Genomic DNA, 41,253 nt, shown 5'->3' on the forward strand with positions numbered 1-41,253 from the left:
ATAAGACCGGAGGCCAAACAAAGGATACAGATAAGATGGAAACGATGGCGACAACGGATATCAACACAAAGAGTTCACGAACTTTCATAGCGTAGCGAATTAATGACAAGGCACCTACTTCGGTGCCTAAATATGCTGGCAAAGTTAATCATTATAGCCTTAAAAAAATGGTTCAACAACTCGCTAACACTATTTTATTCCCGTCCGTATTAGTTTAATTCAACGGATATGAATATTTTAGAATCTTACGTTATGATATAAACGATTAATCTTTATATTTGCTTATGTTATACATAATACATATATGAAAAATCTAATAGCTGCCACGTACGCCCCAATGCATCCCGATGGCTCTTTAAACTTGGGAATGATTCCTTCCTATACCACTTTTTTACAATCAAATTCAATAGAAGGGGCCTTTGTGAATGGTTCTACTGGTGATTTTGTCTCCCTTTCTACCTTGGAGAGAAAAAACCTTATTGCCGCATGGGCAAAGGACAAACCAAAAGACTTTTTCCTCACCAACCATGTTGGCCATACAAATCTTAACGAAGCAAAAGAACTTGCTGCACATTCACAAGGTCTTGTAGATGCAATATGTGTACTGCCACCGTTTTACTTTAAACCAAAAACCCTGGAAAGCCTGTTGTTCTACTGTGCAGAAGTAGCCAAATCAGCACCCGATACACCTTTCTATTACTACCACATTCCCGTGCTTACGGGGGCCGACTTTAATATGCTCGATTTTATGAAGCTGGCCGTAGAACAGGTTCCGAATTTCACCGGTATCAAATATTCGCAGTACAACCCTACCGATTTTGGTAAATGCCTACATTTTGATCAAGGTTCAAAGAATATCCTTTTTGGTGTAGACGAACAATTGGTAGACAGTCTTCCTTTAGGCGCAACCGGGTGGGTAGGGAGCACTTACAATCACTTGGCCCCATTGTATTACAAGATAATTTCGAGCTATAGAAACGGTGACATAGAACAAGCGAAACTCCTACAACAAAAGGGGGTGTTTTTCGTACAGACTTTGGACAAAATTAACGGCTTCAATGGTGCGGGAAAAAGCTTTATGCGTCTTTTTGGCCTGGACATGGGGCCAAGTAGATACCCGCACAAAACTATGACGGATAAGCAGTTGGCACTGGCACTAAAGTTGATGGAGCCACAAGAGATCGCTCCATTGTTCAATACATCGTTTTCCGTAAAACATCTTCAGGCAATCGGTTAAAAGTTTTCACTCGTTGATATAAACCTTTCCTATCACGACTACCCAGTCCATGGATAGAAGATCGGATTTGCTTGTATACCGTGCAGCTTTGCCCGCCTGCCATAATACTCGGACCGCACTGGTCTAGAGTACCATTTTGGTGGGTTTCAAAGGGTTTGGCACCAGGAAAGCAAACACCCGCGGAACAGTAGATACGATAAAACCTGCGAATAACCCATAACCCCGGCATAGCGCAACATAATTAACGAACCTTTATTAGACCAGTACTATCCTAAAAATAATAGTCATAGCTCTGTCGCATATCAAAACAGCAAGCCGTTAGGACATGTACCATAAACATCCAATACTCAGGAAATCAAAATAGTAAAAAACCAAAGAATATCCAGTTAAACAGACTTGGGGCGATCACTTTCCATACTACTGCTATATGTTGAAGGCGGACACACCCAAAACATAACACCAACGCCGGTCAAAGTCAAGAAAAACGACGCTTTCAGTTATTGTTTTGCACCTATTTATGCATACTGCAAATAGTAATTTGTTAAAATTTTAAGTTTTTTTATTGCTTTATGTATAACATAATACTAATATTTTTATATTCGCATATCTTTTTTTTACAAATTCTAACTTAAACTAAACTCTATGGAATGTTTTGTAAAGCAAAAGGAGGCTGAATCACGAGGCTTTAAAAAGCTATTCGCTCCTATTCGCACAAAGTCCCACTTTTTTTTCACCTTCCTCGCTGCACTATGCTTTAGCGCTACCACTTTAGCGCAAGAAACCACGGTTACGGGAACGGTAACAGACAACCTGGGCACTCCGCTGCCAGGAGCCAGTGTCGTGGTAAAAGGTACCACCAACGGAACACAAACAGACTTTGATGGCAATTTCAGTATCAACGCAAACGATGGTGCCGTCTTAATATTCAGTTATTTGGGCTTCAACTCCAAAGAGGTAACCGTTTCAAACGATGCCAACTATACTATTTCCCTGGAGGAGAACGCAGGCGTGTTGGACGAAGTAGTTGTAACCGGATATGGTAGCCAAGCAAGAGGTAAATTAACTACCTCTGTATCCAAACTAGATACAGAAGTGTTGCAATCGGCCACACGGTCAAACGTAGCAACGGCACTACAAGGTACTATTGCGGGTTTACGGGTTACGAACACAACCGGTCAACCGGGTTCTACCCCGCAAATCGTTTTACGTGGAGGAACCAACTTTGACGGTACGGGCTCACCTTTAATATTGATCGATGGGGTTCCGGGCTCATTTTTTGGACTCAACTCCGAGGATGTAGAATCGATCGAGGTATTAAAAGATGCTGCGGCTACGGCCATTTACGGAGCTAGATCTGCGAATGGTGTGGTTTTGGTTACCACAAAATCAGGTAAAGCGGGTCGTTCCTCCATAAATTACAGGTACAACTACAGTATAAACCAGGAGCGCGACGATCAAAAGTACCTTACCGCTGCAGATTTTCTAAATTACAACAGACAAGGCCATGCGTATTCCGAGCAAGCACGTGGCAATCCAAATTTCATACGTCAATTCATAAACGGCGACAATTCTTTTGGTATTGGTGGCAATACTACTAACTCGCCCTTTACCACACAGTTGTTAACAGCGGACAACAGGTATTTACTTAACCAACCGGGATGGAATTCCATACCGGATATTTTAGACCCGAGCCGAGACATTCTATTTTTCGACAACAAAAATGTAGGGGATCGTATTTATCAAGATAGCGAAACAAAAGACCACTACATTTCTTTTGATGGTGGTAACGAAAAAGGAACCTACTACCTTGGTCTAGGTCTTTTAAACAATGACGGTCTTGTGTTAGGGTCTGGCTTTAAAAGATATTCCGGTAAGTTTTCCGGATCTTATAAAGTTACGGACAGGGTAAAAGTAAATTCCAATATTCTATATACCCACTCCAACCTTAGCAGAAGTCCTTTAGGTAGCGACGATACCGTTTTTAGAAGATTCCAAGGTCAAGCACCTACATCAAGGGATTTTGACAACAACCCAGATGGTACTTTTTCAGATATTTTTACCGTTGGGCAAAACCAAAGTTTCGGTAATCCCTTATATTATCAGGATAAATTTGTCAGAAAAAACTTGGAACAACGTTTGGCCGCCTCAGTGGGCTTGGATTGGAACGTGGTAGACAACCTTATTTTTTCTGTAGATGCCAGCCATTTTACCATAAACAACCACAACGAGAATTTTAACAGAGCCTATAGAGTGGGCAGTAACGAAGGCCCTATAAGAGCCGCTCGTGAAGCATCTGTTCAATTGGAAAGAACATTAAGAAACCAGTTAACAGGAACGTTAAACTATACCAAACAGTTTGGCAAGCACAATTTTAACGCTTTATTGGGTGCGGAATACTTCCAAGATAATTTCTTTACGACTTTTGCAGGAACCAGAAATTCCCCCACAGACTTGATAGAAACATTGAATGCCGGTGCAGAAGCTGATGGTATCCCATCTAGCTTTGAGACCGAGTACGTAATTGCATCTGCATTTGGTAGGTTGTTATACGATTACGATAACAAGTACCTTATAAATTTCACTTTTAGAAACGACGGATCCTCTAGATTAGGTAATAACAAATCGGACTTCTTCCCAGGGGTTTCTTTTGGTTGGAACCTGCATAACGAGAGCTTCTTTTCAGAATCTGGAATTAGCAAGACCATTTCTAGAATAAAGCCTAGATTAAGTTACGGTGTTAACGGTAACCAAGATGTATTGACCAATTACGGTGTTTTCGGCGCTTACGGGAGCCAAGGAGTGTATAACGGGCAAACCGGCTATGCAAACTCCCTACTGCCAACTTTGGATTTACAGTGGGAAAAATCCACAACCCTTAATGTTGGTTTGGACGTTTCATTTTTCAATGAACGACTTTCCATCATAACGGATGTATACTCTAGGGACATTAAGGACAAGCTTGCAGATCTTACATTGCCTTTCTACACAGGATTCAGTAGTATCTTAACCAACAACGGAACCATTAGGAACAAAGGTTTTGAACTACAGGTAAACGGTGACATCATCAGAACCAAAGATCTAACATGGAACATGGGAGCGACGTTGACCAGAAACAGAAATTTTGTAATTGATCTTCCCGAAAACGAAAATGATCTGAACAGACAGAACGGAACATTGATCTGGAATCCTAATAAAGGTGCAGAAGAATGGGTAGGCGGTTTTCAAGAAGGACAGCGTTCCGGTAACGACCTTATTGTTGCCTTTGAACAGGAACGTATTTATGCCAACCAAGCAGAAGCGGATGCAGACAACGCTATAACGGATGAATTTATGCCGGCGGCAAGTAGAAACCAACGTTGGGCAGGTGATGCAAAATGGGTGGACCAAAACAACGATGGCATCATCAATGGTTTGGACAGAAAAGTAATAGGACGAACCACGCCACAGCTTATCGGTGGTTTTACATCTAGTGTAAACTACAAAAACTTTAGTCTGTTCGTACAGACAGATTTTGCTACGGGCCACATGGTATGGAACCACATTAGAGCAAAGGGATATGCCCAAACACAAGGTAACCTAAACCAGCCTATTGAAGTATTGGATTCTTGGACGCCTACCAATACGGATACAGACTGGCCGCGTATGGTTTTTGTCAATGACGGAAAAAACGTTTGGAGAGGTAATGAAGGTGCAGATTTTAGGGATTCCAACAGTTTGCAGAACGCAGGTAGCGACCAATTTTGGGAAAAAGGGGATTACTTGGCCATACGGGAGGTGACCTTACGCTATAATGTTCCCAAGTCTTTGTTCAACGATAACATTCAACGACTTAGTCTTTATGTAACCGGGTCCAATTTACATTACTTTAAAAGCATGAGCGGGGACTCCCCAGAAGTTGGTGGTGTGCAATATGGTACCTTTCCTGTTCCAAAAACGCTGACTATTGGACTAAATATAACTTTATAAATTTTATCAAGATGAAAAAATATATATACATAGTATTAGCAGTAGTTACCTTGAGTGCGTGCGAAAACCAATTAGACCTGGAAAGCCCGAGTGAATTAACCACGGCAGGGTTTTGGGATACCGAAGAAGGCGCAAGAACGGCGCATACAGGTTTGTATGCCAACCTTAGATCATCTGCACAGGATCTTTGGCTATTAGGTGAAATGAGAAGCGATATTTGGGGAGGGCGCACCTACGAGTCCGCCAGCAACACCAACCTCATAGAATCCAATTTTACCGAAGCTACCGCTCCTTTTGGCGGATGGGCAGGGCTTTATACCAGAATACATAGGGTAAACGACTTTTTATTAAATGCCCCTCTGGTTGAATTTATCAATGAAGGCGATAAAAATCAATTGATTGGGCAGGCATACGGAATTAGGGCTTTTTATTACTATACCTTATTGAAAACTTGGGGAGATGTCCCCATAATCTTAGAGCCTGTTGGAGAAATAGACCCATCTGACCTGAGCAGACCTAGAGCATCGCAAGAAGAGGTAATGAGCCAAATCAAATCGGATATCGAAGCTTCGTTAACCAGCTTTGGTAGCGACGACAGTTTTTGGGCGGGTAGCCGTAATTTTTGGTCTAAGGCGGCTACGTTAGCCTTAAAAGGCGATGTATATATATGGTCCGGTAATTTATTGGGCGGTGGTGCATCGGATTTTAATACGGCAAAAGCTGCACTGGAACAGATACCTGCTTTAGGAGTTAGTTTGGCCCCTAGTATCGGGGAACTTTTCGGAATAGACAATGAAGGCAATAGCGAGTTTATTTTTTCCATACAGTACAAGCAAGACGAAGCCTCTAACTTCTATAACAGTCTAACAGGTAGAAGTACGGAAGTAAACCCCCAGTTCAACGATAAAGGAAACTCCATGTTGGATTTTGTTACGGCAGGTGCGAATAGATATGGGCAGTCGGAAAAGACCATTCTTTTGTTAGATGACAACAATGATAGCCGTAAGGATGCTACTTTTATTAGATTGTATATCGATGATAATGGAGGAGCTGGTTACCCCACGTATAACGAACCTACTTATTTTGGTTCTGTATTTAATAAATTCTTAGGCCAGGTAATCGGTACCGAACGTATCTTCGAAAATGACGTTCCTGTATACAGATATGCAGATGTACTCCTATTGTTAGCGGAAGCCAAAAACTTCTTGGGCGAAGACCCATCTGCAGAAATCAACCAGATAAGACAAAGGGCGTACGGTGACAACTATGATGCTGCCACCCAAGACCATGTTAATGGTTCACAAACCGAAAATGCCAACGCCATATTGGAGGAACGTTACAAGGAATTCATTGGTGAAGGAAAAAGATGGTGGGACTTGAGAAGAGCGGGTAGTAATTATGTTATCGAGAATGTCAGTTTTTTAAATCCAGGAGATGAATTTAAGTTGTTGTTGCCCATCACAACGGATATGCTAGGAAGAAACCCGGCATTGGTGCAAACGCCAGGATATAATTAATAATGATTTTGTTGAGTTAGTTTAGTGCTAAAAAGCCCTTGGTCTGGTAACCCAAGGGCTTTTTGTTTACTGCTTTTTGGTATTGAACACATGGTCAAAGTGTGGTTCTAAATGTCTTCGCATAGCACTGCGAAACGTTTCCGGAGTTCCTACCTTTAGATTGTCCATAAGCATCCGGTGACTCACAAACTGTCCCGATGAATATTGATAGTCACTATTCATCTTCTTGGCATCCATTAGGTATTTATATTCAAAGGCAGGTAGTAATAAATTTTGAAAACCAAGCAACGTAGTATTTCCGGATATTTGATAAAGTTTACCATGAAAAGCAACTTCGCGATCTAGGGAAAACCTGTTCTTTTCATAACTCGTTTCTTCTTCGGCGACTACGATTTCTTCTAGTTCGTCCATATCTTTTTGGGTCTTATGCTCAAAAAGAAAATCGGCCATACCCATTTCCAAGATCAATCGAAGTTCAAACAGTTGTTTTAAGGTATCCTCTCCTAACAGTGTAGGATCCATGATACGCTCAAAATTATTGATAATATCGGGTTGCTGTAAAACCATTCCCCTGTGTTTCTTAGAATCGATGAGTCCCAAGGTCCGCAAACGCAACAAAGCCTCACGAACAACGGTACGGCTAACGCCCAAGGATTCCGCAAACTCCAGTTCTTTGGGTATCGCATCCCCGACCTTTAAATTGTTCTCCTTAAAAAAGGCCAAAAGCCTTGTTTCTACTTTATCAACCAAAGAACCCGTATCTATCGGTTTTAGTTTTTTAAAATCCTTCATGTTTACTATTTTACCTTGTTCCTATATCAAGAACAATAAAATCCTTCATCGAAAAACAAAAATAACGATTGTATTCTGTAATATGGTTACCCTATCAATTTCTGTAAAATATGTGATATCCAAAATAACTTACTATCAAGTTAATCATTTTTTAGTTAGATTTGTATTATGTCATACATATATTTATGAACTACGCTCAATTCTATAAAAACGCTTTGCTTACGGATGTAATCCCTTTTTGGGAAAAACATTCTTTGGACACGGAATTTGGTGGTTACTTCACCTGTTTGGGCCAGGAGGGCAAGGTATATGATACGGACAAATTCGTTTGGCTACAAGCTAGGCAAGTCTGGTTGTTTTCCATGCTGTATCGCACTGTGGAACAACGAGAGTCTTGGTTAAATATAGCTACATCCGGAGCCGAGTTTCTTAAAGCCCATGCCATGGATAGCGAAGGGAATTTTTATTTCTCACTCACACGGGATGGAACACCTTTGGTACAACCCTACAATATTTTTTCGGACTGTTTTGCCGCCATGGCATTTGCCCAATATTCCAAAGCATCAGGGGAGGGTTCCTATGCAACCTTGGCCAAAAATACTTACAAAAATATCCTTCAAAGAAAGGATAACCCAAAAGGTAAGTACGAAAAAGGTACCGGCAATAGAAACCTTAAGAACTTTGCGCTTCCCATGATTTTGTCCAATCTTGTATTGGAACTAGAAGATGTACTGGTAGAAGCAGAAATTAGGCAAACCATAGACTTTAGCGTTCATGAGGTGATGGAGGTCTTTTTACAAAAAGAATCTGGCCTTATCTATGAAAACGTCTTGCCCAACGGCAATGTACATGATAGTTTTGAAGGAAGGCTCATCAACCCGGGCCATGGCTTGGAAGCCATGTGGTTTATGATCGATATTGGCATACGTAACAATGATCAAAAATTGATAAAAAGAGCCACCAACACCATGTTGCGTATCCTAGACTATGGATGGGACAAAGAACATGGCGGAATTCTTTATTTTATGGATGCCAAGGGCCATCCGCCACAACAGTTGGAGCATGACCAAAAATTGTGGTGGGTGCATTTAGAGGCCTTAGTGGCCCTGGCCAAAGCATACGAACAATATCCCGACGAAAACATAAAACAATGGTACCATAAGGTACACGATTACGCCTGGTCCCATTTTCCTGATCCCGAACATGGGGAATGGTACGGTTATCTAAACCGCGAGGGAAAACCACACCTGACTTTAAAAGGCGGAAAATGGAAGGGCTGCTTTCACGTACCTAGAGCACTCTTTCAATGTTGGAAAACTTTTGAACGCATAGAACAGCTATAGCATACTATCAATTCTTATTAATTTTGCCCTATGAAAAAATACATCCTAACGCCGTTTCTTACCTGTTTTTTGGCACTGTTTATGGCTTGTAATCCCGCCGTAAAACAAAACAACACTAAAATTACTGCGCAACAACCGGTGCTACCGGTATTGGCCAATAAAGACCGTAACAAGGTTTTGGCGATTACCTTAGAAGTTAAAAATGACTCGGCCATATCCCATCCCAAAAGTTTTGGGTTCACTTTGGACGGTACTACGGATATCAAGGACATCCAAAAAGCGGAACTGTTATATTCCAAAACAGCTGATTTTTCGGACGCGGAAGTTATCGGTTCCCAAAGCACCTTGGATGCCAATTTTAGTATTTCGATAGAAAACCCCGTTTCCTTAGCGGATGGAAACCTTTGGCTCTCCATAGCGCTGAACGGCACGCCCAACCTGTTGAACAAGATAGGCGCACAATTGGCAACGGTTACCTTTGAAGATGGCAGCATTGCCCAAGCTACGGCACAAACAAGCAAACCACAACGCGTTGGCATCGCATTGCGGCAACACCAAGACGAGGGCGTGGACACCTTTAGGATACCCGGTCTTGCCACTACAAATAAAGGAACCCTTATCGGTGTTTACGATATTCGCTATAACGACCCCGTAGATCTACAGGAAGATATAGACGTTGGGCTTAGCAGAAGTACGGACGGCGGCCAAACTTGGGAACCTATGAAGGTAATCATGGACATGGGCGAATACGGCGGCCTGCCCGAAGCCCAGAACGGCATCGGGGACCCTGCCGTATTGGTAGACCGCACCACCAACACCATTTGGGTAGCGGCACTTTGGTTACACGGCTACCCCAACGAACGCGCATGGAACGCATCGGAACCGGGAATGACCCCGGAGAAAACAGGTCAGTTTATGTTGGTCAAAAGCGAAGATGACGGTGTTACCTGGTCCGAACCTATCAATATTACGCCCCTAACCAAAAAATCCGAATGGCAATTGTTCTTCAACGGGCCTGGCATGGGCATTACCATGAAAGATGGCACTCTGGTGTTTCCGGCGCAGTTCAAGGACAAAAATAGGATTCCACACTCCACCATAATCTATAGCAAGGATCAAGGACAGACTTGGACCGTAGGTACGGGTGCAAAGTCCGAAACTACAGAGGCACAAGTGGTAGAACTGTCCGACGGTAGTTTGATGTTGAATATGCGCGATGACCGCAACCGGGCCAACCGTAAGGACTCGCTCAACGGCCGATCCGTTGCCATTACAAAAGACCTGGGCAAGACTTGGGAGGAACATCCTACTTCCAGAAAAGCCTTACAGGAATCCAATTGTATGGCCAGCATCATTGCACACCAACACGACGACAAAGGAACTCTCTTTTTCTTTTCCAACCCCAACACCAAGCAACGCCGTGACCATATTACCATAAAGACCAGTTTTGACGAGGGCAACACCTGGCCATTGGAAAACCAACTGGAACTCTATGAGGAAGACACCTATGGATATTCCTGTATGACCATGGTAGACACGGATCATATTGGCATCCTGTACGAGGGCAACAAGGAACTCTATTTTGAAAAGATCGCCTTGGACGAACTTATAAAATAATACCTACCCATGCACAAAAAGGAACAGAACAGCTTGTTATTTCGCCTATCTCTTATGGCGGTCTGGTTCTGGTCTTGTTTTATATTTATGGGGCATGCTCAACGATCAGCTAGTTTTGCAAAAACACATCCCGTAATTCCTACCCCAAAAGAAGTATCCTACGGTGCGGATCTGCTCCTATTTAATGGTGTCTTCGTTGGTGGAACGGAATTTGTTTCGGAGGGAGGGAAACTAATCGATTTTTTTACCTCCCAAGGTATTTCCACAAAAACGGACGGACTTCCCATTCGCTTTGAAAACACCAAAATTGAGGGTGCCGAGCATCCTGATGCATATCAACTTCAGATAGACAGCTTGGTAATCATCAGGGCAGGTACGGATAAAGGGGCGTTTTATGGGGTACAGACCCTAAAGCAACTGTTTCGGAAACAGGGTGAAAAAAGTGCACTACCACAGATCCGTATCACAGATTGGCCCACATTCAACATTCGTGGTTTTATGCACGATACAGGCCGTAACTATCAATCGGTCGCGCAACTAAAGGAACAAATAGATATCCTTGCCCTATACAAGTACAACACTTTCCATTGGCACTTGACAGATGACCCCGGTTGGCGCTTGGAGAGTAAAAAATATCCGCAACTTCAAGCCAGCAAGGCTTTTTCACGTCATATAGGTAAGTTTTATACCCAAGCGGATTTTAAGGACATTTTAGCCTATTGCAAAGAACGGCACATTACCGTTATACCGGAATTTGATATCCCCGGACATACCAATGCCTTCCGAAAGGCATTTGGCTTTAACAACATGAAGGATCCCAAAGTACTTCCTATCCTATTGGACCTTTTTGAAGAACTGTGCAACTTGGCAGACTCCGAAGAAATGCCCTATATCCATATCGGCACGGATGAAGTCCGCCACCGAAGGGAAGAAGTAGCGGACACTACCATTCTTGCCATTATGCAATTCCTTAAGGCAAATAAACGCAAGGTAATTACCTGGAAGGAAGGCATTCAAATTGCTGATGACAGTACCTCTATAAAACAGTTATGGGCCATGCATCCGCCGGCAAAAGGACACCCCTTTATAGACTCACGCGCCAACTACATCAATCACTTAGATCCGTTTACGGGAATGAGCCGGCTCTTTTTTCAGCAACCTACGCGGCAGGCACAGGGAGACTCCATAGCCTTGGGCGGCATTCTTTGCGCTTGGCCAGATAATAATATAGCCCACGAACGGGACATTCTCAAACAAAATCCGATTTACCCTTCCATGGTGTTCTATGCCGATGCGATCTGGAACGGCAAGGAAAAAGACCGACCGCAATTTTGGGCCAATCTGCCCAAGGCCAACACACCGGAACTAGAGGGATTTACTCGATTGGAAGCGGCCGTTCTGGTTCACAAAGCCGAATTTTTTAAAGGAAAGGAATTCCCCTATGTGAAACAGACCGATATCCAATGGCGATTGATCGGTCCTTTTGACCATAAAAACGATTTTTCCAAACGTTTTCCGGTGGAAGATGCTATCAAGGAGGAGTATACGGTAAACGACGAAACCTTTACCTGGCAAGGCCCGTACGTGGGTGGTACGCTACATTTGAAACATTTCTTTGGCTTTCCCGCCATTACGGATGTCGATTCCGGTACCTATTACGCCTATACCGAAATTTACAGTCCGGATGTGCGCGTACAGGATTTCTGGATAGGTTTTCATGGGTGGTCGCGCTCCGGTGGCCGCAGGGGAGGTCCTTTTCCCAACTTGGGCGAATGGCATACCACACAACCAAAAATATGGGTGAACGAAAAAGAAATAGCCCCACCTCATTGGAAACAACCCGGTCTAAAGACAAAGACCGATGAAATTCCATTTATAGATGAGGATTATTTTTATAGGGAACCCACAAAAATAGCCTTGAAAAAGGGTTGGAACACCGTGCTGCTCAAAGTACCGCATGGCGGAAATTCATGGAAATGGATGTTTAGTTGTGTTCCCGTTGACTTTAACGAAGATGGGGTGCAACATGCCTCCGGTTTACGATATAGAACAAAACTAAGCGACCATGACCAAAAGTAGCATATCCTATAGTATCACCTTGGCCTTCCTGCTGATAGGTCTCTTTATTGGAACTTCCCAAGAATCGCCTAAAACAACGGTCTCGAACCTGCCCCCATTACCAGCGCTCACAGGGGAAAGTGAAAGCTATGGCTTTGCCGGGATGATGGGCGGCATGCACAACAAGGTAATGATAGCGGCAGGTGGCGCCAATTTTCCGAACGGATTGCCATGGGAAGGCGGAAAAAAAGTATACACCGATGCTATTTTTGTTCTTGTGGACGGAAAGTGGCAAATAGCTACCGAAAAACTACCCACCCCGTTGGCCTACGGCGCATCGGTTGCCCTGCCGGACGGGTTGTTGATCATAGGTGGAGAAAATGGAAAAACGGCTAACGATGCAGTTTTCCTATTACGCTACAATGCCGATGATAATTCAATTGCCCAAGAAACTTACCCACAACTCCCCGAGCCCTTGGCCTACACAGCAGCTGTTGTAGAAGATGGTTTTGTGTATGTGGTAGGTGGTAAAAATGCGAACCAGAGCGTCAATTCCTTCTACAGGCTTTCACTCAAGGACAAAACCGTATGGGAGCAGTTGCCCGACTTCCCTGGCGAACCCCGAGCGTTGCACACCGCTGTGGTGCAAGAGACAAAAGAAGCACGCCGACTTTTCGTCATTGGAGGACGTAACCAAGCTGCAGGGAAGAAATCGACTACACCAACAGACTATCTTTCCTATGACTTAAAAAAAGGCGTCTGGACGAACGAAGGCCCCGTAAGGATGAATGATAGGAAGAGGGTGCTTATGGGCGCATCCGCACAAGCTTCGGGCTCTATGCACCTATTGGTCTATGGAGGGTCGGACGAGGTACTTTTTGATGAACTCGAATTTATAGGACTTCAATTGGCGCAAGAGCAAAACGATTCCATCCGCTCACAGCTTATAAAGAAAAGAGATGTAATTCTTAACGACCATCCAGGCTTCTCCAACGAGATTTTAGCCTATAACACCATGACCAAAAAATGGTTCGTGTACGATACCGTTTCGGTACAAATCCCAGTTACCGCGCTTAGTTTTGCCAAAAAGGACGGTTTTACAATAGTATCGGGCGAAATTGCCCCGGGCATACGCACGCCTGCCGTACAGACCTATTCTATAGCCGATGCCGCGGAACCCTTTGGCACCATCAATTACAGCGTCTTGGTCATCTACCTGTTAATATCCTTAATGATAGGGGTCTATTTTGCCCTCAAACAAAAATCTACCGAAGATTATTTCGTAGGCGGCGGCCGTATTCCATGGTGGGCATCAGGGCTCAGTGTTTTTGGAACATTATTGAGTGCCATTACCTTTATGGCCATTCCTGCAAAATCCTTTATTACGGACTGGTCCTTTTTCTTTTTGAACATCACGGCAATTTTGATAACGCCGGTTATCGCCATGATATTTATCCCGTTTTTCAATAAATTAAAAATTAGGACGGCCTACGAGTATTTGGAAAACCGGTTCAACTATTTGGCACGCGCCTTTGGCAGCCTCTCCTTTATTTTATTTCAACTGGGGCGTATCGGTATCGTCTTGCTCCTGCCCTCTTTAGCGATATCCATTGTAACGGGGATTCCTGTGGAAACGAGTATTCTGATTATGGGCCTACTCTGTATCCTATACACCACGTTTGGTGGTATAGAAGCTGTTATTTGGACCGATGTACTTCAGGTAATTGTACTTTTAGGCGGGAGCGTTTTAGCCGTAGTCTGGATCATGCTCCATACCGAAACTTCCTTTGGCGATATGATGACCTACGCACAGGAACGCGATAAATTCAATATAATGAACTTGGATTTCGATTTTACGGAATCTACCTTTTGGGTGGTCTTCATTGGCGGCCTCGCATCTGCCATGGTTACCCAGGGCACGGACCAAACCATTGTGCAACGCTACCTCACCAGCTCCAGCGTAAAGGATTCGCAAAAAACACTCTACACCAACGCCGTATTAACCCTACCCGCAACCATCATCTTTTTTGGTATCGGCACCCTGTTGTTCATTTTTTATTCGGAAATGCCAGCCTTGCTCTCGCCGGCCATTTCCAATAACGATTCCATTTTTCCCTGGTATATCGTACGTGAACTTCCCGTAGGGGTTTCGGGGCTTTTGGTTGCCGGTATTTTCTCGGCGGCCATGTCCAGTATCAGCAGTAGTCTCAACTCGGTTTCTACTGCCTATTGCAACGATTTCCATCAGCATTTTAGACCCAATACCAATGATCTTAAACTGCTGAAAATTGCCCGTATGGCCACTATTATTACAGGTGTCCTAGGAATTTTATTAGCCCTATGGATGGCAAACTCCAATATTAAATCCCTTTGGGACGAATTTTACAAGTTTTTAGGTCTCTTCACCGGTGGACTTGGCGGCATGTTCCTTTTAGGTATGCTGACGAAAAAAGCGAACGGGAAAGGAACCTTACTAGGCTTGGTCATAAGTGCGGTACTTATCTGGTATATTAGCGTATTTACGGATATCAGTTTCTTAATGTACGCATTTTTTGGAGTAACCTCCTGTTTTGTTTTCGGCTATATTTTTAGTTTGATTTTTAAGGAAAAATAGTTTTTAAGTGTAATTAAAAATCAAAAACACGGTTCGTAAAGGCAATAGGCTAGTGCAACAACATACTCATATAAATAATGGCACATAGAATACCCGGTTACTTCAACTAATTTAACAATGATGGATAGAACGTCTTTATTAAAAATCTTAGCCATCATTCTTAGCGTACAGATGTCATGCCTTCAAACCATCGTTGGGCAATTAAGTGTGGCAAAAAATTTCACGGATAATATGGTGTTACAGCGTAATGAGCCCATCCCTATTTGGGGACATGGCTTTCCTAATACCGTTATTAGGATTCAATTTGGCTCAGAAATCAAGAGCGTAACCGTTAAAAAAGACGCTACCTGGTCTGTTTTACTTAAAAAACGGAGGGGGAATTCCAATCCACAATCCATCAGTATAACCAATCAAAGAGAAAAAATAATCCTAAAGAATATACTCCTGGGCGATGTATGGCTCTGTATAGGGCAGTCCAATATGGAATGGCCGTTAGCCAAGGAACTTCACTTTAAAGAAGAAGTACGTAATATCATGAACCCAATGCTGCGATTTTACAACCCTAGCTATGCGGGAAAAGGCATTTACAATACGGTCTTTTCGGATTCGGTAATAGCCGGACTCAACCCACTAGACTTTTATAAAGGAACATGGAAAATGAGCGATACGCTAACCGCTCCCAAAATGAGTGCCGTAGGATATTATTTTGGCAAAAACATACAAAAAGAGGAGAAGGTCCCCATTGGCCTTATCAACTTGGCCATTGGCGGTGCACCCTTGGAAACGTTTTTGCGACGCGGTGCTTTTAAAGAGAGTGAGCTCTTTTTCTCTAAAGCAAGAGGTAATTGGCTTACAAATGATGAGCTTCCGGTATGGATTCGGGAAAGGGGAAATCAGAATATTGGCTCCATTACATTGGCACATAAAGATCGATTAGGGCCCAACCATGCCTTTAAGCCCGGTTTTGCGTACGAAAGCGGTATTGCTCCATGGACCAAAGTACCAATAAAAGGAATTTTATGGTACCAAGGTGAGAGTAACGCCCAAGAGCTCGAACGCGTAAATGAATACGCATCCCTTCAAAAATTGATGGTCGGCGATTACCGTAAACAATGGAAACAACCAAAGCTGCCCTTTTATTGGGTACAACTTTCCTCCATAGATACAATTAGGTACAAATCCCATTACTGGCCACGGTTCCGTAATGAACAACGCCAACTATTGAATGTAATAAAGTATTCAGGGATGGCGGTAAGTAGCGATGTAGGAGCTAGGAACGATGTGCATCCCACGAACAAAAAAGTGATAGGTTATCGATTGGCACAATGGGCGCTGAACCAGACCTACGGCAAAAAGAACACGCCATCCGGACCATTGCCTAGACGTGTAAGATATAGGAACGGTAAGGTAAGCGTAGATTTTCACTATGCAAAGAAGGGGCTGCAAACAACAGGTAAAGAAGAATTAAAAGGCTTTTCTTTGGACGGAAAGCATCCTGTTACGGCCAAAATAACCGGCAATAGGGTAGCAATTAAATCGGACGTAAAACCAAAATTCCTCTACTATGCATGGCAGCCCTATTCCTTGGGTAATTTGGAAAATAAAGAAGGGCTCCCTGCATCGACTTTTAAAGTAGCAATCGACTAATTATACCTGGTAAATCGCTCTTCTTCTCCCTACTTTCCCATAGTCTGCAAAATTTCACTTCGCTTAAAAGTCATTTCAAGTTTCAATTTGGACGTTTCACCTAAAAACTCCCCTTTTTAGGCGAACAAGCAACCTACCTTTGTCCAACATAAACAAAGAATTTAAACATTAATTAAAAATAATAATATGAAAAAAGCATCAACAATACTAAGCCTATTACTCTTGGGTGCTTCATTGGTTTCTTTTAAAGCAAGCCCACAGTGCCAAACAGAGTGCAATACGATTAACGTAAACGATATCGACCTAATAGAAATTGAAGAAGAACTGGAATTGGGTTTTGATACCGACCAGTACCTACCAGAGGGGTTTAACCCGTATGCAAGAATGTTCGCCACAAACGAAAACATGGGTCTTATCGAAGTAGACGAAGAAATAGAGCTAGGTTTTAATACGGCAGCGTATTTACCAGAAGGCTTTAATCCTTACAAAGGAATGATATTCGCGATAGAGGATATTGTTGTTATCGAAGAGGAAGAAGAGTTTATTTTGGATTTCAACACCCAAAAATACCTTCCGAACAGCTTTAATGCATTGGCAAAATAATTTTGAATCTTTTAGCTTGGTCTATTGAATAGTTAAACGATTTTAACCCTAAGTATATTCGGGCGGAGTGGAGAACGGTATTGTTCTCGGCCCCGCCCGAATTGATTTCAGACCCCTTCCTTTCTGCGAACTTTTAACGAGGTATTTCCTTTAAAATTGATGTATTTTTGAAATAACACTAACATAGCCGCACATGCCCGTAAGACACGTTAAACAATCCTCGATCGTTAAAATAGCTATTTTGCTAGCTATTTTGGTCTCCGTTCCCAAGGCCATATTCATCTACGATATGGTGAGTCAGGACGAAGAGTTCTTGGGTGTCTGGATTGGCGATCTGGTGTACCGCCTCGTGTTTTTCTTTTTATTCTCATGGACCATTCTACAACTTAATGCCAATGTGGGCTACTCCAAATACCAGTGGTCCACATCGGTGCGTTTGAGCGTAATGGTCTTGATCAATATTGCCGTATTAATTGGTACGCTAAGCTTTTTTGAATTCCTATATCCCTACGTCGTTCAGATAGAAATGAATCCAAGGGATAAGGGTTTCCTGGCTTTTACCTATACCATTCTATTATTGGCCTTATTCTTTATAGGACGGATATTACGTTTACAGGTCGAAAAACAAGAAACCAGAATAGAAAATGAACATCTTAAACAACAGAGCTTACAAAACGAACTTATTGCGCTCAAAAACCAAGTTGATCCGCATTTTCTTTTTAACTCCTTAAACTCGTTGACCTCGCTTATTCGGGAAAATGAACCCGCTACACAATTCGTGAAAAAATTATCGTACATGTATCGCTACATTTTACAAAGTGGGGACAGTGACCTGGTTAGCGTTAAGGACGAATTGAAATTTCTGGAAAGCTATACCTATTTAATGCGCACCCGTTACCGGGACCGTTTTTCCATAGACATTAACATAGAACCCCAATATTTAGAGCAGGAAATTCCGCCATTGGCACTACAGCTATTGGTAGAAAATTCAGTGAAGCACAATGAAATTTCGGAAACCAATCCCTTAATGGTAAGTGTTTACTCCAAAGACGGTTCCCTATTTGTAGACAACCCTATGCGCCTAAGAAAAACATTTACGGAGGGCACCAAAAATGGTCTATTGAACCTAAAGAAAAGATACATCCTGTTGTTGCGAAAAGAACTTACGGTACGGACGGAAAATGATATCTTTAGCGTACAACTTCCTTTAATCAAACCCCTATGAACGTAGTTATCGTAGAAGACGAACTGGCCGCAAGCGACAACCTTACCTATCTGCTACAACATATAGATAGCACCATTAAGGTAATCAAGGTATTGGATTCGGTAAAGGCATCCGTGGCGTATTTTTCTAAAAATCAGAACGCGGAACTTGTGTTTATGGATATCCACTTGGCAGATGGCATATCCTTTGAAATTTTTGAGCAAATTCCAATGACCGTCCCCGTAATCTTTACTACCGCCTACAACCAGTATACCCTAAAGGCTTTTAAGGTCAATAGTATTGATTACCTCTTAAAACCACTAGATCAAGACGAATTAGCGGATGCCATACAGCAGTTTAAGGAACAAAAGAAAGAAAAAGGCATTGCCAATGATCAAATCAAAGGCTTACTGGATTTGGTAAAGGAAAAAGAACGCACCTACAAGACCACTTTCCTTATCAACCATAGAGATCAACTTATACCACTTAAAACCGTAGATATTGCCTATTTTCTAATAGATACGGGCGTTGTAAAGGCCACTACTTTTGACAACAAATCCTATGCCATAGACGGCAAATTAGAGGAGTTGGAAGAGGAATTGGATCCCAATAATTTTTACCGTATAAATCGCCAATGTATCCTGCGCCGCGATGCGCTTTCGAAAATAAAACAATACTTTAACGGAAAGCTCATTGTTGAGGTAAGACCAGTTTCCAAGGAGCAGATCGTGGTAAGCAAGGCCAAGGCGGGCGATTTTAAGACCTGGGTGGCAAACTAGTTCGGTGTCATTGATAGGGCCGTCTGCAAAATTCTAGTCAGTTTACTTACCATACCTATATCGACTAGGTACTATGCTCAAATTAAAGCCTAAATAATCGAGAATAACCTTTTGTACCATTTCCCAATTGAAAATAAGCCGTAGCTAGGCTATGCCCGGTTTTTCTTTTTCGCAGGCCAAAAAACAATTGAATTTATTTGACTGAATTTCAAAAGAGAACTGGTATTACTGCAATATTCCCTGAAATTTACTACCTATGCATCCGATCCAAAATCTCAATGATCTCGGCTTTTTTACGTACCGACACCGGAACGTTCTCCCCATTTTTTAGCATCAGGTAGCCGCCATCGGTCTTTATGTATTCACTAATGTATTGCAGATTAACAAGGTGACTCTGATGTATGCGCAAAAATTCATAGCCCTTCAACATATCCGAGAAATACTTTAGGGTCTTGGTTACGAATATCCTGCGTTTGTCCTTGAGGTGAAAAATAGTGTTGTTACTGTCCGATTCGCATCGTACGATAGCATCCAGGTTTACAATGATGATCTTATCCAAGGTATGCAAGGAAATTTTGTCCGGTTTACGTTCAGGAGCGGCCAAGGTATCTTTTAGAATATCCAAACGTTCCCGATCGGGCCGCAACTGTTCCTTTGCCCTGTTGATGGCCAAGGCCAAATCTTCATGGGAATAGGGTTTTAGCACATAATCTATCGCTGCGAATTTAAAGGCGCGTATGGCAAACTCATCACTGGCCGTGACAAAAATAATCTTGGATTTGAGATCGGGTACGATTTCCAGAATGTCAAAACCGGTACCATCGCCCAACATAATGTCGAGAAAAAGGATGTCCGGTTGGTTTTTCCGCAGAAGTTTCGCTGCTTCCACGACGCTTTGTGCGGTGCCCGTGATTTCAATGTCCTGATGGTTAGCTTGTATATCGCGCTGCAAAAGTTGCAAGGCGTCGGGCATGTCTTCTACGATGATGGCTGTAAGCATAGGGTTCTTAATAATCGGTTTGTAATGGTATTCTTAATATAATTCTCGTTCCTGAGATGCTGTTGTCCGCATCTTTTAACTCTTTGATTTCCAAGGCATCTTTTCCGGAAATGGACTCCAGTCGTTCTTGTGTAACCGTTAAGGCCATGGATTGATGGTCTGTTTTGGTCTTCGCCTTTTGGGACTCGAAAATACCCATACCGTTATCGGTGATGGTACAGGTTAACAACTCCTTTTCGGTGTAAAAACGAATGATTAGTTCGCCTTCCCTTGGCCCTTTTAAAATCCCGTGTCGGATCGCATTTTCTACAAAAGGCTGTATCAGCATAGGCGGAATCAGAATTTCCTCGGCGTCAGGTGTTGTATCCACTATAATCTCGCTGGTAAACGGTTTGGGGCTCATCAATTTTTCCACTTCTATGTAATGGGTCAAGGTTTTTATTTCCTGACTCAAATTAATACTGTCCGCCCTGGAATTGTTTAGCGTTTCCCTAAGCAATACGGCAAAACTATTTATGGTAGTGTTCATTTTTTGGGGCTGGTCGTTCCCCATCGCCTTTATGCCGTTCAGCACGTTAAAAATAAAATGGGGATTCATCTGCAGGCGCAGGGCCTTTTGCTCTAAAGTGAGCAGGTGGTTCTGTAGTTGCAATTTTTCCTGCTCCTGCCGGTTCCTTGCTTTTATCCTTTTGATGTACACCAAGGCCGTAAGCGCGACCAAAATAACCGCAAACGCCAACAATGCCCATTGGAACCACGGTTTTTTGTACCAAGGGGAATCCAAGAAAAAATTGAAATGCACCACATCGCTTTCTTGCCAGCGGTAGTTTCTGGATTGGACGGAAAATTGGTGCGCTCCGTATGCCAGTCCCACCAGATTCTGTCGGTTTTCGGTAGTCCACGGGCCCCATTCGGTATCGTTAAGCCTAGTACGGTATTGTACGTCGTTGGGGTGGTTGATGTCTACCGTTTTATAGCTAAAGGCCAATTGTTTCCGATCGGGACTTAACTGCAGCACCTTGCCGGTTTTGGCCCATTCCTGAGCAACAATGGAATGGGCCACCTGATAATCTAGTTCCATTTGTGTAAACCTGATTTCGGGTTTTTGAATTGCAGTGGTGTTCTCGCTCGGGGTGTATTTTGTAAGTCCGTAAATGCCACCAAACCACAGATTGCCTTCCGCATCTGTAGCTACGGCATTTGCACAGGTTTCTATGGCCAAAAAACCGTCGTTCCTACCAAAATGATAGCGGTCTAGGATTTCACCGGCATCGCTGAGTTCTAGTTTATCCATCCCGCGCTCGGTTCCGGCCCAAAGATAGCCTTGGTCGTCAAAAATAAGTTGGTAAATGTTTTGGGAGGTTAGTTTTTTGGCGCCTTTTACCTTTTGAAAAGCAAGGGAATCACTTACCTTGGCATACCAAATACCCTGCCCCGCCGTGCCTATAAAAAGTTTGTCTTTCTGAAAAAGTAATGTGCCAATGGACGTTGACCGGCCCAAGACCTCGGGCAGGTTCGTTACCTTGTCATTTTCTATATATCCCAGATTTCCGTTTTTGGTGGCATACCATATCCGGCCCTGATTATCCTGTACCATATCCTTTAGTAGCAGGTCCGAAATACCGTCCCGTTTGCCAAATGTTTTTCTGATGACGAGACTGTCCGCCTCCGGATAGTAGTTATATTTTACGATACCACTGGCGTAGGTGGCCGCCCAAATATGATCTCTGGTTACGATTATTTTTCGTATCCAATTATCGGGGAAACCATTGTCCGTGTTTATGACGTGGTTTTTTATTACCGTTTTGGACAGTGTGTCTAGCTGTACCGTTACAGAATCCAGTACCATGGTAACCATACTGTCCTTTTTTTTCGTTTCCCGCAACAACAGCCCCATACCGTCCGAACCTGCCCAGATATTACCCTTTGCATCGCTGGCAAGGGTCTTGATTTTCGCGTTGGCAAACTCGGGTATCTGTGCGATGTGATGCACCCCTAGGGAGTCTATTCTCGTTAGCCCAGCTTCCGAACTGGAAATCCAGATGTCTTTTTTTGCCTGATGTACTGCATAGGTGCGGTCTCCCTTTAAGCCAGATTGCCTGTCATAGTGCTTAAAATTGTTCTGAAAATACTTGTAAAAGCCTCCGCCGGATGTAGCGATCCAAATAGTCCCATTGGCATCGCTGATACTTTTCCGAACATGTGGCACACGAAGTCCGTTTTGCGTGTTGATGATGTTACGCTCCTCATAGCTTTCAGTATCTATGACGGTTATGCCTTCATTATCGGTCGCTACCCAAAGTTCGTTTTTGTTTTGGATAGCCATGGAATTGATGCGCCTGGGTTCCCGGATTAAAATGATGTTGTCTTGATCGGCCACATCGATTACCCGAATACCATCATCGAAGGTTGCCGCAAAAATCACATCGCCATAAAACACCAAGGACGTAAAATTATTGGTTTCCAATTTAGAGGAATCGGCAGTGCTTGTTAGATCGGATAGTTTCCAAAGTCCGTTATAGGTGGCCAACCAAAAAAAGGTGCCATCAAAATAGATGTTATTGATCGCACTGTTATTTATGTCCGGATTGATGTCCAATTGCTCCAGTCCAGCTGCTTTTGAATACCGGTAGACCCCTTTTTGCGTGGCTACATAAAGTATAGCATCCGCACGATAAAATTGATGTATTTGCGGTCCATCAATTGTGGAAATCTGCCCCTTAGCCTTTATGGAAAGTCCGTTTTTGCTTCCAACGAACAAGCTATCGTTTTGGGCATACAGCGCAAGGATGTAGTTGGATAGGAGTCCGTCCGATTCGTTCCACACCGTAAAACTTGCACCATCAAAATTTGCGAGTCCGCCACCTTGGGTGCCTAGCCACAGATAGCCCATATCATCTTGAACAATATCATACACTTGGGACTGCGGCAAACCGTCCTCTATGGTATAAGGCCTAAGCTGACTATTTTGTGCTACACTGTGATTCGTTAAAAAACAAAGTAACAACAGGAACAGGTATGTTTGTTTATTATTCAAAAACTGCGCGCTTAGCATTTGTAAAATTATCCAATCCTCCAAAGTTGACGTAAGACGATACGACTTAGGACCTAAGACCATTAATAAATATATAATTGCTTTTGAGGTGCCTTAATCCCTATGTCTTGCTGTACTATGTCTTGCTTTTATTGTTCCAGGACAATTAATGTGCCCAATTTCAAGCTTAGGCATGTTTCCTCCAAGATACTTCTTTCAAAACGAACCAATCCTCATAATATTTGATACAAGAACGTATCGTTTAAATCGGCATTTCGGTATTCGTTTTCATCGTTCTCCTGCAAAATCGGTTCCAGAACACAAAGCACCGTTGTTTTTCCTTTTATCATTAGCGTGTTTCCCTTTATTTGGCTGTTCCAACGGTACTTTTCCAAGGGAATGTTTAAACGGTACAAAGCGTAGGCCATTTCGGGGGATTCGGATACAAAATCCATAATGGCATCCCTATTCGTGAGTTTAGGGATATCCGACTCCGAAGCAAAGCTAAACTCCCATACTACGGGGATATTGAATTTATAGCTATAGGCATCGCCAATACCCATTTCTTTCCTGTTTTCTATGGCGGTACGCCAGTCAATATTGGTTTTGTTATATCGTTTGTCAAACTCCTTGGCCAGTGCTGCGGGACCTTCAGATTCCGCAGTTGGGTAATAGTTGTAATAGGGCTTTGCCAGATAATGGGGTGCATATTTTCCGCCGTACACGTTAAAAAATTCCGATGCATATACTTTGGGCGCTTCTTCTGCGGTAAAAACAGCTTTTAAAGCTTGCAATAATGGCCGATTCTGACCCAATCCGCAGGAATGGAAAATGATTTTGGTTTCTTGATTGATTGCCTTAGTAGGCTTTGACAATTCACTTTTATCCCTTGCCTGTCTTAGAGTTTTAAGGGTAATCCGTTCTCCTGTCGAACACGTTTGCAAGGACATTCCCAACCACGGATTACTGTGCGTAACGATATGGATTTCATTGTAGACTATTTCCTGATTTGAAGATTGATTCAACCATGCCAGTATCTCTTCCAAAGAAAATAGATTGTCCACCACCGTCATGCCTTTGGTTTCGTAATACTTTTTCGCATTGCTATAATAGGTATTGTCGCCTTCATCAAAACCAGCGATAAACACAACAGATTTTGATACTATCTCAGTAATTGTAGGCAAAGCAAGAGCCGTTTCCACCTCGTGTGGAAACGACTGCTTGCACCCTATCACCAACACTAAAAATGATATTGTTTTTATAAGGGTTTTCATGGGTTTTCTTTTAAATTTTTGGTACGTGCGCTAAGATTAATTGTTCGGCTACTTATTTATGGCTTGGGCTTTCAACCCCTCCAATTTTTCTAGCTGCCTACGGTACAAAACCGATTTGGGCACGCTATTAAATATTTCGCTTTCACAAACTAATATCTTCCCGAAGTTACCCCTCCGTCTCCCTCCTGTCCCGATAATTATCGGGACAGGAGGGATCCACCTCCCCTTGAAAAAAGGGGAGGAGCAATTTCCGCTATTTTTAGAGCTATAAACCGCATTAGTATTACTCCTTCATATTACTTACCAAATCCGTAGAAATTGGTGGTAAGGACTCTTTTTGAGATAATTGGTACCCGTCCCAGGTATAAAAACTTACAACCATTTTAGTGTTTTCGGTAGTCAAATCATCGGTGGCGGCCTTGTGGTAATCCGTAATCATGGTCTCTAGGACGATGGTACTTTTTATCCCTTCCATATCCGATGGAAAAACAAACTTTTCGGTCTTCGCATACTTGGCGTCGGAGTAGTCGATCAAACTGGCCACGTTCGTAAACTTTCCGTTGTTCCAAAAAATGAAGGTAGCGCCTATAGGATTCCCGTTTTCAGCGTTCGGAATATTCAGGCGTAGGATATCCTCTACATTGAACAGCCCTTTGTTTCCTATATTTTTAATTTCTAGAGGGTTCGGCACATATCCATCAAATACAATTTTATCTATTTGCCGTCCATTCTTAAAGGCTCTTAATTGATGTTTAATTTCGGTTGCGCCTGCTTTGTTTACCGTTGCACTTTCCAGTCCGTACACGAATTTTACATCGTAATTGGCCTGACTCCCAAAGGTCTTTTGAGCGATCATTCCGCCCCAGACCCAACCTTCGTACTTTCCTATCCTGGCCTTGTACCAATGGCTTTTGATGCCGTTAAGTGTTTCGAAATTGGTGCTTTTTTCGGACAAAGTGAGTCTGGTGCCAATGTCCAAGACCGTTATTTTTTTAGCCGTTAAAGAGGGGGTTTCACGTAAGTGTACGCGGTGGCCCAGCAAATACTCGTGGGAACGCTCTTCCAATGATATGGAATCGTTGTTGGTTTCAAATTGTACTTCGGGTGCTGTTTGGGCAAATAGGTTTGCCATGGCGAACAGACTTAACATTGTGATACTTCTTTTTACATTTTTCATGATTTTGAATTTAAGATTACTACTCTATTTCTACTAATTTTCTATACCTGCAAGGGCGTCTTCGGAGCCAAAGTCATCATCGTTCCACACAAACTTTTGGAGCACTTCTATTTCTTCTTTGGTGTAATTATCGGTGTAATGGAAGATGGCTTTTATAATGGTTTCTTCTTGCCCGTGTTTTTGTGTGGCAAAAACATAGTCTACAATAGGTTCCGTGATATCATCGTAAATCTTGGTTATTTTGGGCAGGGCAATGTAATCTTCCTTCTCGGTGACCAAAAAATAATAGGTATCGGTGACTAGGCTGTACCCGCTGTATTCAAATTCCACCTTTATTACTTCTTCAATTTGGTTCAGCTGTGGCTTTTCCAAAATGGAAATCCGTACTTCCTGATAAACTTCCAAATTGGAAGTTTCTATGGTCGCTACTTTTTGGGAGACGTCTTCCGCTACTAGAATCGGGACTTTGGTTTTGCCGGATGCCTCTTGCATTATGGCTAGTTCGGACTTTGCGATGTACTTTTTTGTTTCTTGAAAATCCTGAGCGTTTACGGTAACTAATCCGAAGGTAAAAGCGATATATAAGATGTGATTTTTCATGGTGGTCGTTTTTCTTGTTTTGTTTCTATACCTCTAAATTACCTTGGAAGCGGAGTACTTTGGGCGCTGTTCTAGTATTCGTTAAGAACCGTTTAGAATTCGTCGTCTCCCTAGCGCTCTCCCAAGGAGAGGGAACACTTAATGTCCTCCCTTAATCCCTCCGAAGGAGGGAAACTGTTGTGCAAAAATGGGCTTGGTACTATTTTAAAGACTCTAGAAATATGGCTCTGATGATATACTTTCTCGTTCCTTCCCCTAGTAGGGAAAGGTGGGTTTTATCTTTTGCCAATAGGCAAACGGTAAAAGTCGGAAGGGGTGCAGCGCTTGGCACTAAGGTTCGGTTTTTTAGGTGTTTGTTTTCGTGAACTGTAGGTTGCTCTCTGGTCGGCATAGCAGTACGCAGACCCCTTCCGACCTGTTCGCTGCGCTGCAGGCCACCTTCCCCTTTCTGGGGAAGGAACATCTTTCTGGTATTAAAAACCGAAGTTATTAAACGCTCTCCCCTTCAGCCGAAGGGGAGAATGAATTCCGCTTTGCGGAAGAAAGAGGGGTTTGACCCCTAAACTAGCCAACACAAAGTTTCAATAATCTGCACTAGATGAAGTAAGTATGCGGTAAAGCAGCCCCGAAATTTCGGGGGCCAAACCCTTCGTCCGCAAGCGGACACCTCCCTTGGTCTCAAGGGAGGAGCCGAAATCACATCGACTTATTTCTCAATAATCAAGCTCATCTTTTGATTCAATTTCAAGCTTTGTCCTGAGAATTCCGAGAACTCCTTGGTCAAATCATTGGACAAAACCCATTTGCCGTTTTCTAAGGTTTCCACCCTACTGAGGATTCCTGTTTTACGAAAACTGATGCGTAGCTTTTCATTATCCCACAAACTTTTCTCCACCAATTTGGCATACAGCGCCTTAAATGCCAAGCTAACTTGTCTTTTTTCAGCGGTTGGCATAACATCCAAAAAACGAATGGAAAACGTTTTTTTATAGACCGATGTTGAACTGACCTCAGCTTGGGCACCTACGGCGGAATTATTCACGTTCCGTGGCATGGGCAAGGGTTGTTTTACGGTTCTAAGGCTACCGTCCTTATTCACGACGGTCTCGTCTACCGCAACAAAAGACGTGTAGTTCGTCATTAAATTGTATTGGATGCCCATGGCGATCACACTGTCCTTTACATCATCATTGAACAATTTTTTATAATCGTCCAATTCGGCTATTTTTTTTCTGGCCCATAAGTAGCGTAAGGCCGTATTTGTTTTACTCAGACGCCCGCTGGACACGTTGTACTCCCAGGTGATTTTTTCCGCACCTTGATACCCCGTTATTTTAATTTTGCCCCTAGCTTTTCCGCGGTATTTTCCATATATGGTAACGGGCCTTGCCGCAAAAACATCGGGTACGCTTTGGGGATACACATCATACATATCAAAACCTTCGCCTTCCATTTTTATCCGGCTCATTACCGGACTATCGATATAGGTCTTAAAATCCTCGGCAACATATTGTGCTCCGGCCTTGGTAGTCGCAATAAAGGATTCACTATTGGATACCTTCGCCATGCCTTCTATCAGATACCTATTTACACTAGATCCTATCCCAAAGGTGAATACATTGGCAGTATTTAAGTTCCCACGAATCAATTCAAAAGCCTCTTTTTCCACACTGATGTAGCCATCGGTAATCACTACCATGGAACGCGAGCTGCCCGCATCATTTCTGGGCAGTTTATAAGCCTTGGTCAAGGCGCTTAACAACTGTGTTCCGCCACCGCCCTGGCCTTCGGAAAGAAAGCGAATGGCCGCTTCAATATTCTGTTCGTTGGCTTCCATCGAAGCGGCACTAAATAGGGTAGCGCTAGATGCAAAAAGTTGTACATTGAAGGTATCCGTCAATCTTAAATTACAAAGAAGGTTTCGCATCAGTTCTTTGGAAACGTCCAGCGGATAGCCGTTCATGGAACCGGAAACATCAACAATAAAAATATATTCCCGAGACGGGATATCCTTTAGCGAAACGCTATTCATCGGTTCCATTTGAAAGGAGAAGAAATTTTCATCGCCATGTTCGTACAACAATAATCCGGATGCTATTTCTTTACCACGCAGGTTGTAGTTGAGGATAAAATCCCTATTAGACGGGTTCTCATTGCTTTTTGACAAAAAGACCTCTGCCGTTTTAAGATCTGGATAACTCACATTTACCGTGTGGCTGCTGCTGGTAACGCTTTGGATCGGCATGCCCGCATTAATGCTTACCGTGATATCATAATTAAAGGTATCCGAAATTCCCTTGGAAGTGTAGGGCATAGCAAATGCTTCCTCATTGCCCGTGCTTTCTCCGGTAAACCTTGGCCCCACAACGGCAGGCGCTACAAATTGATACTGTCCGTTTACCGGTTCCAAAAGTTCCGTATGGTAGATGTCAATACTAATTTCATCCTTGGGCATAATGTTCCCAACTGCCATTTGAAAGACATTGGGCCTCTCTTGGTCCAGTTTAGCTGCGCGTTTGCCTTGCTTTAAAGCCGTATCGTATACTTTTTGCGCTTCCTGCCGTTCAAAAATTTTTGCGTTTATGGTGCGATTTCCAATACGCATCTGCATTTTATGCACCGCTGCCTTTGTGGAAAGGGGAAACACGTATTTGGCTTCAATGGCCTCCGCTCCCAGATTCTGGTAGACTTGGGTCGTTTTTACATGGGCAATAGCGCCGGCTATCTGTACCTCGGTCCTGGTTTCTTTTAAGGGAATCTGTGCATTTTTGGTAGGTACCAGTAAATAAGGTCCGCTAGGCCGTTGGGCAAAGCACAGTGTGGTAAAACAGAAGATGGCAAGTGTAATTAGATTTTTCATGTTGTTGTCTTTTACGTTCGATTTGTTTTCTTGACCAAATGTAGCCTTGGCCGGAAGGGATTTTTGGGCTGCTCTAGTATTCGTATGGAATTAAGTAGAATTCGTTATGTGACCCATGCTACTGTAATAAGTAGAAAGTGGTTGTTCGCAAGCATTTTTAAGCCGTACGGAAATAGCCAATAGCAAGGATTCAAGGGTTGTTTTATACTATCTCAGCGCTCAATATGACAATTCGCCCTAAATTAATTTTTATCATGTACTATAATCCCGGCAATAAAAAATAAACTACGCAGAATAGTTGCGCAGTAAGGTTACACTTTTGTCGTGTACTTAAAAACAAACTGTCGTTAGCATGGTTTGTAGTAGCGCCCACAACAACACGGAGTGTTGTGGGCACGTACCCAAGTTCTTTAAAATAAGATTTCTGCCAAGGCAGAATCAGACGATATCAAGCTGGTCTTGATGGGTGTTTCTGAATAGCACCATTGTATGAAGTTTTGCCGAGAGGTATCATACTTTCATGTACAACTTGACTTGGAGGTTTTGATGGTTTGCCAAAAAACGATCACTACGCTGTAGGCCATGGGTTCGACTCCCATCGGTCCTGAAAGGGACTGTAGTTCAGATTGGTAAGAACAACAGCCGTAGCAGTCGCAGGTTCGAATCCTGCTCCCGATAGCTATCGGGATAGCTCAGTTGGTTAGAGCACTACACTTTTAATGTAGGTTATGGACTAAAAATCCATTTTCAACAAGAAGGTCACTTGTAAAAAGACCACCAGACAGTTACGCTGTATAATTGACAAAAACCGCAGGTATGGGTCGGTGGGTGTTCCTCGGATGCGCCAACAGTCTTAAAACTACCTTGACATGCTGAGTTTTTAACGCAAAAAGCTATTTCTTTTTGGGTATCCCTCCCTTGGAAAAATCTATACCTCGTATTGACGGATCCACTGAAAGCGTTCCAAAAAACAAGTAACTACACAGCGTTAAAATCCGTATTTCCGTAGCGGAAAAGATGATGTATAGCCGCGGTTTTTTAATAGAAAACAAACGAAGTAAAAAATAATAACCCGTTCGCTTGCCAAAAGGCCGGCCAACATAAATTTAAGATGATGTTCAAAAAAACAAGAGTCAATGCAGGTAAAGTAGGTCTGGTCTTTAAAAAAGGAGACTACATCACATGTATCGCCCAAGGTAGTCATTGGTTGGGGTTTGGTAGCACGGTCAGGGAGTACGACCTTACCAAAGCTTTTGTACCTCCCATAGCATTGGAAATCTTACTACAGGACAACGCATTGGCGGCCATGCTCCATATTGTTGAAGTAAAGGATGTGCAATTGGTCTTGGTATCGGAAAACGGGAACTTAAAACAAACCCTGGTCGCAGGTACCTATGCCTTTTGGAAAGGCTTGATCACCTATGATTTCGTGACCATAGATCTGAGTACCATCTCCATACCGGAAAATATTGGTAAAACCATGCTCGGCCATCCGCAGTTGCGTGCCTACGTGCGCACCTTTGAAGTGGCAACCTTCGAAAAGGCCCTTCTTTTGGTAGATGATGTGTATGTAAACACCTTGGAAAGCGGTGTTTACCCCTTTTGGCAAAATGACACCTCTATCAAAATGGTGAAAGCGGATACCCGCCAGTTGCAATTGGAAGTTTCCGGTCAAGAATTGTTGACCAAGGACAAGGCAGCCATCCGTATCAACTTCTACACGCAATATAAGGTTGTGGATATCGAAAAAGCCTTATTGGACAATAAAGACTATGAAAAGCAATTGTACATTGCCATGCAATTGGTGTTACGGGCCTATATAGGCACCTACACGCTGGATGAACTTTTGGAGCGTAAGGAACGCATCTCCGAAGCGGTTTTCGACGATATTAAACCAAGGGCCACCGAGTTGGGCGTCACCGTACTGAGCTGTGGTATCCGCGATGTAATCTTGACCGGTGAGATGAAGGATATCATGAACCAAGTACTGGTGGCACAAAAACGGGCCCAAGCGAATACCATTACCCGACGCGAGGAGACGGCGTCTACCCGCAGCTTGCTGAACACCGCTAAACTGATGGAAGACAACGAAATGCTTTTTAAACTGAAGGAGATGGAATACGTGGAAAAAATAGCGGAGAAAATTGGTGAGATCAGCCTATCCGGGAACGGTGGTATGGTAAAACAATTAAAGGAAATTTTTTCCGTGAACAAGTAGATTCCTTAAGCTGGATGCGCCAACTATCGTTGGCGCATTTTTTTGTTCTACTTTATCACCGTAAACTGTGTCACAAACCCATCCTCAATATCCTTAAAACTATTGGTACAGTATATATGGTCTATGCTTTCCTTTAGTTCTTCAAAACCGTAGTTGAACTGCGCATGGGTAACGTACAAAAAGACCTTGGCGGCACCTTGTGCCTTTAGTTCGGCGGCCAAAAATGTAAAGGTGCGGCCACCATCGGCTAAATCATCTACAATAAGACAATCCTTTCCTTTGACATCCCCTTGAATACTAATTTGTGGTGCACCTTTAACCCGCACTTTATTGGAAGGCACCAAATCTGCATTCAATTTTTCGGCGATTTCATGGGTGGTTTTATAGGCCCCCGCGTCCGGACTCACCAAAACTGGATTCCCAATGGCGTCAAAGGCTTTTTTTACATAAGGGAAGTGGGGTAAAGCCTTTGCATTTTCTATCAATGCCAAGGAAATGGCACTATGCGGATGTAAAATTTGCACGGTATCAAAACGCATCGCATTAATAAAATGGGCTATAATTTTAAGGTCAAAGGATTCTTTTGGGTTAAAGCGCCTATCGGAACGTTGCCCTATCAAACAATAGATGGTAAGACTGGCCGTGTTCATTTTGCTCTTGGTATTCTCCGCATCCCAAGCCTCCTTTATGGCCGCAATAGTGAACAGGTCTTCATAACTGTTTCCACGTATATGCACCTGAAGGTCGCCCTCCTCCAAAATTTTGGCCGCTACCTGCCCGTCCTTGAATTTTTTAATGTCGTACTGCATGGTTTCCGTGCTATAAATTGATTTTATTTATTGTTTTTATATGAGATATAACTCTATTTTTTTACGTACTTGCTCCGTTTTGGGTGAATTTGTCTAAACGCTTATACCTAAACGGCTTCAACTGCCTGCCCCGCTCGTAATCCAGACGGGCGTGCAGTATGACAGTTTTTTGTTTTTATGCACTGTTCTAACGCTATCGTTCCAAGTACCTTCGTTACAAACGGTTGTTGATTCTAGCCCTAATTTCTTCAATAGAAGTTGTGTTGGTGAACTTTCCGTCTTCAAAAATCACTTTCAGCTCCCCTTTTTCTTCTTCGGCCTCGGTTACTTCATCAATCAACACATACTCTCCATTTATCTTATCGACCCTGATCAGACCTTTTGCGGATTTTTTGATTCCGTCATCGGTTACGGGGTCTTTAAAAATTTCGCGTCGTTCGCCGTTGACCACCACGGAGGTTGCTTTCATGGCAAAACCAAAGGTGTCGCGTGTTTTAAACTGATAGGTAAAAGACCCTATTCCCAAGACCACATTGGTAGATGCAAAGCCTTTATCGTGCAAGCGTTGACAAATATCCGTGGCTCTTTCGGGCGTAATGCTATCGCCATAAATAGCCCCGATATGTGGATCCAACACCTTAAAACCTTGCTTACTTATGCTGCCGCCAAAAACATCCCAAAGCAGTTCTATAACTCCCTTTTCTTGGGGGTGTCCAGCACCCATTTCCCTCTTGGTGCCACAGATAATGTCTGCCGGGTCTCCGCTATCGGGCCTAATGACCAATTTGCCCTCCCGTGCCAATACCTCGTCTTTTAGTGCAGGCAAGTAATTGGTAAGCACTTTCCAAAGATCCCACGTATCACTTACCACAGAAAGGATTCCGGTAGGATAGGTCGCTATCAATCTTCGGAAAGTTCCCAGTTCGTCATCCTTGGTTCCGGCACACATTACGGAATGTTCCGTAGCGTTCACCGAACCCACGGCAAAGCCGTCCGCTTTATAATATGCCCTAAGTCCGTGTATCACGGGCAGACTATCGGAACCTAGAAAGACCGAGGCATGCCCCATGCCGGAAGCCAGGGCACTTTCCAGTCCGCCCATACCGCGCATCGAAAAATCATGACCTTGAAAATCGATAAAGGCCAGGTTGTCCGCATCTGTTCTTATTGCCCATTTTTTAAAAATTCGTTTATAGGTTAGGGCTATGGAGGCCGAGGTCATGGGCAGCCATAACATCGTACTCAAAATAGTTTCCAAGAAATTGGTAACCCAATAAAAGGCAGGTTTTGTATTAACAATGGTAAGCATGGGCACTCGAATAGGCACCTCTACCCCTTCTGGAAGCGACTTCACCCGAATAGGCAGATACCCCAAATCATGCAGTGCCTCAAAATGCGAAACATCATAACTTGTATTTAGGTACAGGGACAGTTCCTTTTTTAATTCAGTGCATACAGCCGCTTTTGGTTTTGAAAAGAAATTATCCTCAAAATAGTCGTTCAGCCATTGCATTACATAGTGCTGGCCAAAAGAAAGCACTTTGTTACAGCCCAATGGGGCATATTTATTACTTCTAGGCGTCCAGTTAGAATATACCTGCTGGGTACCCTGTGGGTATTGTTGGTGGTGTCCGGTTTTGTATCCGTCGGTAAGTAACAATGCGTTCATACGTTCTTGTTTTATAACTGTTCTTTGGATCTTAGGAGAACAACTGTTGGAACGTAACTTAGGTTCCTTTAAAATACCATTCCCTTATTTAACTCCGTTCAAACAACTGGTTTAATTAATATTTGTGTATTAATTACGCAAATATAGAACGTACCATTTGATCGCACAAACTATTTTGCGTTTATTTTACACATATTAGAATTTAAACGATAAAAGTAATATTAAATTTCGAAGATGATACCTTCCTTTTTAAGTTGAAAGTAGCGCTTTCTATTAAAGCTAAAAAGGCTGGCAGGCCTACCGGGGCCAATAGAAACCTTCTCATTGAGCTCATCCAATACCTTTAAACTGGTAATTTTCTTTTTAAAATTTCTTCGGTCTATTTCCCTGTCCAGCAACGTAGCGTACAATTTCTCTAAATCGGAAAAAGGGAACTTTTTATCGAGCAGTTCAAAACCCAGGGGTTCGTAGGTTATCTTCCCTTGAAGTCGTTTTAAGGCCGTGTCAAAGATAATTTTATGGTCAAAAGCCAGTTTGGGCAATTCCTTTATAGGGAACCATTCCGCTTTCTGGGCATCGGTGGCCGCCTGTAGTTTAAAGGCATTAGGTTTTACCAGACCAAAATAGGCGATGGATATGACCCTACCCCTTGGGTCGCGCCCCGGTTCGCCAAAGGTGTACAACTGTTCCAGGTAATTGATGCGCACACCGGTTTCTTCACTTAATTCCCGCTCCACCGCCCGTTCCAAACTTTCGTGTTCTAAAACAAAACCGCCCGGCAAGGCCCAAGCATCCTTAAAAGGTTCATACTTGCGTTTTACCAAAAGCACCGATATGTCTCCTGCATCATAACCAAATACGACGGCATCTACGGTAAGTTGTATTTTTTGTTCCATGGTATCCGTTGCCAAAGTACAAAAATACACAAATGGCGGAAGCATCTTAAAAGGCGTGCGTTTTTTATGGGCCATTTTTACCTAAACCGCATGGCGACCAGGTGTTGTAAACAACAAAAGAAAATATGAAACCCCCTAAATTAAAATACTAGAATTTTAGCATAACATTGAGCCTTAGATTTCAGCTTTCCCTTATATTTATAGGGATGAAAACAAGTGATAAAACAGCAATCATTTTAGGTGCAACAGGATTAACGGGCGGTTTGCTGTTGAAGTCTCTATTGGCCGACGATCGCTACCTAAACATTACCGTATTTACCCGAAGTCCCTTGGGTTTTACCCACCAAAAACTTACCGAAATACAGTGCGACCTTTTAAATCTTGAGGCACAACAGCCGGATTTTAAAGCAGACGAAATTTTTTGCTGTATAGGGACTACAAAAGCCAAAACACCAGATAAAGAACGCTATAAAGCCATAGATTTTGGTATTCCCGTAAGCGCCGCCAAGCTTTGCAAAAAAAATGATATCCCTGCTTTTTTAGTGGTTTCCGCCATGGGTGCGGATGCCAGTAGCTCTATTTTTTATAACAAGGTAAAGGGAGAGATGGAAGCCGCTGTTTTACAGCTAGGTCTGCCAAAAACCCATATCCTACAGCCCAGTCTTATTGGTGGCGACCGAAATGAACGTCGCCCGGGAGAATACATCGGCAAACAACTGATGAAGGTGCTTGACTTTTTAATGGTGGGGCCTTTGAAAAAATATAAAACCATTGCCCCGGAAAACATAGCCGCTACCATGATATGGTTGGCGAACAACCCCTACGCGGAAACGCGACTTACCTCGGACATCATTACTAAAATCGCAAAAACAGAACATAATGCTAGAAGTAGAACGTAAGTTTTTGGTCACCTCCCAAGCGTACAAAAACGAAACGAAAACCCGGACGCGGATTGTACAAGGTTTTTTGAATACCGACCCGGAACGTACCGTGCGCGTTCGTATTAAGGGCGAAAAGGGTTTTTTGACCGTAAAAGGCAAAGGCAACGATACCGGTACCACCCGTTTTGAGTGGGAAAAAGAAATTTCCTTCTCCGATGCCACCGACCTCATAGACCTCTGTGAAGCCGTTATCCTAGAAAAAATACGGTATGAGATTCCCGTGGGCAAACATGTTTTTGAGGTGGATGAATTCTTGGGCGAAAACAAAGGCCTTACCGTGGCCGAAATAGAACTCCAACACGAGGACGAACCTTTTGAAAAACCGAATTGGTTGGGCGAAGAGGTTACAGGGGACAATAGATACTACAACTCGCAACTGTCCCAACATCCATATCGGGATTGGGAGTCTTGAGGTTATCCTCTTTTAAAGCTCTAATACCAGTAAAAATTGAAGCGGCGGCACTTCTGTTAAGGTTATCTGGGCACCTTTATATGTTGCATTAATAGGGGTAAAATAACTGATGTTACACGGAATTTTGGTCAATTCTCCGGAAACGCCAACTACAATAGAATCGTTTTGACTCCAAAAAATCGTGTGTTGAAATGTCCCCAGGTTCGGAACAGCAAGCCCAATGGTATTGTCCAGTTTTCGGATATCCGCATCTGGAACGGCGAACTCGTTTGCCGAATTAAAATTAAATCCCGCTCCTTCAAAATTTCCATTCACACGAAGACTATCTGGATTCATAGTGCCATTTTCAAATAGATTCTCCCCATTTTCATCTACCAGACTTACGTATAAGGACGGAAAGGCAGGGTCAAAAAGCCTGCAATCAATTCCGTTGTCATCATCGTTTGTACAAGAAGATAAGATGGTGCAGACTAAAAAAAATAACAGGATTCTTTTCATATATAGTAGATGTAGAACTAAGAACAAGGTTGCGCGTATTCCTTTGGTTTTATTCTTTACCCAAGGGATAACGAACCCTTATTACGCTGAGGCTATTGCTAGGCGCTTTCTACGATTGCTATCGCTTCCTTCGTTAGGCCGCAGAGGGCGTACACTATTTGGTCTATTTCTTGTTCTGTTTGGGTCATTTGTATTTCGCCAAGGGGTCATGACCCCTTGTTGCGCTGACGCTATGGCTGTGCGTTTTCTACGATTGCTATCTCCTCTTCCGTTAGACCGTAGAGCGCGTACACCATTGCATCTATTTCCTGCTCTGTTCTTCCGTGCTTCTCCCAAGGGGTCATGACCCCTTGTTGCGCTGACGCTATGGCTGGGCGTTTTCTACGATTGCTATCTCCTCTTCCGTTAGACCGTAGAGCGCGTACACCATTGCATCTATTTCCTGCTCTGTTTGGTTGATTTTTGCTTGTAGTTCTTGGGCTTTGGTCTTGTTTTCCTGGAAAAAGGTTAACCATTCCGATTCCTCCGATAAACTAAGAATTATCTTTTGTTTTTTAAGCTCTTTACCAAACGTTCCAAAATCCAGCTCATGCCAGCTTTGTAGTTTTCTGCTGAACTTTTCTATACCGAATTTTGCCTTTAGCAAATTCAATACTTGCTTGAGTTGGGTGTCCAAGGATTTTGTTAAATCTATCATCTTCTCTACCGATGCATCAAGTTCACCGTTCAGTTTTGGTATGGGCACGCGACCAAAGTATTTCCATATTAATTGGCAACCGTTCTGTATTTGTGTGCAATATTTGGTGATGAGCCACCAGCCCATTTTGGAGTTTAACACACCCGCCAAACCTTTATTTTCAGTGGGAATTATCCACATGGAATTATTACAATACAAACCTTGCTCGTCATAAATAAAGCAGGGTTTAACCTGTAAAACCTGATACATGATTTTTGGTAACCGAAAATCTGAATAGTAATCACAGGCCCGGAGTTCCCACCAAAAATCTCCTTTATCGGTTCGCTTTTTAGCTTTTTCCTCAAACTTAGATAACCATTCTGTAATTGATGGATATTCCTTTTGTAACCAAATCCAAGCTTGTTCCTCACTACAATTCCCTAATTTATCCTTTGTAAATCCTTTTTCAAAAAGCAATAGATAATTTAGTGGTGTTGGATTGGCAAAGGGTTTTGCTTCGCGACCCAACAAAAAAGGAAATAAAACTTGTACCGCCTTTGCATCCTCTTTTACCAATTTGTCACGAACTTCTTTGGGTATCAAAAAAGCCTCGGTCAACCCTGTTAATACTCCCCTCAAAGCATTTCCTCCTACAAAATCGTTCAATGTTATACTTTGTTTTTCAATTTTAGCAAGAAGTTCGCTATCACTTTTCGAAGAAATTACCCAAGTGTTCTCATCAAAACTACCGGTCTTATAACTTTCAAAACTCAGCGCCACATTGGTTTGAAAATCCGATGCCGTTGCAGACTTTAATACCGCAACTTTAAACTCGGCTACCGGTGCTTTATTGGCTGCAATAAAAATTAAGGGATAAGTTGTGGCTCCCTCAAAAATTTGAATATCGCCAAAATCAATCAATTCATACAAGGCTTTCTTTAAAAAGTAAGACCGTAAGGGTTGTCCGTAGCCAGCTTGTAACCATTTGTTCGGCATTATATAAGATAATAAGCCTTCTGGTTTTAAAATATTGAATCCCTTTTCAACAAAAAGCACGTACAAATCTCCCCTCTTGTCAAAGGTTTCATAGTTGTATTTTTCCAACTGTTGGGACTGTTCCTTTATTGTTTCCAGTTTCACATACGGCGGATTCCCGATCACCACATCAAATCCGCCTTCATATTCGGTGGCAAAGGCGGTCTTTTGGTCGGTACAAAAGCTTTCTATGAGGGCTTTTACCGTACTGGGGTGTTCCGGCAATTCGTGCTTGCTGCGGTTGTGGCGTATATAATCGTAGGTATTGCTCAGCTGTTCCTCGCTCGTGATTTCTTTACAGCCATATTTTTGTGTCCATAGTGGGGTGTGTTTTTTCACACTATGGGGTTTTGCCAATGGGTCATGACCCATTGTTGTATGTGTATGTTTTGCCAATGGGTCATGACCCATTGTTGTGTGTGTAGGCTTCGCCAAAGGGTCATGACCCTTTGTTCTGTGGCGGTTGGCCATTTTTGCCGTCATGCTTTTTACTTTCTGCATGATGGGCGATACCTCGTCCGCTGCACAGACCAGCAGCAGGTGCAAGTGGTCATTGCAGATATTGTAGGCCATGATGTTTAGCTTGTCCGTTTTTACGATGTCGGCCAGAGTTTCGGTGATAATCTGTTCCTCCGCTGCCGTTAGGTACTGCGGTGCTGCAAAGGGTTTGGTGCCCATGGCCCTTTTTTGGCGCACTTTATAGTCTATCATCCGCTGGGAGGTGCGGCTATCGTGTATGGCCGTGGTGATGTGAAAGGCCTTTTTTTCTTTCTCCCTGAACACTTTTGGAAAGGATTCCTGCCAATGGAAGGCTTTATGGCCGGCCACTTTTTTATCGGCAATGAGGCTGTTGCCACATTTGATGGTACTGCTTAGGTCGTTTAGCTTTCGTCTGGGTTGGGCGGTGCGCAGCCAGAGCGAAAGTTTCGCAATCTCTACGGATTCCTCGTTCAGGTCTACGCCGTAAATATTGTTTTCCAGAATGGTATTTTCAATATCGCTAAAAACGATGCCGCCACCTAGAATTTTCGCTTTTAGTTCGTCTATGTAGTTATGTTCCTTGATCAAAAAATCCAAGGCCTGGTTGAGAAATGCGCCGGAACCACAGGCGGGATCACATATTTTGAGTTCCAAGAGCCATGCACGGTAGTCGTCCAGCAACTGCACCAGTTCCAATATCTTTGTTTTGGGCCGTTTGGCGCGTCCCCTAAAATATTCTTCTTCCTTAAAGCCCAGTTCGGCCTTTTTTTCCTCGCACAGTTTGCCTACCGTATGCTCAACAATGTATTTGGTAATGTATTTTGGGGTGTAGAAGACACCGTCCTTTTTCCGTTTGCTTTTCTGCTTATCGAACTCCGCCCCTTCGATCTCGGCATTTACACTTTCGATCTCGTTAAGGGAGTTTTCGAAAATATGGCCCAGGATGTTCACGTCTACCTGACTCTCAAAATCATAATTTGCCAACTTTAGGGCGTGGCCATAGAGCAGGTCATTGTCAATCTCCAGACTATCCAAAACGGAATCGGGTTTAAAGAGTCCGCCATTGTAGGCATAAATTTCTGCCCGGGAGGTAGTTCCTTGTCGGCCTTTGTCCAAGTAAATAAAATACTGTTTAAAGAGGTCGTAAAGGGGACGTTCGTCGCCAAAATCAACATCGGCCTTCCACTTCTCCAAAATCTGTACGGTAGAGTTGGGCGGCAACAATCCCCTGTCCTCGGCAAAAAAGACGAACAAAAAGCGATCGATCAATTTCTGCGATTTTTTGAACAGGGCAAGTTTTACGTTCTTCACCAAACGCAGCATCTCCTCTTCACTAACCCTGCCCACGGAAATTTCCCGTAACTCCGTAGTCCTATAATTTTTTAACCGTTTTGCGTTCTTTTTCACTAGGTCGCGGTAGAGCTCGCGTTTAAAGAAAGAATAATCCGCATAAAACTGCTTGGTGATTTTCTCCTCTTCTACCAAAGAGGATTCCTTAATGGCCAGAGGGATATTTTGTAGCAGATTGTCTTTCTGCAAACAGAGGTAGAGCAGTTGAAACCGTTCTGGCGTTAGTTCAAAAAGATTAAATTCCTCGAACTCCGTAGCGTCGTTGATATAAAACCGCAACTTTTCAAAATTGGAAGTGATCACGTACACACAGCCCTTTTGGTTGGCCTTATAATCAAAGGCCTGCCGGCGAATGCTTTCCAAGTCTTTAGTATTCGTGCCCTTGAGCTCAATGACCCCAATGGCCTTGCCTTTGGCTAAAATGGCGCCGTCTGCCTTACGGTTGTTCTTTTGGTTCTTGAACTCGGTGGTGAGGTTAAAATCGGGTTTTGGATTTAGGGTATAGTCCAAAATGCCCACAAAAAGTTCGTTTAGAAAGGTAGCCTGAAACTGCTCTTCGTTGTTCTTACGAATGTTCTCCTGTATGACGGGATTCTGAAAATAGGCAGCGTATTTTGCATAAGCTTTTGCCAGCGTTTTATGGTCTAACTGCTTTAGGAAATTCTTGAGTACGGAGGTCTGGAAGAGGGCCATTAACGGGTATGTGGTTTATCGGTACTAAAAATAGGGAATAACCCGCTAAATTGGCCCAAATGAGTTCTTTTCAGAGCAAATAAGCGCAAGAAATGCTGAATTTAATATTTTAAAGAAATTTAAAAAGTGTGCAATTTTTAAAAACAAAAAAACCCTCACGTCTGTGAAGGCCTGTATTTACTAATGAAGAATACCGCCCCGAAATTTCGGGGGAACCGGTGACCTTGCCGCTAAAATGGGGACGCTCCAACTGT

At 43.0% G+C, this 41,253-nt stretch carries 27 protein-coding genes (1 of these 27 cut by a window edge); 14 read left to right on the forward strand and 13 right to left on the reverse strand.

Annotation, left to right across the window (positions count from 1 at the left end; genetic code table 11):
• Window positions 1-88 carry the 5' end (the start) of an FMN-binding glutamate synthase family protein gene (locus ACFQZJ_RS17015; RefSeq protein WP_379936127.1) on the reverse strand. Its footprint begins 1,502 nt before the window's first position, so 88 of the gene's 1,590 nt are visible here — the first part of the coding sequence; its start codon is at window positions 86-88; its stop codon lies off the left edge, out of view.
• Window positions 89-304: 216 nt separating this feature from the next.
• On the opposite strand from ACFQZJ_RS17015, the gene ACFQZJ_RS17020 reads away from it, so the two are divergent.
• From ACFQZJ_RS17020 to ACFQZJ_RS17030, 3 genes are all read left to right on the forward strand, one after another.
• Window positions 305-1,237 carry a dihydrodipicolinate synthase family protein gene (locus tag ACFQZJ_RS17020; RefSeq protein WP_379936084.1) on the forward strand — a complete coding sequence of 311 codons (933 nt, stop codon included), beginning with the start codon at window positions 305-307 and terminating at the stop codon, window positions 1,235-1,237.
• Between the two features lie 642 nt (window positions 1,238-1,879).
• The gene (locus tag ACFQZJ_RS17025) at window positions 1,880-5,203 is read left to right on the forward strand and encodes a SusC/RagA family TonB-linked outer membrane protein (protein WP_379936085.1); all 3,324 of its coding nucleotides are present in this window, start codon (window positions 1,880-1,882) and stop codon (window positions 5,201-5,203) included.
• An 11-nt stretch (window positions 5,204-5,214) separates the two neighbouring features.
• Window positions 5,215-6,720: a RagB/SusD family nutrient uptake outer membrane protein gene (locus tag ACFQZJ_RS17030; RefSeq protein ID WP_379936086.1), complete on the forward strand. Its 1,506-nt coding sequence runs from the start codon at window positions 5,215-5,217 to the stop codon at window positions 6,718-6,720.
• A 66-nt stretch (window positions 6,721-6,786) separates the two neighbouring features.
• On the opposite strand, the gene ACFQZJ_RS17035 is transcribed toward ACFQZJ_RS17030, so the two are convergent.
• Window positions 6,787-7,512 carry a FadR/GntR family transcriptional regulator gene (locus ACFQZJ_RS17035; protein WP_379936087.1) on the reverse strand — a complete coding sequence of 242 codons (726 nt, stop codon included), beginning with the start codon at window positions 7,510-7,512 and terminating at the stop codon, window positions 6,787-6,789.
• Window positions 7,513-7,697: 185 nt separating this feature from the next.
• Here ACFQZJ_RS17035 and ACFQZJ_RS17040 point away from each other — a divergent pair, with 185 nt between their 5' ends.
• From ACFQZJ_RS17040 to ACFQZJ_RS17075, 8 genes are all read left to right on the forward strand, one after another.
• On the forward strand, window positions 7,698-8,855 hold the full coding sequence (locus tag ACFQZJ_RS17040) for an AGE family epimerase/isomerase (RefSeq protein WP_379936088.1): 1,158 nt from the start codon (window positions 7,698-7,700) through the stop codon (window positions 8,853-8,855).
• Window positions 8,856-8,885: 30 nt separating this feature from the next.
• On the forward strand, window positions 8,886-10,472 hold the full coding sequence (locus ACFQZJ_RS17045) for an exo-alpha-sialidase (protein WP_379936089.1): 1,587 nt from the start codon (window positions 8,886-8,888) through the stop codon (window positions 10,470-10,472).
• A gap of 9 nt (window positions 10,473-10,481) precedes the next feature.
• Window positions 10,482-12,551, forward strand: coding sequence for a family 20 glycosylhydrolase (locus tag ACFQZJ_RS17050; protein WP_379936090.1), 2,070 nt, complete (start codon window positions 10,482-10,484; stop codon window positions 12,549-12,551).
• A complete protein-coding gene (locus tag ACFQZJ_RS17055; protein ID WP_379936092.1) occupies window positions 12,538-15,144 on the forward strand; it encodes a sodium:solute symporter family transporter in 2,607 nt (868 codons plus the stop codon). Before ACFQZJ_RS17050 ends, ACFQZJ_RS17055 begins: the two co-directional genes overlap by 14 nt.
• Window positions 15,145-15,261: 117 nt before the next feature.
• Entirely contained in the window at window positions 15,262-16,791 is a 1,530-nt protein-coding gene (locus ACFQZJ_RS17060; protein ID WP_379936094.1) for a sialate O-acetylesterase, read from the forward strand.
• Window positions 16,792-16,977: 186 nt separating this feature from the next.
• Window positions 16,978-17,394 carry a hypothetical protein gene (locus ACFQZJ_RS17065; protein WP_379936095.1) on the forward strand — a complete coding sequence of 139 codons (417 nt, stop codon included), beginning with the start codon at window positions 16,978-16,980 and terminating at the stop codon, window positions 17,392-17,394.
• A 193-nt stretch (window positions 17,395-17,587) separates the two neighbouring features.
• Window positions 17,588-18,619 (forward strand): sensor histidine kinase, encoded by a 1,032-nt coding sequence (locus ACFQZJ_RS17070; RefSeq protein WP_379936097.1) that lies wholly within the window; start codon window positions 17,588-17,590, stop codon window positions 18,617-18,619.
• Window positions 18,616-19,377, forward strand: a complete 762-nt coding sequence (locus ACFQZJ_RS17075; RefSeq protein WP_379936099.1) for a LytR/AlgR family response regulator transcription factor — start codon at window positions 18,616-18,618, stop codon at window positions 19,375-19,377. The genes ACFQZJ_RS17070 and ACFQZJ_RS17075 overlap by 4 nt, the downstream gene beginning before the upstream one ends.
• A 250-nt stretch (window positions 19,378-19,627) precedes the next feature.
• Here the strand turns inward: ACFQZJ_RS17075 and ACFQZJ_RS17080 are convergent, their stop codons facing one another.
• The 6 genes from ACFQZJ_RS17080 to ACFQZJ_RS17105 form a co-directional block, all read right to left on the reverse strand.
• A complete protein-coding gene (locus tag ACFQZJ_RS17080; RefSeq protein WP_379936101.1) occupies window positions 19,628-20,377 on the reverse strand; it encodes a LytR/AlgR family response regulator transcription factor in 750 nt (249 codons plus the stop codon).
• Between the two features lie 7 nt (window positions 20,378-20,384).
• A complete protein-coding gene (locus ACFQZJ_RS17085) occupies window positions 20,385-23,414 on the reverse strand; it encodes a ligand-binding sensor domain-containing protein (protein WP_379936103.1) in 3,030 nt (1,009 codons plus the stop codon).
• Window positions 23,415-23,644: 230 nt separating this feature from the next.
• Window positions 23,645-24,685, reverse strand: a complete 1,041-nt coding sequence (locus tag ACFQZJ_RS17090) for a hypothetical protein (RefSeq protein ID WP_379936104.1) — start codon at window positions 24,683-24,685, stop codon at window positions 23,645-23,647.
• 283 nt (window positions 24,686-24,968) lie between these two features.
• Window positions 24,969-25,862 (reverse strand): SH3 domain-containing protein, encoded by an 894-nt coding sequence (locus ACFQZJ_RS17095; RefSeq protein WP_379936105.1) that lies wholly within the window; start codon window positions 25,860-25,862, stop codon window positions 24,969-24,971.
• Window positions 25,863-25,895: 33 nt separating this feature from the next.
• Complete coding sequence (locus ACFQZJ_RS17100) at window positions 25,896-26,462, reverse strand: hypothetical protein (RefSeq protein ID WP_379936106.1); 567 nt, start codon at window positions 26,460-26,462, stop codon at window positions 25,896-25,898.
• Window positions 26,463-27,168: 706 nt separating this feature from the next.
• A complete protein-coding gene (locus ACFQZJ_RS17105; RefSeq protein ID WP_379936108.1) occupies window positions 27,169-29,322 on the reverse strand; it encodes a VIT and vWA domain-containing protein in 2,154 nt (717 codons plus the stop codon).
• A gap of 1,111 nt (window positions 29,323-30,433) precedes the next feature.
• Here ACFQZJ_RS17105 and ACFQZJ_RS17110 point away from each other — a divergent pair.
• The gene (locus ACFQZJ_RS17110; protein ID WP_379936109.1) at window positions 30,434-31,540 is read left to right on the forward strand and encodes a slipin family protein; all 1,107 of its coding nucleotides are present in this window, start codon (window positions 30,434-30,436) and stop codon (window positions 31,538-31,540) included.
• A gap of 47 nt (window positions 31,541-31,587) precedes the next feature.
• Here the strand turns inward: ACFQZJ_RS17110 and ACFQZJ_RS17115 are convergent, their stop codons facing one another.
• The 3 genes from ACFQZJ_RS17115 to ACFQZJ_RS17125 all read right to left on the reverse strand — a co-directional run bounded on the left by ACFQZJ_RS17115 (window position 31,588) and on the right by ACFQZJ_RS17125 (window position 34,914).
• Window positions 31,588-32,349, reverse strand: coding sequence for a phosphoribosyltransferase family protein (locus ACFQZJ_RS17115; protein ID WP_379936111.1), 762 nt, complete (start codon window positions 32,347-32,349; stop codon window positions 31,588-31,590).
• A 214-nt stretch (window positions 32,350-32,563) separates the two neighbouring features.
• Window positions 32,564-34,018 (reverse strand): nicotinate phosphoribosyltransferase, encoded by a 1,455-nt coding sequence (locus tag ACFQZJ_RS17120; protein ID WP_379936113.1) that lies wholly within the window; start codon window positions 34,016-34,018, stop codon window positions 32,564-32,566.
• A gap of 221 nt (window positions 34,019-34,239) precedes the next feature.
• Complete coding sequence (locus ACFQZJ_RS17125; protein WP_379936128.1) at window positions 34,240-34,914, reverse strand: NUDIX hydrolase; 675 nt, start codon at window positions 34,912-34,914, stop codon at window positions 34,240-34,242.
• Between the two features lie 206 nt (window positions 34,915-35,120).
• On the opposite strand from ACFQZJ_RS17125, the gene ACFQZJ_RS17130 reads away from it, so the two are divergent.
• Both ACFQZJ_RS17130 and ACFQZJ_RS17135 read left to right on the forward strand, forming a co-directional pair.
• Window positions 35,121-35,813 carry an NAD(P)H-binding protein gene (locus tag ACFQZJ_RS17130; protein WP_379936114.1) on the forward strand — a complete coding sequence of 231 codons (693 nt, stop codon included), beginning with the start codon at window positions 35,121-35,123 and terminating at the stop codon, window positions 35,811-35,813.
• Entirely contained in the window at window positions 35,794-36,267 is a 474-nt protein-coding gene (locus ACFQZJ_RS17135; RefSeq protein ID WP_379936115.1) for a CYTH domain-containing protein, read from the forward strand. The genes ACFQZJ_RS17130 and ACFQZJ_RS17135 overlap by 20 nt, the downstream gene beginning before the upstream one ends.
• 12 nt (window positions 36,268-36,279) lie before the next feature.
• On the opposite strand, the gene ACFQZJ_RS17140 is transcribed toward ACFQZJ_RS17135, so the two are convergent.
• Both ACFQZJ_RS17140 and ACFQZJ_RS17145 read right to left on the reverse strand, forming a co-directional pair.
• Window positions 36,280-36,765: a hypothetical protein gene (locus ACFQZJ_RS17140; RefSeq protein WP_379936116.1), complete on the reverse strand. Its 486-nt coding sequence runs from the start codon at window positions 36,763-36,765 to the stop codon at window positions 36,280-36,282.
• Window positions 36,766-37,129: 364 nt separating this feature from the next.
• Window positions 37,130-40,999: an Eco57I restriction-modification methylase domain-containing protein gene (locus ACFQZJ_RS17145; protein ID WP_379936117.1), complete on the reverse strand. Its 3,870-nt coding sequence runs from the start codon at window positions 40,997-40,999 to the stop codon at window positions 37,130-37,132.
• Window positions 41,000-41,253: the final 254 nt, after the last annotated feature.

Origin of the sequence: Maribacter chungangensis, assembly GCF_042676845.1 — a bacterium.
In the GTDB taxonomy this organism is placed as follows: domain Bacteria; phylum Bacteroidota; class Bacteroidia; order Flavobacteriales; family Flavobacteriaceae; genus Maribacter; species Maribacter chungangensis.

Bases quoted from the DNA above. Each gene is read 5' to 3' on its own strand.
- ACFQZJ_RS17020 (WP_379936084.1), top strand. From the start codon at position 305: ATGAAAAATCTAATAGCTGCCACGTACGCCCCAATGCATCCCGATGGC.
- ACFQZJ_RS17025 (WP_379936085.1), top strand. From the start codon at position 1,880: ATGGAATGTTTTGTAAAGCAAAAGGAGGCTGAATCACGAGGCTTTAAA.
- ACFQZJ_RS17045 (WP_379936089.1), top strand. From the start codon at position 8,886: ATGAAAAAATACATCCTAACGCCGTTTCTTACCTGTTTTTTGGCACTG.
- ACFQZJ_RS17090 (WP_379936104.1), bottom strand. From the start codon at position 24,685: ATGAAAACCCTTATAAAAACAATATCATTTTTAGTGTTGGTGATAGGG.
- ACFQZJ_RS17140 (WP_379936116.1), bottom strand. From the start codon at position 36,765: ATGAAAAGAATCCTGTTATTTTTTTTAGTCTGCACCATCTTATCTTCT.
- ACFQZJ_RS17075 (WP_379936099.1), top strand. From the start codon at position 18,616: ATGAACGTAGTTATCGTAGAAGACGAACTGGCCGCAAGCGACAACCTT.
- ACFQZJ_RS17070 (WP_379936097.1), top strand. From the start codon at position 17,588: ATGCCCGTAAGACACGTTAAACAATCCTCGATCGTTAAAATAGCTATT.
- ACFQZJ_RS17120 (WP_379936113.1), bottom strand. From the start codon at position 34,018: ATGAACGCATTGTTACTTACCGACGGATACAAAACCGGACACCACCAA.
- ACFQZJ_RS17035 (WP_379936087.1), bottom strand. From the start codon at position 7,512: ATGAAGGATTTTAAAAAACTAAAACCGATAGATACGGGTTCTTTGGTT.
- ACFQZJ_RS17040 (WP_379936088.1), top strand. From the start codon at position 7,698: ATGAACTACGCTCAATTCTATAAAAACGCTTTGCTTACGGATGTAATC.
- ACFQZJ_RS17110 (WP_379936109.1), top strand. From the start codon at position 30,434: ATGATGTTCAAAAAAACAAGAGTCAATGCAGGTAAAGTAGGTCTGGTC.
- ACFQZJ_RS17060 (WP_379936094.1), top strand. From the start codon at position 15,262: ATGATGGATAGAACGTCTTTATTAAAAATCTTAGCCATCATTCTTAGC.
- ACFQZJ_RS17095 (WP_379936105.1), bottom strand. From the start codon at position 25,862: ATGAAAAATGTAAAAAGAAGTATCACAATGTTAAGTCTGTTCGCCATG.
- ACFQZJ_RS17135 (WP_379936115.1), top strand. From the start codon at position 35,794: ATGCTAGAAGTAGAACGTAAGTTTTTGGTCACCTCCCAAGCGTACAAA.
- ACFQZJ_RS17050 (WP_379936090.1), top strand. From the start codon at position 10,482: ATGCACAAAAAGGAACAGAACAGCTTGTTATTTCGCCTATCTCTTATG.
- ACFQZJ_RS17115 (WP_379936111.1), bottom strand. From the start codon at position 32,349: ATGCAGTACGACATTAAAAAATTCAAGGACGGGCAGGTAGCGGCCAAA.
- ACFQZJ_RS17145 (WP_379936117.1), bottom strand. From the start codon at position 40,999: ATGGCCCTCTTCCAGACCTCCGTACTCAAGAATTTCCTAAAGCAGTTA.
- ACFQZJ_RS17055 (WP_379936092.1), top strand. From the start codon at position 12,538: ATGACCAAAAGTAGCATATCCTATAGTATCACCTTGGCCTTCCTGCTG.
- ACFQZJ_RS17105 (WP_379936108.1), bottom strand. From the start codon at position 29,322: ATGAAAAATCTAATTACACTTGCCATCTTCTGTTTTACCACACTGTGC.
- ACFQZJ_RS17100 (WP_379936106.1), bottom strand. From the start codon at position 26,462: ATGAAAAATCACATCTTATATATCGCTTTTACCTTCGGATTAGTTACC.
- ACFQZJ_RS17130 (WP_379936114.1), top strand. From the start codon at position 35,121: ATGAAAACAAGTGATAAAACAGCAATCATTTTAGGTGCAACAGGATTA.
- ACFQZJ_RS17030 (WP_379936086.1), top strand. From the start codon at position 5,215: ATGAAAAAATATATATACATAGTATTAGCAGTAGTTACCTTGAGTGCG.
- ACFQZJ_RS17080 (WP_379936101.1), bottom strand. From the start codon at position 20,377: ATGCTTACAGCCATCATCGTAGAAGACATGCCCGACGCCTTGCAACTT.
- ACFQZJ_RS17125 (WP_379936128.1), bottom strand. From the start codon at position 34,914: ATGGAACAAAAAATACAACTTACCGTAGATGCCGTCGTATTTGGTTAT.
- ACFQZJ_RS17065 (WP_379936095.1), top strand. From the start codon at position 16,978: ATGAAAAAAGCATCAACAATACTAAGCCTATTACTCTTGGGTGCTTCA.